Below are 57,671 nucleotides of genomic sequence, written 5' to 3' on the forward strand. Positions count from 1 at the left end.
GTATCTTCACCGCATAAAAAAGCGCGTCGAACACAACGCGCCACACAATGATAATACGGGGTGTTTACTAAACTGATTTGCTGCTTCCTTGGCGTAGCCATAACTCACCTGAGATAATGTTGTGGGGGTTTTCTTAGTTTAGTTCAGTGTTCTGTAATTTCAATTTAGGATGGGTGTCCTGTTAATTCGCTGTAATTTCAATTTAGGATGGGTGTCCTGTTAATTCGTTCTGTAATTTCAATTTAGGATGGGTGTCCTGTTAATTCGCTGTTAATTTTTGTTAATTATTAATTATTTAAATGTAGAGTTTAGGGGGTAAATTTAATGTGAGTGTCATGTTAATTACACCCACTCTAAATTAGATACGAAGGATTTTCAATTTAGGATGAGTGTCTCGTTAATTTTGCTCTAAATTAGATACGAAGGATTTTCAATTTAGGATGAGTGTCTCGTTAATTTTGTGTCTCGTTAATTTTCCCCTTAACAAAAGTAATAAAGATATAATAATTGTTTTCATTGTGACTCTAAAGGGCATACAAACTCCATGTGTACATAACGAGCCTGTAGAATTACTCGTTTTAATTTAACTTTTAATCAAAGTACTCTAACTGGATTATTTTCTCTTAACAATCAAAGTTTTGAATGACACTCAATTAAAATACTGTCTTTTAAATGGATAATAATACTCTTTCGTTGTAGGAAAACAAAGACGGCGTATGATGAATCAACGTAGTTAGCGGCCTTGAAAAGCAGAGGCTCGCCGCTATTAAAATATGCGGTGGAAAACAAACTTTAATGCTTGAGGTCCACCTCAGGGCGTGTTGTTAGTTGCCTAAGCACAACACCAGTGCTAACATTTGTGAGTACGCAATTTGATTAAGGTAGCTATTATGGATACTCGCATACAATTTAGAGTTGATGAAGAAACTAAACGCTTAGCGCAATTAATGGCTGAAAGCCAAGGACGCACATTAAGCGATGCATGCAGAGAGCTTACAGTAGCCTTAGCTGAAGAACAACGAAAAACAGTGACCCATGATTTATGGTTAACAGAACAAATAAATGCTGCATTTGACAAGATTGATAAGGGTAAAGCTAGTTTTATTGATCACAATGAAGCTAAAACTCAGATGGAGGCTAGAAAGAATAAAATCCGTAATAGAGATAAAATATGATTTTTTGGGAAGAAGAATCACTCAATGACCGAGAAAAGATATTTGAATTTTTATTTGATTTTAACCCTAACGCAGCAGAGAAAACGGACCAAATAATAGAAACTAAGGTTGAAAACTTACTTGAGCATCCATTAATGGGTGTTGAAAGAGATATTTTTCGTGGCCGTGTATTAATTATTCCAGAAGTATCTATGATTATCTCATATTGGGTAGATGGTGACATTATCCGAATAATGCGGGTGTTACACCACAAACAGAAGTTTCCACAAGGTTAAGAAAGGCAACTAACGCCCTTGTTATAAGCACACCGCTGTGCAATTACCATATATAAGTTTAACAATGACTCCGTCATCATCGAAAAACTCCGCAATGTTTAGACCGTTAAGTTCAGAAAACTTTGCATTTGATATATACACTGGATCGTTTACGAAATTGAAGTCTACGTTATCAAATTTAATGATCCAACTCACCCTTTGATAATCCTCAATTGTGAGAATAAAAATATCAGCTTCAAAATCAAATTCGTATTTCTTAACTTGGCTATCAGGCCAACATATTTTGGACAATTGACTATTCAAGGCATTCATAATCCTAAGTGCTTATAACAGCTTATTAGACGGAAATATTCCGCCTTTGCACAACCAAGACCACCCTGATTGTGAATATTTATTCAAATTAATATACATAATACCAAATGTAATAAGTTATTGACCAATTTTAAGCGAGGATAAATTGTTCAATAATACATATTTATTGTTCCAGACTAAACATAAGTACCATTATCCCTGCAGGCAAGGCGTTTGATTGATTCTTACATTATTGACGATTTAAACCGCCTTAAAATGATCGATTATTTATTTCAACCGGCATAGCTTATCCCTTATATTCAATTACTTATTATAAACCCTTGAATAAACCGATATATTATTCTTAAGTTAAAAATATAAATTTAGCAACAAATAAAGCCGTTAATGCCCATACACCGTTTGAGATTTCTTTATGTTTTCCGGCGCCTAACTTAAGTACGGTATAAGTTATAAAACCAAATGCAATGCCGTTGGCTATTGAGAAAGTAAATGCCATCATCACGGTTGTGGCAACTGCTGGGGCGTATTCGGTTAAGTCATCCCAATCTAAGCCTCTTAATGAGCTCATCATTAGCATGGCAACATAAATTAAGGCACCGTCAACCGCAAAGCCGGGTAGCATTTGTGCCAATGGTAAAAAGAACATCCCCAAAGCAAATAGTAAGCCTATAGTTATGGCTGTTAAGCCTGTTCTTCCGCCTACAGCAACGCCTGCAGCAGACTCAACATATGAAGTAACGGGCGGGCAACCAAAAGCGGTGCCAATAACGGAAGAAATAGAGTCTGCTTTTAGTGATTTATTTAAACCGATAATTTTGCCATTTTTATCTTGTAATTTAGCGCGTTCTGCAACGCCCATTAATGTACCTGCGGTATCAAAAATATTGACAAATAAGAAGGTAACAATAACCGGGATTAAAGCGACTTGAAACGCGCCTGCTATATCTGCTTTCCACAGAATAGGCTCCAGTGCTGAAAAGTTTGGTATAGCTAACATGCCGTTATAGCTAACAAAACCAGAGGCTGGAGCGAATGATTTAGCGGCTTCTGCTACAACAAAAAATTCTCTGGGTAGTACCCATGTCATAATAAAAGCGATTAGTGTTGTTATGGCTATACCAATGATTACTGCACCAAATACATTACGATAACTCAGTACGGTTATCAGTAAAAAGCTTAAAAAACCAAGTGCCGGTGCTTCTGGACCGAATTCGCCAAAGCCAAAGTGTGTTAGGTCGGCGAGTGCTACAATATTATCTGGGTTAGCAACCACAATGCCGGTAAAACGTAAGCCAATGAAGCCAAGAAATAATCCTACCCCGGCGGTCATCGCTAAGCGTAAACTTAGTGGAATACTATCGAGCATCCATTCTCGTAGCCGAGTAACGCTCATTAGCACGAAAATAACACCTGATAGAAAAACTGCGCCTAACGCTATTTCCCAACTATAGCCCATAGCGCCAACAACAGAAAAAGTAAAAAATGCGTTTAAGCCCATACCTGGCGCAAGCCCTACCGGCCAGTTTGAATATAGGCCCATCATAATGGTGGCTATTGCTGCACCTAAACACGTTGCTAAAAATAAGCCATCAAATGGCATGCCCGTTTTCGACATGATAATAGGATTTAAAAACATAATGTATGACATAGTTACAAAAGTTGTTAACCCTGCCATCAGTTCTGTTCTTACGTTGGTATTGTGCGAGCTTAGTTTAAAAAATCGCTCTAAAAAGTTTAGATCACGAGTTGCTGTACTGCTGGTAACGCCGACTTGATCATCCATAATATTTAATCTCTAGTTATTTAGAACTTGGTTTTTACTTTGTTATAAATAAAACCTATTTAAGGAAATTAATTAACCACTTTATGTTTAATTGTTTGCGATTAATTACTTTTTTGCTAACGATTAATTTAGCTGTTTTGTTTTAGTCGTCACTTCATCCTAAACTTAAAATAGAAAACCTGTCAATAGTGTCAAGAAGTAAGTTTTTTTTGACATATTTCTTGTATAATCTGCGCGAAGCTCTTCTAGAGCATACAATACTGGGTGATCTCTTTTCTATTTCAATACTAACATTATTAAAGTACCACTCAGCCTTCATCGAATTTTTAATTATTGAGTTGTTATGCTTCAACTAACACATTTTAATCGTCACACCATTAAAGGTGATATTTTTGGTGCACTTACCTCTACCATAGTTGCACTACCTTTTGCTTTAGCTTTCGGCGTAACGTCAGGCGCGGGTGCTAGCGCGGGGATATATTGTGCCATTATTACGGGTTTGTTTGCTTCTATATTTGGTGGTACAAACCAACAAATATCTGGGCCGAATACCGGGTTAACTATTGCAATGGTGGCCATTTTAACCAGCTTTATAGCAAAGTCGCCTGAACATGGCGTGGCGATGGCATTTACTGTGGTTAGCTTAGCGGGTGTTTTTCAAATGCTTTTTGGTTTTTTTAAACTGGGTAAGTATTTTACGCTGATATCTTATCCGGTTATTTCAGGCTTTACTTCAGGTATTGGTATTTTGATAATTTTATCGCAAATACCGGTTTTATTTGGCAAACCATTTGCTGAGTTGTCTTTATCGATATCAACGTTAACAAGTACAAACACCTTAGTTGGTTTGGTATGTTTAGCCGTACTTTTTGTTTGGCCTCAGAAGTTTAAACAAATAATACCAGCAAGTATTATTGCAGTATTAGGAGCGACAATATTTTATATATTTTCAGGTAGTGATATTCCTGTTGTTGGTGCAATTTCAAGTGAATTACCTACGTTTAACTTTCCTACTTGGCAACATGACTTAATCGGCGAGATGATAAAATCTGCTTTGCTTATTGCCACCTTGAGCACACTAGATTCTTTAATGACTTCGCTTACCGTTGATAGTATCAGTAAAGATTTACATAACTCTGATCAAGAATTAGTTGGCCAAGGCATAGGTAATGTTATTGCTGGCTTCTTTGGTGCACTTCCTGGTGGCGGTGCAACCATGCGCACGGTAACTAACCTAAGGGCTGGCGGCACCACACCTTTGTCGGGTATTTTACATGCGCTATTTATTCTGGCTATTGTATTATGGGCAGGAGAATACACTGCTTATATTCCTGTCGCTGTACTGGCGGCAATTCTAACGCATGTAGGCATTAGTATTATTGATTGGAACTTTCTTAAACGCGTGCATCAAATTCCGTTCTTTAGTGTTGCCTTAATGGTTGCAACTATGGTGATGGCGGTTATATTTGATTTAATTACTGCGGTGTTAATTTCAGCATTTATCGCCAATTTAGTTACTATTCGCCGATTATCAGAAATTCAATTGGATAACATTAAGCTTTTAACTGCAAAAGAAGCTGTGCACCTACCGGTTTATGAAAAAACCTTATTCTCTGAATTAGATAACCAAGTGCTTTTGTTGAATATTTCTGGCCCTATTGGTTTTGGCGTAGCCAGAGGCTTAAAACAAAGTGTTTCAAAATTAGATCAAGACAAAGCCTTATTAATAGACTTTACCGATGCGCGTTTTGTCGGTATTACGAGTACTATTGCCATTGAAGAAATTATTATGAGTTATCAAACCGAGGGGAAAAAAATATTGTTATCAAATATTTGCCAACGAGTTCGTGACGACTTTAATAAGTTACATTTATTTGAAAAAGTACCAAGCGAGCAAATATTTAAAAGTAGAATTGAAGCTTTGTACTATTTAAAAAACAATAGTACTTAGTTTTCGTTAAAGCACAGCGAGAACCATAATATAAACATAAGAGAGCTATGTGCCTGCAATGAGCGCTATATAAACGCTTTAAGTACTCGCTGGGCACTTGGGGTTTATCTCTTAAATGTGTGCGATTATGGCTCGCTATTGAATAATATTGAGCCTCTATGTTTGCACTGGCTTTTAAAACGTAACATTTTTGATGTTAACGAATACCACAGCCTTTAAGAATTATTTGGGTAAGTGAAGCGACTACAGCTTCGAAGTCGTCATCGTTCATTTCGTTTTTATCTAAGGCTGCCACAACTTGCACGTTAAAGTCGGCGTAGTGTTGGGTTGAGCTCCATATTAAAAACAACAAATGGTATGGGTTTATAGGGTCTATTAGGTCTTGCTCTACCCAAGTTTCAATCACCTTAATTTTAGTGTCTATCCAGACTTTAAAATCATTATTTAAGTAATCTTTAAGCACGGGTGCGCCGTGAATTAGCTCGCTTGCAAAAATTCTTGAGGCATCGGGGTCACTTTTGGCGTGCATAACTTTTGCTCTAATATAAGCACTGAGCACTTGCTTAGGTTCGTTATCCAACGTTAGGGTGTCGTAATCCGTATTCCATACCGCGATAATATTACTGAGTAACTGTTGGTATAAGTCGGTTTTGTCAGCAAAATAATAATGAATATTAGCGCGGGCAATATTGGCGCGTTCAGCTATACGTTTGATAGAAGCACCTTTGAAGCCATGTGTTACAAACTCTTTTTTAGCGGCCTCTAATATTATGGCTTTATTTTTTTGTCGAATAGTCCCTTCGTTTACTTTTTCTTTACTCACTTAAATTCCTATTAACCGTTAACACTAGCACTAAATTAACGTGTAAAAATGGCAGATAACACCACTAATTAATGTTTAGGGTACTGGCTGCCACTTGATAATAAACACCATACGTTGAATGTTATAAACGCTACCGTGCTGCTATTTCGAATTTGCTAACCAAATAGCTAATTGCGTACGCTCTTCATCTGTCATTTCAGTTTTATTCATAAACGGCATATCTTTAGCGTCAATAACACGGGCTTGAATGCGCGGCCCCCATTGCTTAATGGTGTCGATATTAGAAAACACAAGCCCTGCCGGTGCTATGGTAAAAATATCATCGGTAGGGTTTTCTGCATGACAAGTACCACAACGTTGTTCAATAATTTGCGTAACTTGGCTATCCGTTACTTCTTGCTTGAGTTGCTCGGCACTTATTTCAACTGAACGTGGAGCAATTGCCACAGCTAATACAATAGTAGCTACAACTGATGCCACTAAAATTAACGGTTTTTGCTTACCAAAATGGCGCAATACAAAATATTGACGAACAGCAGCTGTGATCAATACTATTGCCATTAACACTAACCAATTAGCACTATGGTTAAAGGTCATCGGGTAATGATTTGAAATCATGATAAAAATAATAGGTAACGTGGTGTAAGTGTTATGTGTAGAGCGCACTTTAGCATTTAATCCGTAAGCCGGATCTGGAGCTTTGCCCTCTTCTACTGCTTTAACAAGCGCCCGTTGCGATGGCATAATACCGAAAAATACATTACCGGCCATAATGGTGCCAATAATTGCGCCCATGTGCATATAAGCACCACGCGCACTAAATATTTGCGTTAAACCGTAAGATAATGCCGTTGCTACAACAAACAAAATCAAACCTAAAATAATGCCATGATTTCTGAGTTTTGTTCTTACCAGTAGCTCGTAAATACCTACACCAACCACAATAGAGCCAAGCCCTAATCCAATGGCTTGCCATTGCGTTAAATCAGCAACACGCTTATCAATTAAGTAAGATTCTGCGCCAACGTAAAACATTAACGACAATAACAAAAATCCGGTGATCCAAGTGGTGTAAGCTTCCCATTTAAACCAATGCAATGTGGCTGGCATTTTTGGTGGTGCAAGTTTATATTTCGCCACTTCATAAAAACCACCACCGTGTATGGCCCATAAATCGCCGCCTATACCTTTGTCAGCTTTTTCTTGAGGTGGCGTTTCTAAATGGTTGTCTAACCATACAAAATAGAAAGATGCACCAACCCAAGCAATACCGGTAATAAGGTGGGCAAATCTAATAACTAAATTCAGCCATTCATTAATATACGGATCCATAAAATTCCTTAGTGTTCAGATTTTGTTATTGAATTATTATTGTGTTTATTAAACCCGCTCACCCATAATATGGGTTGCTTTAACATGACGTTCGTCACCTAACATGCTTAATATAAATAGTTTTTCTGACAACGTTTTACAATGTTGCATGCGTCTGTCCATTAACGGTGTTGCATGATAATCCAAGACAATAAAGTCGGCTTCTGCGCCTTTAACGAAATTACCAATAGTCCCTTCAAGATCTAAGGCAATTGCGCCGCCTAAAGTGGCTAAAAACATCGATTTAAACGGGCTAAGTTTATCGCCACGTAGTTGCTGGGTTTTATAACCTTCGTTAATGGTACTTAACATAGAAAACGTTGTGCCCGCGCCAATGTCGCTGCCTAAACCTACGTTTACATCAAATTTTTCTACTTGTTGTAGGTTAAACAAACCACTGCCTAAAAACAGGTTAGAGCTTGGGCAAAACGCTACTGCTGAGTCTGTTTCACTTAAACGCTGACATTCACTATCGTGCAAATGCACGCCATGGGCAAAAACGCTTCTTCGGCTGAGTAAGTTACTTTTATCATAAACATCTAAATAACCATCGCTGTCTGGAAATAGTTCTTCTACCCAAGCAATTTCAGATTTATTTTCACTTAAATGGGTATGTAAATAAACACTTGGATTTTCTGCTAGTAACTGCCCTGCCTTGTTTAGTTGCTCGGTTGAACAAGTAGGGGCAAACCTTGGCGTTATTGCATATTGTAAACGGTCGGTGTTGTGCCATTTTTCAATTAATGCTTTGCTGTCATCATAACCACTTTGTGCGGTGTCAGATAAATAATCAGGGCAGTTTTGGTCCATTAACACTTTGCCGCATATCATGCGTAATTTTTTCTGCTGGGCAATAGTGAAAAATGCATCGACAGATTCTTTGTGCACAGTGCCAAACACTAAAGCCGTTGTTGTGCCCGCTTCAAGTAATTGCGTTAAGAAGAATTCGGCAACTCTTTTACCGTGTTCTAGATCAGAAAATTGGCGTTCAAATGGAAAAGTATAGTTTTCTAACCATTCAAGCAGTTGCTCGCCGTATGAGGCGATCATTTCTGTTTGTGGGTAATGTACATGCGTATCAATAAAGCCAGGCATGATTAAACCATTTTCGTAATGAATAACGTCAACATCGTTATCTAGGGTGTTAAGTAACGCTTTTGCTTCGCCTACTTGTTCAACTAGGCCATCTTTAATAATGAGTAACCCATCTTCAATATATTGATAACTGTCTTGCAAAGCTACTTTGGCTGGATCGGCCAAGAAATGCAGTAACTCTCCGCGATATACTTTCAACATTTTTTCTTACCTTATAATTTGGTTTTTAATTTATTAACTTATGCCGGTTATTCTGGCTTGTTCTAACTTTTTGCAATAACGATTGAACCATCGAGTTCTATCACATCACAGTTATCACCTTTACCGCCTCGATCGACTACTAAAAAGTCACTTTCTCCGCCCAATGCTAAACAGAAATGATGCCAAGTACCTTTATGATAATTTACACCTTGGTCAGCGTTGGCGATAAATACTTCTAACTTGTTTATGTCAAATTCGCCTGCGGGTGCAACTACCACTAAGTATGGGTTTTGGCCCATAGGAATAAACGCTTGGCTACCGTGGGGATGTCGTTCCATCATCTTAATAGCAATGGGTTGAGCTAATGGCGTTGAGCGAAATATGTTGATAATGGCGTGACCGGCATTATCACTAACATCAACTTTAGCCAGATCATGATAACGCTGAGTAAAGCCATTGTTTATTGCAAAAACATGCGCTTCAGCATTCGCTTCAATTACATCACCAAAAGCAGTAAAAGCGGCACGTGTTAATGGCTTTGGTGTAACGGTTTGAACATTTTTCGGCATAAAATTTCTCTGCTTATTCAGCTTAGCTACCACGATAAGTTGAATATCCAAAAGCGGTTAATAACAACGGAATGTGATAATGGCTGCCACTGCTGTCGAGTTCGAATACAATATCAACATATGGATAAAAGCCTTGTTCTTTATTGGCCACAAAATACGGTTTTGTTGAAAAATGCATACGATAAACACCTGCGGCCAGTACTACATCGTCAGCTAATAAACCGGCAATTCGCCCATCAGCATTGGTAACGCCATAAGCTAGTTCAGCCCAACCATCACTGGTTTGCGCAAATAGCGTAATAGGTAGGTTTTGTGCAGGTAAACCGCGAGTTGTGTCAAGTACATGGGTGGTTATTTGGCTCATAGTAATTTCTCTAAACGTAGATGGAATATTTTGCGCTGCTCTTCGGCGGCGTTCGCCAATTCAGTGCTTTTATTGTTAGGTAAACGCGCTTGTAATAACGCCAGCATTTGTGCCGCGCTTTTACCTGTTGCACACACAATAAAGATGAAACCAAACTTTGCTAAATAGTCAGCGTTACCTTTAGCAAGTGCTTCAAGTACTTCTTCTGTAGCTTCGCTAACTGAGCTTTGTTCTCCACTGGCTAGCGCTTTGGTGTTGGCATATTTAGCTCTTAAGGTAGCAACGTTTCCAATTTGTGGATGACCTTCGAATGCTTCTAAATAGTCAGCTTCTTCAAGCCCTTGCCACGCTTTATCTGCTTTACTCACCAAGTCTTGTTGATCCCTAAAAGGGCGTGCATTAACCATGCGCGCAACCCAAGTTGTAGCGGTACAACATTGCATAAAACTATGCGTGGCTTCTTCGACAGATAAGTTATTTAATTGTGCTAAATCCATTGTTTTTCCTGTTAAATTTTTGCTGTGCATTATCATCAACTTTACGTTAACGCAGGGCAAAATAGCTCTTTTACTATTCGTTACTCTGTTTCAAGCAGTTGCTTAAGCGCTTGCCAGTGAATACCTTGTTGCGTTTTAGGACGACTTTTATTTATGGCGTTAGCTGGAGTCTGCGGGTTTGACAGCTCAAGCTGTTGATTTAAGCGCTCGACTTTAGCTTGTTCAGCTTGATAGATATTAATAATTTCAGCCGACACAGATACCGCCACTTCCATCGGCAATTTACCACCTACTTGCGATAAACCTATTGGACAGTTCATTCTTGCTACTTGGTTTTCATCAATATCACGATGTTTATAACGCTGCTTAAATCTGCGCCATTTGGTATCAGAAGCGATTAAGCCTAAGTAATGAAAATCAGCACGCTTTAAAATAGCTTGTGATATTTCAAAATCCATTTGGTGGTTATGAGTCATCACTATAAAGTAGCTATTGGCTGGCATGCTTGCTACTTCTAGCTCGGGGGTATCACTCACCACTTTATGAACATTGTCGTATTGCTCAACATTGACAGGAAACTGCGCTTCACGGCTATCAACCCAAGTTACCTTGCAAGGTAGTTGCGCTAAAATTGGCACTAACGCTTTACCAACATGGCCAGCACCAAATAACATAATATTAACGCCGGTAGCAGCGAAACATTCAAACAATACGCTAGTATTACCGCCACAACATTGACCTAAATTACTGCCTAATTGAAAGTGCTCAATATGTTGGCAGCTTTTACCGTTAAGCAGCATTTTTTTTGCTTGTTTAATGGCTTTATGTTCGAGGTGCCCGCCACCAATAGTGTCAAAAATGTCATCATTACTGATCACCATTTTTGTACCACTATTTCTAGGGGTTGAGCCTGAAACGCCTACCAAGGTAACTAATACATAGGCTTGGCCTTGTTTGCTCAACTTATAGCTGGCACTGCTCCAGTTTGTTGTCATCAGTAGTTACCTAAACCTGCTCACTGTCTTTCATCGCTTCAACCGCCCAAAGTACTCGCTCGGGTGTTGCTGGTGTATCTAGCGCTGGGCTTAATTTGTAATCTGACACGCTCGAAATGGCATCTTTAAGCGCAGACCATACCGAAATACCGAGCATAAATGGCGGTTCGCCTACGGCTTTCGAGTTATAAATGGTTTGCTCACGATTAGGATCGTCTGGCACTAAGTCAACGCGAAAATCGCTTGGGGTATCACTTATTGCCGGTATTTTGTAAGTTGCAGGGTTATTAGATAACAGTCTACCTTGGTCATTCCAAACCAATTCTTCGGTCGTTAACCAACCCATACCTTGAATGAATGCACCTTCAATTTGTCCGATATCTATTGCAGGATTTAACGAGTGCCCTACGTCATGCAAAATATCGGCACGTAATAATTTATATTCACCCGTTAGGGTATCAATTAATACTTCAGATACCGCCGCGCCAGTTGAATAATAAAAGAAAGGTCGACCTTTACCTGTTGCGCGATCAAAATGTATTTTGGGTGTTTTATAATAACCTGTTGAAGATAACGATACTCGGCCCATATAAGCTTGCTGAACAAGCTCAGCAAATGAGAAGGTTTCTGCGCCCACCAACACTTGGCTGTTTTTAAAACTAACCTCTGCTTCGCCAACGTTATATTTTTCACAAGCAAAAGCAATTAAACGAGCTTTAAGGATTTTAGCTGCCGCTTGTGCCGCTTTACCGTTTAAGTCGGTGCCTGACGAAGCTGCTGTTGGAGAGGTATTAGGCACTTTATCGGTACGTGTTGCCGAGACACCAACGGTATCAACGTCGACTTGAAACTCTTCAGCAACAATTTGCGCTATTTTGGTAAATAAACCTTGGCCCATTTCGGTGCCGCCATGATTTAAATGAATAGTACCGTCGGTATAAATGTGAACTAAAGCCCCGGCTTGGTTTAAGTGTTGCACGGTAAATGAAATACCAAATTTAACCGGCGTTAACGCTATACCTTTCTTTAATATCGTATTTTCAATATTAAACTGGCTAATACTTTCTCTGCGGGCTTGATAATCTGAGCTTTGTTCTAATGAAGAAATTAATTCCGCCATTTTGTTATGCTCTACCGTTTGGTGATAGTGCGTAACGTTGCGATCGTCTTTGCCGTATAAATTAATTTTACGAATTTCTAACGGATCTTTTCTTAAATAACGGGCAATATCGTCCATGACCATTTCAATGGTCATCATGCCTTGTGGTCCACCAAAACCACGATAAGCGGTATGCGATACGGTATTTAATTTACAGCGATTTCCGGTAACTTTTGCTTGGTCTAAAAAGTAAGCGTTGTCAGAGTGGAACATGGCTCTGTCAACAATAGCATCGGACAAATCGGGTGAATAACCACAATTGCCGTTGACTTCGATATTAATGCCTTTAATTTGACCGTTACTGTCAAAACCCACGTGATAGTTATTTTCAAAAGGATGACGTTTACCTGTCATACACATATCGTCTGAGCGGCTTAACTTAAATTTAACCGGACGTTTAGTATGGTTTGATAACAAGGCCGCTAAACATGCCCATGGCGCAGCTTGGGTTTCTTTACCACCAAAACCTCCACCCATACGACGCGTGTCTACAATCACTTTATTCAGTGGAATATTGAGCACTTCAGCCACTAGCTTTTGTACTTCACTTGGATGTTGTGACGAAGAAAATACCGTCATGCCGCCATCTTCGGTGGGCTCGGCTGTTGATACTTGTCCTTCAAGATAAAAATGCTCTTGACCACCAACAGAAATTTCACCTCGTAATTGATGTTCAGCTTGTTCAATGGCGGTTTCTGAATCACCGCGCTGCATAGTAAAAGGCGGGCGTACAAAGTTTTGTTTGGCCAGCGCATCTTTTACCGTTAATACGGCTTCGAGTTCTTCGTATTCTATTTTTGCCAATTTAACAGCGCGTCTGGCTAAGTCGTGACTGGTCGCTGCAACGGCAAATATAGGTTGGCCAATATAGTCAACTTGACCCATCGCCAATACCGGGTCGCCAGGAAATACTGGGCCAATATCGGTATGTCCGGGTACATCTTCCACCGTGATCACGGCGACAACCCCTTCGGCAGCTTTTACCGCTGATAAATCGATACTTTTAATACGCCCGTGTGCAATAGTGCTTTGACCTGCAGCGGCATGTAATTGCCCTTGAAGGCTAGGCCTGTCATCAATATATAAAGCTTCGCCGCTAACGTGTTTATCAGCGCTTTCGTGCTTTTTAGAACGACCTACGCCACCTTGGCCGACAGCAGTAGATTCTTGGTTTATATTTTCGTTAGAGTGTTTGGTATTTATAAGACTACGCATAATTAACTACCCGAGTTTCAATCTGTTTACTTTGTAATTCTAAATAACACTTTTGAATTAAGTTTTGTGCGACTTTCAGGCGATATTTGTCAGAAGCTCGTACGTCTGACATTGGCGTAAAGTCGAGTGCTAATGCTGCTTGTGCGGCCGTAACACTTTCACCATCGAAGGTTTTATTTAATAAAGCGCCTTCACATTGTTTGGCACGCATAGGAATACCCGCCATACCACCAAAAGCGATACGAACACTGGTAATAATATTATCTTTAAGTTCGATGTTAAATGCCGCTAAAACCGCAGAAATGTCGTCGTCAATGCGTTTAGATATTTTATAAACTTTCAGTACTTTATTAGCCGAAGACTTAGGAATATAAACATTTTTAATAAACTCAGACGGCGCTAGTACTGTTTTTTTATAATCAACAAAGAAGTCTTCTAAAGCAATTTTCCGCTCTTGATCACCACGTTGTAAGGTAATTTCAGCACCTAAGGCGATTAAAGCTGGCGGCATATCACCAATTGGTGAGGCATTACCAATATTGCCACCTAAGGTGCCATTATTGCGAATTTGTCGTGAGCCTATTCGCTCGATCATCTCACCAAGGTCGTGATACTCCTGATGTAACATCGGGGTGAATTCACTATAAGGCACTGCAGAGCCAATAATAAATTCTTCAGCGTTATCTGAGATGGTTTTTAACTCTGCAACATCACCCAAATAAACTAGGTCATCAATGGTGGCTAAATTTTGTGTCACGGTTAAGGCTAAGTCAGTTGCGCCAGCTACCAAAGTTGCATCGGGGTTTTGCAGTAATTTATCGGCTAACTCTTTAGCGGTTTTTGGTGCAAAGTATTGATGACGACCATTTGATAACGCCGCTGACGGTAGTGTTTTAAATTCATTTAATTGCTGCACCGTTTGTTGATAGTGCTCGGCAAATGAGTCTGCTTCTGTATGTTCACTTGAGGCTATCGCCGCATCAATAATTGAACGATACCCCGTACAGCGGCATAAATTACCTGCTAATGCTTCAAGTACTTCTGCTCGATTAGGCTTGCTATTTTGTTTATGCAATGCAAATGAAGACATAACAAAACCTGGGGTACAAAAACCACATTGCGAGCCATGATTATCGACCATAGATTGTTGAACATGATGCAATTTAGCCCCTTGTTTTAGGTGTTCAACGGTAATTAATTGCTTGCCATGCAAACTGCCCACAAAACTAATGCAAGCATTGATTGATTTATAATCGAGTGTTTGGCTATCTTTCGCTAACTCAGCTACCACCACGGTACAAGCGCCACAGTCGCCAGAAGAACAGCCTTCTTTGGTACCACTTTTAAATTGCTCTTCACGTAAATACTGAAGAACCGTTAAATTCGGATCTATGTTTTCTACGGTCACAACATCGTTGTTTAATAAAAAACGCACTGTACTTGTGGTCATATTTGGTTCCGCTTCTTGTTTTATGATTTTTTATTGTGCTTGTTTAGCATCAAATATATCAGAATAAAAACCTGACACAAGTGACAAGTTATTATTTTATCTTTTAATGCTGAATATCGCCATAAGCATTTACGACTTATAAGCTTTAATTCAACCGCTTAATAAGCGAAAGGCGTTCTGAGCTTTTCAATATAATAATAGGTCAAAATATCAATAAACTCTCAGATACTGCTTTAAACCAAATAAGAAAGAAGAGATTAAACGTTGAGGCTAATACTATGGAACGAGTTTTGTCGTTAGATTTAACAGTAGAAGATTTTTGAATGCATAGGTTGTATGTATTAGCTTTATTATTCACAATGATTTGCTGATATAAAATGCGCACGTAATATCATGATAGCTGACGATTACATGCGCTTTTAATAACGCTTTTTAGCTAAGTAAAAAAGTAATAATTACCTTGCAGGACGTATAAAAGGCATATGTCTATTTACATCTTTATAAAGTAAATACCTAAAAGGTCCAGGGCCGCCGGCATAACAAGATTGTGGGCAAAATGCGCGTAGCCACATAAAATCACCCGCTTCTACTTCAACCCACTCACCATTAAGGTGATAAACAGCCTTACCTTCTAATACATAAAGGCCATGTTCCATTACATGCGTTTCATCAAATGGGATAACGCCACCGGGCTCAAATGTTACAATATTTACGTGCATGTCGTGACGCATGTCTGATTGCTCAGTAAAGCGAGTGGTTTTCCATACGCCGCCAGTGTCAGGCATTTCTATGCCTTCTACTTCGTTATCACTGGTAACAAATGGCTCGGGGGCATCAATACCTTCAACAAACTGATAGGCTTTGCGGATCCAATGAAACTTAACGTTAGCACTGCTGTTGTTTTTTAATGTCCATTTACAGCCAGGTGGTAAATACGCATAGCCACCAGTGTCTAAGTGATGATTGGTGCCTTCAATGTTTACATCCATTTCGCCTTCAACAACAAAAAGTACCCCTTCTGCTTTTTCGTCTAATTCTGGTTTTTCAGAGCCACCATTGGCGCCAACCTCAACTATATATTGAGAGAAAGTTTCTGAAAAACCACTTAATGGACGCGCGATAACCCACATACGCATGTTTTCCCAAAAAGGTAGGTAGCTAATAACAATATCTGTTAGTACGCGTTTTGGAATAATCGCATATGCTTCGGTAAAAATTGCTCGGTCTGAAATCAATTGTGTTTGTGGTGGTAATCCGCCTGTTGGCGCATAGTATGTGTGTTTAGCTGACATGGTCTTTATTTCCTTGATGTCTGAGCGGCAATGAATTTTTTTCTGTATTCATGCAACAATGGTTCGGTATAGCCATTAGGCTGAGTTTTACCTTTAAAAATTAAATCTAACGCGGCTTGAAAAGACAAACTATTGTCAAAATCGTCTGACATAGCTTGGTAAGTGCTATCGTGTGAGTTTTGTTGATCAACCACCCTTGCCATTTTTTCCAATGACGCCCTAACTTGCGTTGGTGTTAAAATATTGTGCTCTAACCAATTACAAATGTGTTGGCTGGAAATTCTTAAGGTGGCTCTGTCTTCCATTAAGCCAATATTGTTTATGTCTGGAACTTTTGACGCTCCCATGCCTAAATCAATCCATCGAACAACGTAACCAAGTAAACCTTGCGCATTGTTGTTTAATTCGTTTTCAATAGCTTGTGGAGTCAAGCTGCTTGTATCGCTTAGTAAGGGTACTGTTAATATATCATCAATGTTAGCACGTGCTCTTTTGACAATTTCTTTCTGTTGTTCAAAAACGTTAACTTGATGGTAATGCATGGCATGTAAGGTTGCACCTGTAGGAGAAGGCACCCATGCGGTATTTGCACCCGATAATGGGTGAGCAACTTTAGCTTTCATCATGGCGGCCATTTCATCCGGTATTGCCCACATACCTTTACCTATTTGCGCTTTACCGGCAAAACCACAAGCTAAGCCTATATCTACATTCCAATCTTCGTAGGCGTTAATCCAAGCTTGTGCTTTCATGTTACCTTTTGGCACCATAGGACCTAGTAACATACTGGTGTGTATTTCATCGCCTGTTCTATCTAAAAAGCCCGTGTTAATAAAAACTACACGGCTTTTAACCTCACGAATACATGCCTTTAAATTGACCGTAGTGCGGCGTTCTTCATCCATAACACCAATTTTGATGGTATCTCTATCTAAATGTAGTGCGTCTTCAACGGCATTAAACAGCTTATTGGCAAAGGCAACTTCTTCAGGACCATGCATTTTAGGTTTAACAATATAGACATTGCCATTTCTGGAGTTACGGTGCAGATTAGTTTTTTGTAAATCATGCAGCGCAATTAAGGTGCTGATCATGGCGTCCATGATGCCTTCTTGAATTTCCAAACCATCTTTGTCAATCACCGCAGGGTTTGTCATTAAATGACCAACGTTGCGACAAAATAACAAGCTACGTCCGTGAAGAGTCAAACTGCCATCAGCAAGATCGTTATAGACTTTATCTGCCTTTAAAATACGTTGTGATACCTTACCCGATTTTTCAATGGTTTCGCTTAAATCGCCTTTCATTAAGCCTAACCAGTTACGATAAACTTGAATTTTTTCTAACGCGTCTACCGCAACTACAGAATCTTCAAAATCTTGTATCGTGGTAAGTGCCGACTCTAAGGTAATATCTTTAATACCCGCATCATCTGTTTTGCCAATGGCAGAGTTAGGGTCTATCTCAATCGCTACGCGTAAATCATGATGGGTTAATAAAATAGAGCTAGGACTGTTTTTTGTTCCTTGATAGCCGATTAATTGTTCGCCATTTTTTAACTGGGTTGTGTTGCCGTTGCTTAATGTTACTTGTAGAGCTTTATTGTTAATCGAATAACCAATAGCTTGGCTATGAGAGCCAGAAAGTAGCGGGAAATTTTGGTCTAAAAACGCTTTGGCATAGGCAATAACTTTTTTTGCTCTGTTTGGGTTATGTGAATGCCCTTTTGTAGCGCCATCTTCCTCGCTGATAACATCGGTGCCATAAAGTGCGTCATACAAGCTTCCCCATCGTGCGTTAGCCGCATTTAATGCAAAACGAGCATTAGCGGTAGGCACAACAAGTTGAGGGCCTGCTTGCAGGCTAACTTCAGAGTCAGCATGTTGAGTCGTGATGGTAAAGTCTTCACCTTCTGGTACTAGGTAACCAATTTCTGTGAGAAATTTTTTATAGCTTGGCAGATCAAATTTGCCTTGATGCTTTATGTTCCACTGATCTATTTGTGCCTGCATAACATCGCGCTTTACTAATAATGCTCTATTTTCTGGCCCTAGTTCATGGGTAATATCTGATAAAGCCTGCCAAAAATCTGGCTCTGAGATATTCAAACCAGGTAATACGTCTTCTTTGATAAAGCTTGCTAGGTCATTGTTAACCTGTAACAACCCTTTTTGTAGATATTTTGTCATATGGTGAGATACTCGTTACGCTATATGTTTAAAGTTGTAGTGCCGATAATGTAAAACTAATAATGTAAAACTAATCCTGTAAAACCAATAAATACTCTGTGATATCTATCGGTACTGGCTTTGGCAGTTACTTTAATGCCATATTAATTTGACAGTAAGTTACTATTTATTGTGAAAGCATTATTATGAAAAAATTGAGTTAACAGAGCTTATGAAGCGCCGTGGTGTTTAATCCAATGCTCTGCTATATCTTGCCTTGTGCACAGCCATACATCGTTAAACTGTTCAATGTAATCTAGAAAACGTACTAAACTTGCAAACCTACCCGGGCGTCCGATAATGCGGCAATGTAATCCAATTGACATCATTTTCGGTGCGTCAGCACCTTCAGCATATAAGGTATCAAAAGTGTCTTTTAAATAATTAAAGAATTGGTCACCAGCATTAAAACCTTGTGGGCTTGCAAAGCGCATGTCATTTACATCAAGTGTGTAAGGTACAATTAAATGCGGCTTGTTTATGCCTTCAACAAAGTAAGGTAAGTCATCAGCGTAGCTGTCGGCGTCATATAAAAAAGAGCCTTCTTGCATCACCAGTTGTCGGGTGTTTTCGCTCATTCGACCTAAATACCAACCTTTAGGTTTTTCGCCGGTCATTGCTTGATGAATTTCAATGGCTTTTTTTAAGTGTTCACGCTCTGTTTCAATAGGCACTTTTTGATAATCAATCCAACGATAACCATGACTAGCAATTTCCCAATTAGCGTCTAGCATCGCTTGTATTGCTTCGGGGTTTCTTTGCATAGCCATGGCAACAGCGAACACAGTAACGGGCACCTTTCGCTGGGTAAATAAGCGGTGTAATCGCCAGAAACCTGCTCGGCTGCCAAATTCATAAAATGATTCCATATTCATATGGCGCTCATTTTCAAAAGGCAATGCACCAATTATTTCAGAGAGAAACGTTTCAGAAGCTTTATCCCCATGCAAGATGCAATTTTCTGCACCTTCTTCATAGTTAATAACAAATTGAACGGCTACTTTAGCTTTATTTGGCCAATTGGCCTGTGGCACTTTTTGACCGTAACCTTTCATATCTCGGGGATAGTTATTTATATTTTCTGCACTCATATATTTGTCTACTTAATCGTATTTTTTATCATGACTGTGGAGTTTAAACACCTTGCACTCTTTAATTTATAAAATAAAACCAATACCTTACAGGAATTCCTTAGGTTATAGCTTTCAAATTAAAAAATGTTAATGCTAAGCTTTTATATCTGCGCATCTACAGCTGATTTTAAAAGTTAATGGCAATATTCAATGTTTTCCCAATACCCTTGAAGGTATTTTATTGTTCGCTAGTGATAGAGCATTGCCGATAAGTAACAGGCAATGCTTAAATTATTTTGGTGAGGTGATATCACTTAGCATATTGAACAAAAATTCGAGTGTCAATAATATAGCCCATAAAAGTTGACACAATAGTCAGCATTATTCTAAGGACAAAATTTATTAAATAATAGCTTTTTATTATGATTTTTTTATGAACTGTTTAGTCTGCTAGGCAGACAAATTAGCCATTGCTGCTAAACTTTATTTAATCTAAAAACTAACAACCCACCAATGTGGAATAGGAAAATTTAACATGGCATATGTAGATGGTTTCGTTTTGGCCGTTCCCACCGCCAATAAAGCAAGTTATTTAGCCTTGGCAAAAACAATGGCTGTTATGTTTAAAGAGCATGGTGCGTTAACTGTAGTGGAAAATTGGGGAGATGATGTTCCAGACGGTGAGACAACCTCTTTCCCTATCGCCGTAAAATGCCAGCCTGATGAGACAGTGGTATTTTCTTGGATCACTTGGTTGTCAAAAGAAGCAAGAGATTCAGGGATGAAAAAAGTAATGGCGGATCCACGCATGAGCGAAGAAAACATGACAATGCCTTTTGATGGCAAACGGATGATTTTTGGCGGCTTTGAAACTATTTTAACGCAATAATAAGCATAAAATGCTCAAACGCCCGTTCAAGTGACTGGAGTTTGAGCATTTAATTGATTGAGTATTTATGTGTTTAAATGAGCGGCATGAAAACGCACATGCTCTTCAATAAACGATGCTATAAAATAATAACTGTGATCATAACCTTCATGAATTGCTAAGGTTAACGGGTAGTTGTTAATTTTAGCTGCAGCTTCAAGTGTCTCAGGCTTTAATTGCTGTTCAAGAAAATCATCAGCCCCACCTTGATCAACCTTAGCAGGAATAAAGTTACTGGCTATTCGCATCAACTCACTAGCATCGTGGTTTTGCCATGTTGCTTGGTCTTTACCCAAGTAGGCGGTAAATGCTTTTTTACCCCACGGCACATTAATTGGATTACAAATTGGGCTAAATGCCGACATCGAGCTGTAACGCTCTGGGTTTAATAAACCAATGGTTAAAGCACCGTGTCCGCCCATTGAATGACCACTGATCGCACGTTTATTAGAAACCGGAAAAGAAGCTTCAATAATCGCAGGCAATTCATTTACTACATAATCGTACATTTGGTAATGACGATTCCAAGGCGCTTGCGTAGCATTAACATAAAAACCTGCACCTTGACCTAAATCGTAACCTTCGTCATTGGCAACATCTTCACCGCGAGGGCTGGTATCTGGCGCAACAATAGCAATGCCAAGTTCGGCAGCAATACGCTGTACGCCGGCTTTATGCATAAAGTTTTCATCGGTACAGGTTAAGCCTGAAAGCCAGTAAAGCACGGGCACTTTTACGCCGCTTGATACTTGTGGAGGTAAATAAATAGCAAAACGCATAGCACAATTTAGTACGGTAGATTGATGACTATATTGTTTTTGCCAACCACCAAAACTTTTATTTACACTGACGTTTTCGATTAAATGATCAATTGTCATAAGACACCTCAAAACGTTACTCTTTTTAGCAATTTTACCTTAGGCAAATCTTATAAAATAAGTTATCCGCTAAAAGGAGCAATACAAACTGTTTGTACTAGTTTGTGATTATTTAGAAAAATATTACTTAACCTAAACTCTGGATAATGAGAGCTTGATACTCAAGTGAATCAAAAGTTTAGGTGGTAAAGTAAACGCTATAGCAAGTGAACATCACGAATAGACACCATCAATGTTTCATTTTATGCCATTTCCCAGGCAAAACGTTGATGAATAGCGAGCTATTTATCAACGTTTTAACGCAGACAATGAGTTAAAATATAGCATTGAGCAAGTGTTGCTTATCCGGAGTTCAGGTTACTTATCAAAGTGAATAACGGTGCGAATACTTTCGCCTTTATGCATTAGTTCAAACGACTCATTAATGTCTTCAAGCGCCATTGTATGGGTAATAAAGTCACTTAATTTAAATTCACCAGCTAAATAACGCTCTACGTAGTCAGGTAACTCTGTACGACCTTTAACACCACCAAATGCTGAACCGCGCCATACACGACCAGTAACCAGTTGGAACGGACGGGTTGAAATTTCTTGCCCTGCACCAGCAACACCTATGACTACTGACTCACCCCAACCTTTATGACAACATTCTAAAGCAGAGCGCATTAAATTCACGTTACCCACACATTCGAATGAATAGTCAACACCACCGTCTGTTAGCTCTACAATTACGTCTTGAATTGGCTTATCGTAATCTTTCGGGTTAATACAATCAGTAGCGCCTAACTTTCTGGCTAACTCAAATTTACTTTCGTTAATATCAATCGCGATAATACGGCCTGCTTTCGCCATAGTTGCACCAATCACCGCTGACAAACCAATACCGCCAAGACCAAAGATAGCAACGGTAGCGCCCTCTTCAACTTTTGCAGTATTCATTACAGCGCCCATGCCGGTAGTAACGCCACAACCTAATAAACACACTTCTTCTAACGGCGCATCTTTATTTACTTTCGCTAGTGAAATTTCTGGCAATACTGTGTATTCAGAAAATGTTGAACAGCCCATATAGTGAAATATTGGCTGACCGTCTTTATAAAAACGGGTTGTGCCATCTGGCATTAAACCTTTACCTTGAGTTTCACGAATTTGTTGACACAGATTGGTTTTACCCGATAAACAAAATTTACATTCACCACATTCTGGTGTGTATAAAGGAATAACATGGTCGCCTACTTTTACACTGGTAACGCCTTCGCCCACTTGCTCAACAATACCACCACCTTCGTGGCCTAAAATTACGGGAAAAATACCTTCTGGGTCTTCACCTGATAAAGTAAAAGCATCGGTATGACATACGCCTGAGGCAATAACTTTTACTAACACTTCACCTTTTCTTGGCAACATTACATCAACTTCTTCAATAGATAATGGTTGCTTAGGACCCCAAGCAATAGCGGCTTTAGATTTAATAAATTTATCTGACATATTCATTCTCACTTTTAAATTGAAATATTTTAATGTTAAAGCACAAACATAAGATGCTTGTTATGAAACAAGTTTACTACACTAATAAAATTATAATAATGTAGCTAAAATACAATTCACTTTTACTGACAAGTAACAATAACAGTAAAAGAATTGTTTTTATTGGGTTAATTATATTAATTTCTTAGCGAATGAGAATATGCTAATTTGTAATTCACTTGTACATATAGGTAATAATCATGCAATGGGAAGGTATTAGCGAATTTGTTTTTGTCGCTGAAAATGAAAGCTTTACGCTCGCTTCAAAAAAAATGGCTATATCAACGGCGCAAGTGAGTCGGCAAATTAGCGCATTAGAAAACCGACTCAACATTAAGTTATTTTATCGCACTACTCGCAAAGTATCTTTAACGGAAGAAGGTAAAGTTTTTTATCAACATTGTCGTAGTGTGCTTGATGGTTTAGATGCAGCTGAGCGTGCTGTTACCAATTTAAAATCTAAACCCCAAGGAAAAATAAAACTAACGGCACCGGTAACTTATGGTGAAAAGCAAATACTCCCATTAGTAAATAATTTTGTAAAACAATATATTGATGTTGAAGTGTCAGCGTATTTAAGCAATCGGCAAATCGATTTAGCTGAAGATGGTTACGACCTAGCCATTCGTGTTGGTAAACTCAGCGACTCGTCGATGATGGCGAAAAAACTCGGTAAGCGTGCCAATTATGTTTGTGCTGCGCCAAGCTACTTAGAAAATCATGGTATTCCACATTCTATTGCTGAACTCAGTCAGCATAGCTGCTTATTAGGCTCTTCAGATTATTGGCATTTTAGTGAGTTAGACAAAGAAAAAAGTATCCGTTTAAAAGCTCGTTTACGTTACAACAACGGTCATTGCTTAACCGATGCAGCATTAAAAGGCTTAGGTATAGTACAACTTCCTGATTATTATGTTGAACAACACCTCAATAGTGGTGAACTGATTTCTTTATTAGATAATTACCGGGCGCCCGATGAAAGTATTTGGGCGGTATACCCACAAAATAGACACCTTTCGCCAAGAATAAGACTACTTGTTGATTACTTGGCTGAACAATTAGTTTGATTATGTATACGTTATTTATCGATAATATGGCGTATTAAAAGCCGACCTAAGTACGATTGACTACAAACTAGATTAAAACGATATAATGTAAGTGCTTTTACGGTTTACATAGTTGAGCTTTAAAAAAAACTCAACTAATATTTTAGAGAAGAAACTCATCCAAATGATGAGTTTATATGTTTATTATCAATACGTTAAATAAAAATCACTTTTTTGGTTTATTGCAAGAACGTAAATTAGCATAAAAAATTTCGCTCTATTTCACCTACAAATAGCGTTACCCAACACTAGCACTTGTAGCCTTAAAATGACTCAAATAGAGGATGACTACTAACCTAACTCTGATGTTATAATAATCGAATTACTTAACCATTATTTGCAACGTTTACGCTAGTACTCTTTTAAAATCGTTTTTAAATATTACTTTTAGGACAATATTATGAGCATTACCACACCTACAATCGTCATAATTGGCGGAGGTGCAGGCGGTCTAGAATTAGCAACACAATTAGGTCATAAACTCGGTAAAAAAAATCAAGCTGATATTTTACTCATTGATAAAAATCGTACTCATATATGGAAGCCTTTGCTTCATGAAGTCGCCACTGGCTCTATTGACCCGGATTTAGATGGTGTTGTTTACTCAGCGCATGCCGCTAAACATTATTATCGTTTTCAACTTGGTACTTTCTGCAATATTAACCAAAGCGATAAAACAATTACGCTTGCAACACTTCATGACGAACTTGAGCATATTATTTTGCCAGAGCGCAAAGTGAAATATGACCATCTTGTTATTGCTATTGGCAGTGTCAGTAATGACTTTAATACGCCAGGTATTAAAGAGCATTGCTACTTTTTAGATTCAAACCAACAAGCTGAACGCTTTCAACATACTTTACTCGACAGTTTTACTCGCCTTCACCAAGATGATAATCAACAGCAATCGCTTAATATTGCTATTGTAGGAGGTGGCGCAACAGGTGTTGAACTTTCAGCTGAGCTGTATCATGTATCTGACTTACTTAAGTTATATGGTTTAACAAACATGACAGCTAAACGTCTTCATATTCATTTAATTGAAGCTGGGCCGCGAATTTTACCTGCCCTGCCTGAACGAATTGCTTCCAGCGCTAAGCGTGAGTTATTGAAGTTAGGTGTTAACGTGCGTGAAAATACGCAAGTAAAAGCAGCGACTGAAAATGGCTTTATAACTAAAGATGATGAACATATTGATGCCAATATAATGTTATGGGCAGCAGGTGTAAAAGCACCAGACTTTATTAAAGAAATAGGAATATTTGAATTAACTCGCAGTAATCAGATTCAAGTAAATCAGTTCTTACAAAGTAGTGTTGATGAGAATATTTATGTTTTAGGTGATTGCTGTGCCTTTACCCAAGCCGATGGTATGCAAGTTCCGCCGCGTGCCCAGTCTGCTCATCAAATGGCACAATGTGTAGAAAAAAACCTTATTGCAACGATAAAACAGCAAGCCCTTAGTAAGTTTGTTTATAGCGATCATGGTTCTTTAGTTAACCTTTCTCGTTATAGTACTGTTGGCAATTTAATGGGGAACCTAACAAGCAGCAGTTTTTTTGTTGAAGGAAAAATAGCGCGCTTTGTTTACCTTTCACTATATCGAATGCACCAACAAGCTATACACGGTAGCGCTAAAACAGTGGCTTTGTGGATAAGCGAAAAAATACTGCGCGTTGTACGCCCAAAAATGAAATTACATTAATATAAAACAAACTTTATCTTACTTAGATTTCGTTATTAAAAAAAAGGTGAGTAAAGGTAAATTTACTCACCTTATTTATATGATAAAACATAAGTAATTTATATATTATATTTATTATAACAACAGGTTAGCTTCACTTTTATTTACAATAAAGTCACTAAAATTAATTAGTAATATGCTTAAGTTAAGTGTTTAAGTTAAGTGCTTTAAAATCCAGCAGCAGCTAAGTAAACCCTGCAATTAGCTCCTATAGTTAAACCACTAAATGTGGAAATAAGCCAATAGCTTGTTTGATCACGTCTGTTTTGTGACTTTTTGCTAAATACACCGCAAATATTTCTCTTTGATAAATAGGTGCACTTTCCACAATAAATAATTTACCCGCCTCAACGTGTTCAAAAGTCATTTGCCTTGGTAGGTGTGCACTACCCCCTGCTTGTAAGATATAATTTAAGGCAATACGCGGTTGACTCATAAAGTGTTTAGCTGGTGCTGCATCTTGAGATTCTCGTAAGTGTAAGGAGTTTACCGATTCACCATAATCTACCATGATATAATCTTCAGCTTGTGAATCATCTAGGTAATCAGGATCGGTAGTGACTAAATGTAAAGGCACAGTTGATACTTTTTCTGTTACCAAATCTTCAATAAATGGCGGTTCGAATAAAAACGCAATATCTACAGTACGGTTAATCACACTCTTTCTTAATTCCATGGGGGAATAAGTACTGGTAAATAAACTCACCGTATCTAAATTACGATGAATTTTTTGTAACCAGCCCTGTAAAACAATATCCCATATAGAGTTCATTGAACCAATAGCAAGCTGCATGGCATCGTGTTCGACAACACCCACATCATGTTTAGTCTTTTGCCACATGAAAAGTAATTCATTGGCATGTTTAATTAATCGATGGCCTTCTCTGGTTAATTTTAAATGCTTATGAGTACGATCAAAAAGTAGTACCCCTAAGTCATCTTCGAGTAACTTAATTCTGGCACTTACCGCTGACTGAGTAATAAAAAGATTTTCAGAGGCAACCCTAAAGTGTAATGTTCGACTCACTTCTAAAAACGTTGTTAATAATTCAAATTTCATAAAAACCCTCTCTAATCATTTTTTTTGATTAAACCAGTCAAAATATTGCGTTTTATTATTTTAAAGTTTGACTATACACTTTACTTACACATTTACCTCACTTTATTTATAAAAGTGAAAATAATCGGACAAAAAATTATGAAAGTTGCAATTTTATCAAGAAACAAAAACCTTTACTCAACAAAACGCTTAAAAGAAGCTGGCGAAGCAATGGGCCATGAAGTTGATGTAATTGACACTTTACATTGTTATATGGATATCACTAGCAGTAACTCAAAAGTACGTTACCACGGTAAAGAGTTACCTGTGTATGATGCCATCATTCCGCGTATTGGTGCTTCAGTTACATTTTATGGTACAGCTGTTGCTCGTCAATTTGAAATGATGGGCACATTCAATATTAATGAATCAGTTGCGATAAGTCGTTCACGCGATAAATTACGTTCATTACAGTTATTGTCACGTAAAGGCATTGGCCTGCCACGTACAGGTTTTGCTAGCAAAGCAGATAACGTTAAAGATTTAATTAAAAACGTTGGTGGTGCACCCGTTGTAATTAAGCTTTTAGAGGGTACACAAGGTATAGGCGTAGTATTAGCTGATACAGCAAAAGCTGCTGAAGCCATTATTGAAGCATTCATGGGCTTAAAAGCTAACATTCTAGTACAAGAGTTTGTTAAAGAAGCTGGTGGTGCTGATATTCGTTGTTTAGTTATTGGCGGTAAAGTGGTTGCAGCAATGAAGCGCCAAGGTGCTGAAGGCGAATTCCGTTCTAACTTACATCGCGGCGGTAGTGCTGAAGTTGTTAAGTTATCAAAGGCTGAACGCGAAACAGCTATAAAAGCAGCTAAAGCAATGGGCTTAAATATGTGTGGTGTAGATTTATTACGCTCGCAAAATGGTCCAATGGTAATGGAAGTTAACTCTTCACCAGGCTTAGAAGGCATTGAAAAAGCAACAGGTAAAAATGTTGCCGGTATGGTTTTTGAGTTTTTAGAGAAGAATGCTAAACCACACAGCAACAAAACTCGTGGTAAAGGATAATAGGCATGAAAGATATTTTAAAAATAGGTGAGTTTGAAATATTACCCGGCGAACAGCGCAAAATTGACTTGCCTGTAGCCAAGTTATATACCGATGCTAATGTATCATTACCTGTTCATATTATTCGAGCAAAAAAGCCGGGGCCTACTATTTTTATTAGCGCCGCGGTTCATGGCGACGAATTAAACGGTATTGAAATTATTCGTCGATTAATCAGCGAGAAAAAGTTTAAGATCACTCGAGGAACAGTAATAGCGGTGCCTATGGTAAATGTTTACGGCGTTGTAAACCAAAGCCGCTACATGCCCGATCGTCGTGACTTAAACCGTTGCTTTCCTGGTTCTGCTAAAGGGTCTTTAGCAGGTCGTGTAGCACATATTTTTCTTAATGAAATAGTAAAGCATTGTGATTACGGTATTGATCTACACACAGGTGCAATTCATCGCTCAAATTTACCGCAAATTCGTGCTGACTTGTCTTGTGAAGAAACAAAAGAATTAGCGTTAGTTTTTGGTGTACCGGTAGTGTTGAATTCAAACATTATTGATGGCTCATTAAGAGAAGCAGCTGTAAAACACAAAACTAAAGTACTACTTTACGAAGCCGGCGAAGCTTTGCGTTTTGATGAGTTTTCAATTCGTGCAGGCATGAAAGGCATTACAAACGTTTTGAAGCACTTAGGCATGCGTAAATCTTCAACATCGCGTAAAAAGGTAGTAGAACCCTTTGTTGCTAACAGCAGTCAATGGCTCAGAGCTAATGCCAGTGGTATTGTAAATCATCGTGTTAAGTTAGGTGACCAAATTAAAAAAGGCGATGTTTTAGCTGAAATTGGTAGCCCGTATGGTGATATTTTAGACGTGGTTAAAGCGAGTAGATCAGGTATATTAATTGGTCAACAAAATATTCCTTTGGTACAAGAAGGCGAAGCGATGTTCCATGTTGCGTACTTTGAAGAAGATGATAAAGATATCTCTGCGCAAATAGAGAGTGTTCAAGACAATCTTCTTCCGCAAAGTAGTATGTAAAAAGGTAATCTAATATGACAATAAAACAGAAAGCCATCATTGGACGTTTAGAAACAATTTCGCTACCTGAGTTAGCAATAACAGACATACAGGTACGCGTCGACACTGGAGCGAAAACCTCTTCGCTCCACGTTGACAATATTGTTAAATTCAAAAAGAATGGCAAAATAATGGTCAAGTTTGACTTGCACCCAGATGTTTACAATGTAGACGAAATTGCCTCTTGTGAGGCACCAATACATGATATTAGAAGGGTAAAGTCTTCAAATGGCACCTCAGAACAACGTTATGTTATATTAACGCCAGTACAGTTGGGTGATAACAACTGGTCAATTGAAATAACCTTAACTGACCGTTCAGACATGAGCTATTTAATGTTATTTGGTAGAGAAGCTATCGGTAAAAAGTTTCTGGTTGATCCATCAAAAGTATTTGTAAGTTCTTAACTTATTACAATTTATTAAGGTGTAAATATGACATTTGAAGAAATATTAGAACACATAACAGCATTACTGACTTTTAATGTAATTAAAGTATCAGATCAACAAATTACGTTGGGTGACATACTTTTTATTCCTTTGTTAATCATTGCTGGTTTGTTATTAAGCAAGTGGCTAATTAAATTAATTAGTAAACGCTTAAGAAAGAAAAAAACCGACCCAAATGTCATTCATTTAGTTGAGCGAATTTTATTCGTTATAGCAATAGCGGTTATAATTATTAGCATACTCGATTTTATGAATGTGCCCATTGCCGCTTTTGCTTTTTTATCTGGTGCTATTGCGATTGGTTTTGGTTTTGGTGCCCAAAATATTATCAATAACTTTATCAGTGGCTGGATATTAATGTGGGAACGCCCTATTCGTATTGGTGACTTTTTAGAAGTAGAAGATACTAAAGGGCTAGTAGAAGAAATTAACACTCGCTCAACCCGTATTAAGCGTATTGATGGTGTGCACTTATTAATACCAAACAGTAAGTTACTTGAAAACACGGTAGTGAATTGGACCTTAGTCGACCAATTTGTTCGATGCTCAGTCAGCGTTGGTGTTGCTTATGGCTCGCCTGCGAAAAAAGTAGCCGATTTAATTATGCAAGCCACTACTGAACAAGAAGAAGCACTAACCGAACCTAAACCTTTAGTTACTTTTGACGATTTTGGCGACAATGCATTAATGTTTCAAGTAACCTTTTGGATAAGTTCACGTGCAGAAACAGGTTTAAGAGTTGCCAAAAGTAATGTCAGATTTCGACTAGAAGAGTTATTTGAACAAAACGATATTGTTGTGGCCTACCCTCAACGCGATATTCATATTGATGGTTCATTACAATTACTAAAAGCAGAACGAAAAACAGATTAATTTATTCATTCCACACAAAAATGCCCCTGTCACAAAAACTGTTACAGGGGCATTTTTTTATTGTGTTTGATTACAGATGTTAATTAGAACAGCCCTAATGCACTTGAACTTAGTAAAGGGAAATAAGTTTATTTAGCACTTAATTATACTTTTCACTTTAACTTTAATAAATCCAACTAATCAAACACTTTTATCACGTAATATCAATTAGTTAACATATATTTACCTAGCTATTGTAAAGTATTACTCGCCCGTTTTTTTATTGTCGAACCATAGCTTCATAAAATCAGCTGTTAGCTTTTGTTCTATACCTAAGGCTTTTTCCGTAGGGCAAAAAATAGAAAACGCGATTTGGGTGTCACCCAGATCAGACGTTGATATTTGAATATGAGGCTCTGGTCCTGCAATTTTAATATCTAACCTATTTTCTATCAATTGGTTATACCTAACCGCAACTTCCTTAAACTCAACACAATACATATTTGCTTTTTCATGCAAGGTATCAATAAACACAAATGGATTAACACTGTCATCGCGCACTATTGTAAAATGATGCATAGCATAACGCTTTAAAAAGTTTAAGTTCTTAATAACCGTAGTAATTAACTGGCTATTAGGTACATACAAAGTCTTACCTGTATATTGATAATCATGTTTGTTTACCTCTAGCAGGGTCAATTTTGCCCAGTCATTTGAATGAACTTCGCCATAATATTTACCAACCTGTACCCAATCGCCAATACGAAATGGTCGGCTTGTTAAAATATATATAAAGCCAATAAAGCACTGAATAAACTCTCTCGTAGCCAACACAATTGCCACTATAAAAGCGGCGATCGAAAAAGCGAATTTCTGTATTTCAACTGACCAAAGATTAAAAATAAAAATAATGACTAATAGAGTAAATATATTATTAGTCATGTTAATTTTTAATCTTTTACTTTTTTTAGATTTTCTTTTTATCACCTTGATTGTGAGCGCCTTAAAGCTATAAAAGGCGATAATAAACAATAGTGTAAGAATAAATTTATACTCAAGTAAAAATTTAACAACTGTATCAATGTAAAAAATAATAATAACCTTATGTTAGATTGGCCAATGTTAACTTTGGCACTGAAATAGCGTTTATTTCAGTTAAGTATGTTGGTTGAGTTAAAACAGTTGCTATTCTTCAAGCACTTTTTGATTAATTTTTTCTAAATGAGTTAAAGTGCCTTCCACGCCTAATTTACTAAAACTGGCATTTATTTCTGCCTGCTTTGTCTGCAACAAACTTATGCCTTCAACTTCAATATCAAAAAAGAACCAATTACTATTATTTGACAACATAAGTTTAACCACGGCTTTATTGGTTTTGCTTTTGCCAACAATAGTAAGATCTACCATGGCTATTTTACCGCTTTTAGACAGTGTGCTTTGGCCAATATGTATCACTTCATTATTATACGCAGTTAAAAGGTTACTATAGGTATTAATGAGTTGCAGAGTTAACCCTGAAACAAAAGCGTCTTTTAGCTCATCTGGCACTTTAACCATATTTTTATTTAGTACTTTGTATGCAAAATAACGTGTATCAACCTCAGGCAATAAGTATTCGCTTAAAACAGCTCTGATATTGCCCTTAGTTAACGTGCCAGTGGTTTTAAGTTTAATTAACGATGACTCAATAGCATTAAAAACACGCTTAACTTTAACTTTTGGTTCGCTTTGTGATGCAAAAACCGTTGCTGAAATCAATAACACCATAGTAATGATAACAACACCAACTAAGTTAGTATTGAACGCCTTTTTGGTTTTCATTTTTGTACTCAATAAATAATGTAAAGTAATAATACCAATTGACTTAATGAATCGATCAATTTTAAACGAGGATAAATTTTCAGTAGCAAGGCGCTTGATTGATTCTTACATGGATGTAAGTCATTAGAGCAATGCAGGAGCATATTGTCGAGCAATAGCTGGCTATTGGGATTGAAAGCAACGTAGATACTGGATATTTAAACCGCTTTAGAATGATCGATTGTTTATATCAATTGGTATTATATTGATTAGTTTCTAACTAGCAAACGCTTTAATTTATACAAGTTAATCAAATTAATTTATTAATAATGGTGAGTTAAATAATTTTACTGTTTAATTTATCCTGCAAGATACTCACAATAAACTATCGGGCATTCGCCAAATATTATTTAGCTTTTGTGATGACCATGCTCATGAGCAATTTTTAATTTATTTACCTGCGAGTTCATTAATTGCTTTATTTACGTATATTACTTTTAAGTAAATTGAAATATAACAAGCACTTCAGCTGTGCGTTTTTTAAACAAAAAACATAATTAGTTCTCTTAAACTACAATTAGAATCAAAACCTTAGCAAAATTCATATTTTTATATTATCTTAATGATATAGTTAGTTAAATTACCATAAAAAACCATCGCGGCCTGTTTCTGTTCTTCATCAGAAGTAGATTGATTTATTAAATAATGAACCAATACATTTAGAGATTTTTAATGAACGATGAAACAACTGAAGTCACACACGCCGACCTTGAGCGACAAAAGTTAATTAATTCTAGCCGTTTTCATGGTGTTCATTGGCTAATCTTAGCGCTTTCATCAATTTTAACTGTTGGTGCGTGGTATATTGCCTCAGAACAAGTCAATAAAAGAATATCTGAGCGTTTTGAACGCGAGTCTTTACAAGTTGTTGAGCTTGTTAAAGAAAGAATGCAATTATATGAACACGCATTGTGGGGCGCGGTTGCCTATATAGATGCTAGTGACGAAGAAATAAATAACCAACAATGGCAAAATTATGCCAATAGTTTACGTATTGATAAAACCTATCCGGGCATTAATGGCTTAGGTATAATTTATAATATAACCAAAGAACAAAGATTAAGTTTTATAGAAAAACATAAAATTGATCGCCCTGATTTTATCGTACACCCATCACATAATACCTCTGAACTTTGGCCTATCACCTTTATCGAGCCTCTGGTATCTAACAAGCAAGCTGTTGGCCTTGATGTGGCGTTTGAAGGTAACAGGTATCTTGGCGTTAAAAAAGCGAGAGACAGCGGCACTGCACAATTAACGGGCCCGATTACATTAGTACAAGATGCTAAAAAAACGCCTGGCTTTCTTTTTTACGCACCATTTTATAAAAAAGGCATGAGTCATAGTACGGTGAGTGAGCGCCAAGCAGCAATTGAAGGCGTAGCTTATGCCCCTTTTATTATGTCGAAACTTATTTCTGGCACACTTGCAGTAGAACGACGCCACGTCAGTTTAAAAATTACCGATGCAGGTCAATCTTTATATAATGATGCAGATAATATACAAGCCGACAGAATAGACCCTACCCCTTTGTTTACTAACGTACTTGATATTAATTTTTATGGCCGACAATGGCATATTACTGTTCATTCAAATTTGAATTTTCGAGCAGCATCAGGCTCTAACCAACCCTATTTTATATTAGCAGGTGGTATTGTTATTGACCTTCTCCTATTAGCTTTATTTATTGTATTGTCTAGATCTAACAAACAAGCGCTTGTTTATGCCGATGCAATTACACGAGAATTAAAAATTAAAACCACCCGCTTAGTTAAATCAAACCAAGATTTAGAGCAATTTGCATACGTTGCTTCTCATGATTTAAAATCACCACTCAATGCCATAAGAAAATTAGTCAGTTGGATTACCGAAGATTGCGAAAACATATTACCTGACAGTTCTAAAGAGCATTTAAGGCTGTTAAATAACCGTAGTAAAAGAATGAATAAATTGCTCGATGATCTGCTCGATTACGCGCGTATTGGTCGACATGAATTTAAAGCTAAACCTTTAGATTTAAAAACAATAGCAACAGATATTTTTAACTTATTAGATCACCCTGACACCTTTACAATATCAGTTGATAAACAAGTGTTATTGTTACCCAGAACACCGCTAGAAGTTGTAATGCGTAATCTGATTTCAAATGCGATAAAGCATCATGATAAACCCGAAGGTCATATTCAAATACATTATAAAACTCTAGATAATATGCACCAAATTAGTATTGAAGATGATGGCCCAGGTATTCCACAAGAGCTGTTTGATAAGGCGGTTGAAATGTTTCAAACACTGAGACCTCGTGACAAAGTAGAAGGTAGCGGCATGGGGCTTTCATTAGCTAAAAAGACGATAGAGCATTATCACGGTAGCTTAACTATTCAGTCCGATGGTATTCGTGGAACAACTATCGTACTGTTATGGCCGATTACCAGAGAAAAATAACACATTAATACAAAAAATAAGTAACAAGGTTCTTGAATAATAATGATTGATAATAAACAAGAAGTCACACTCCTTCTTATTGAAGATGATGATATTGATGCTATGTCAGTAACACGCGCCTTTAATAAAATGTCTATAAAAAACAAAGTTATCAGAGCACATGATGGTCTTGAAGGATTAGAGCTTTTACGCAGTAGTGCCATTCCATCTCCTTATATAGTTTTACTTGATATACAAATGCCTAGACTTAACGGTTTAGAATTTTTACATGAAATTAGACAAGATCAAAACCTTAACCAAAGCACGATTTTTGTGTTAACCACATCTAAATCTGATGAAGATATCATGGCAAGTTACAAGAAAAACATCGCAGGTTATTTCATTAAAGAGCAAGTAGGTGAAGAGTTTTTAGATATCGCGAAAATGCTCAAAGGTTATTGGAAAATTGTGCATCTCCCAGAAAATAAATAAACTCCATTTACAAGGTACTTAATACGTGAACATTTTAATTGTAGATGATGATGGTATTGATAGAGAAAATATCAAGCGCACATTGGGTCACTCTACTACCCCGTTTAATTTTACAGAAACCGAATCTGTTGATGAGGCTTTATCGGCTTTGTCGGTTAATAATTTCGATATTATATTGCTTGATTACCGTATGCCAAAACGAGATGGTATTGAACTATTATTAGAGTTACGCAATTCAGAGAATGACTTAAACGTTGCTGTAATCATGCTAAGTAACTCTGAAGAAACTGAACTAGCCTTAGAGTGTGTGCGCGCTGGTGCCCAAGATTTTTTATTAAAATCAGAAGTATCAACATCCAGATTACAACGCGCCATTGTACAAGCACAAACACGTTTTGAATTAGAAAAACAATTGCATATTAGCTATCAACAAGCAAAAAAACTAGCTGAACATGACACATTAACAGGCTTATATAATCGTTACTCGTTTGAAGAAGCATTACAATTAAATATTTTACAAAAAGCGCGTGATAACTCTAAATTAGCCTTAACATTATTTGACTTAGATAACTTTAAATTTATAAACGACAATTACGGTCACCATATCGGCGATCAAATTTTAATTCAGGTTTCTCAAAGGATCAGCGACTGCTTAAGAGGCAATGAGGTTTTTGCTCGCTTAGGTGGCGACGAATTTGCTATAATTTTAACCAATTTACATACTGTCGACAATGCAACCCGCGTTACAACTAGAATACTCAATAGTTTAGAAGCCCCCTTCAATATTTCTGGCGCTAAAATTCATATGACCGCCAGTATCGGTATTGCCGTTTACCCAGACAGTACACTTAATGCTAATGAGCTCCTTAAGCATGCTGACATTGCAATGTACCGTTCTAAAAAACTGGGAAGAAATCAAATTTGTTATTTTGAAAGTGAAATGCAAGAACAATTTCTCCAACGTTATCAAATTGAAACTAATTTAATTGGCGCGATTGCCAGAAATGAGTTTACATTACATTATCAACCCATTGTTAACACTTCAGGGTCAAATGTTGTTGGTTTTGAGGCACTAATAAGGTGGAACTTTCAAGACCAATTGCTCTACCCTGATAGCTTTATTTCTATAGCTGAAAATTCACGTGCAATTGTTGATATTGGCAGATGGGTTATTGAACAAGCTATTTATCAATTATCGGTTTGGAATTTACGCACCACTACAAAGTATACAATTGCGATTAATTTATCGAGTGTTCAATTAACAGATAAATGCTTAGTACAATGTATAGCTGACGCTTTAAGTAAGTATCATATCAACCCAGCACTAATAGAGTTTGAACTAACAGAAACAACGTTGCTTGAAAACAGCAAACAAACCATTAAAACTTTAGCGTCAATAAAAGATTTGGGCTGCCGTATTGCTTTAGATGATTTTGGCAGTGGATTCTCCTCGGTTTCACATTTACAAAACTTTCCAATCGATACCGTAAAAATTGATAAATCTTTAATTATGGCGTCTGATGAAGAAAAATCACGCTCATTAATCACCGGCCTTTCAGCCATGTTGCATTCTTTATCTCTTAATATTGTGGCAGAAGGTATCGAAAATGCAGAAGTTGTACAATTTTGCCAGCAACTAAATATTCAACGGGCGCAAGGATACTATTACGCTAAGCCTTTACCTGTTGATGATATTGAAAAAAATTATTTTTAGTGTGTACTAAGTACTTTTAGATAAACTAGATTCTTTCTCATGGTGTTTAGCTATTTTACATTTGCATTTGTCACACTAAAAGCATAGTTTTAAGTTAATAAGGATTATGTTTAAGCATTGCTAAACTATTGGTTTATCTTTAATAAGCACATAAAACATGACTTAAGCATACATAGATAGAGTTATTTATTGTTTAAAGGAAATTATGAAAAATCGCTTTTTAAACACGTCAACATTGCTAGTTTCTTTATTTGCACTTAGCGCTCAATCATCTGCCGATTCATTTTGGGTGCTTGATCAACAAGGCTTACCGGTTAAAAATGCTGTATTAGAGTTTATTAACCCGATCCCAACGCCAAAGCCAGCTCCCCAGCCTAATACGCTCATTATGGATCAGGTTGATAAGCTATTTAAGCCCGATATTTTAGTTGTTCAACAAGGTGATTTTGTTGATTTTCCGAATAGCGATAATATTAGACATCATGTTTATTCCTTTTCTTCAGTAAACCCTTTTGAGTTAAAACTATACTCTGGTCGACCTGAAGCGCCATTACAATTTAACAAAACGGGTGTAGCCGTTTTAGGCTGTAACATACATGACTCTATGGTTGGTTATATTTACATCGCGGGTTCAAAACACGTACTAATGACTGATGAGCAAGGTAAAGCGACTTTAGAAGATGATATTAAATACGAAAGTGTTAATGTTTGGCATTCTAGTTCAGTAACCAGTGTAAAAAATATTCCATACGATAACTTATCAACAAAACCAACAGACACTGACTCATTTGTAATTAACCTAGTGCTTGAGGTACCTGAGCCACGAAATACCTTCCAAACTATATTTAAGCCCAATGGCGAGTAAAGTTTCTCTACGCCAACAAATTACGCTATTAGGCGTGTCACTTGTTATCTTAACGGTAACAAGTTTACTCGCTGTTTTTATTTGGAAATCTATTTCCACTCATAGTGAACAAATAGATCAAAGAATAACCAGCGCTGAAAATGTACTTATTGAGTATTTAAAAGCGAAAGAAGAGTTACTTTTTACTGCATCTAAAGTATTAACAGCAGATTTTGGCTTTAAGCAAGCCGTAGCTACACGAGATAAAGCAACAATTTCTAGCGTACTAGAAAATCATAGCTCCCGTATAAATGCTAGCTTGATGATATTAAGTGATTTAAACGGCAGTATTATCTCATCCAGCAATCGTCAAATTAACTTTGACTCTACTGTGGTAGAAAATTTAACCACCAATCAACAAAACTTAAATAAAACGCAATTAATATTACTTGACGGTAAACTCTATCAACTGATAATTTTGCCAGTACAAGCGCCCAGAACCATAGCCTATGCCATTATTGGCTTTCAAATTGATCAAGCTTTTGTTAACGAATTAAAAAGGCTAATGGCCATTGAGGTAAGTTTTCTCTATCAAGAGCAACTTATTATTTCCACGTTAAAACATCCTGACTCAGCTCATAGTAAGCATTTTAAAGAAACCGATAAAAGCTGGTTACTTTTTGAAAGAAAAATTTACGAAAATAAAGCCATTGTATTTACGAATACTCAAGGCAGTGAATATATTGCCCAACTTTCTGTCGATTTAATGCCAAGCTATAATGAACTCGACAAATTAGTGCTTATTACATTATTAATTTCACTATTGATTATAACGATTACAGCGTTTGCATGTAGTGTTATTGCACGTAGCCTAACGAAGCCGCTATATCAGTTAACCCGCTTAACTCGTAAGTTTTCTGAAGGTAATTATGAACACAAAGAAATAGCCTCTCAGGGCAGTTTAGAAGTTACGCGTGTATATAATAGCTTTATTAAAATGGGGCAAAAAATAGAACAACGTGAAGGTGAAATTAATTACCAAGCTAAGCATGATGTTTTAACCGACGTTTATAATCGCTCAACCTTACTTGACTTACTTTCAAAACAAATTTCTAGTCATGATCACTCTACCTATTCATCCTTATTGGTTATGGTTATTAATGTTCGGCATTTTAAGCGCATTAACGACAGCTTAGGCTCTGGTACTGGCGATGGCGCACTTAAGGCTATTGCTCAGCGCACTTAAGGCTATTGCTCAGCGCACTAAAAGCATTTACCTCGATAAAACATTAATGGTGGGTCGATTTTCTGGTACTGAATTTTGCTTAGTTATTAAGCTAACACATGACGATAGCTATGAAGATTTAGTTGAGCAATTTCTAACTCAGTTACGCGCACCGTTACAAGTTAACAACTTATGGTTAAATTTAAATTATCGTATTGGTACCTGTTCTTTCCCAGAACAAAGCAGCAATGCGAAAGAAGTTGTTAGGAGAACAGCAATAGCCTTAGAAGCTGCAAGATCAGAAAACACTTCGATTAGGGCTTATAAAGAAGGTGAAGATGAGGCTTACCTAGAAAGGTTGAATTTACTTGAAGAACTTAGAGAGACAATGAAGCGTGATAGCGATGAGTTGTTTATGGTCTATCAACCTAAGTTAAATTTAGAAAACGGCAAAATAGAAAAAGTAGAGTCATTAATTCGTTGGATAAAGTCTGACGGCCAGTTTGTTTCGCCTGAACTGTTTATTCATTTAGCCGAGCAATCAGGGCTTATTATAAAGCTCACTCATTGGGTTATTGATACTGTGCTTAAGCAACAACAAGCCTGGCTTGCAAACAATATAAGGTTGAAAGTAGCGATTAATATATCAGCACAAGATATTTCTCATCCAGATTTTATTGATTATGTGTTCGAAAAAATTTCGCAATATAATATTGACCCCGACTTAATCACATTAGAAATAACCGAACGCGATATTATGACTAATGAAGATTTAGTGATTAGTAGACTTAAGCATTTGAAAAAAACCGGTATACAAATCTCTGTTGATGATTACGGTATAGGTCAATCTTCATTAGGTAAATTAAAACAATTACCTATTGATGAATTAAAAATTGATAAAGCATTTATACTTGAACTCGATACATCAGAAAAAGATCAATTTATTGTAAAGTCTACTATCGAGTTAAGTCATCAACTCGGCTTAAGTGTAGTAGCAGAAGGTGTTGAAAATAAAGCCTCTTTAGATATGCTTAAAACCATGAAATGTAATCACATTCAGGGTTACTTTCTTTCGCGGCCAGTTAAATCTGCAGACTTACTTCTATGGTTAAATGATTATGAATAAATTTACCTCAATATTTTACGCATGTTTTTTTACAGTTTTCTCGCTTAATTGTTTAGCAGAAGGAAAGATTCTTGCCACGCCGGGTGTGTCTCAAATTGAAGGCTCGGGCGGCGGCGGTATTGTACCTTGGGCACAATTAGCCGGCTATGCTACTGAAGAAAGTATCTCAGCGAGTGCTGCTTGTAGTCGGGTAACGGTTAAAGACTTCTCTTTAGATAGTTGTGGTGTTCAAGCAAATTTTTATGACAGAATTGAATTGTCTTATGCCAAGCAAACCTTTGAGGTGAATCCTCTTAAACTAGACTTAAAACAAACGATTATTGGTGCAAAAATTAATTTATTTGGTGATTTGGTTTATACCTCATTGCCTCAAATTAGCTTAGGTATTCAATCAAAAAGATTAAAAACAAGCGATGTTGCTTTTGCACTTGGCGCAGAAAAAGATTCTGGTACTGATGTATATATTGCCGCCAGCAAGTTGCATTTAGGTTTTATTAACGGCTATAACTGGTTGTGGAACATTACTGCAAGGCACACTAAAGCTAATCAAATAGGTTTGCTAGGCTTTGGCGGTGCTAATGAAAAAGCTAAGATTCAATTAGAAGCATCAACGGCAATTTTATTAGATAGACATTTAGCGATCGGGGTTGAATACAGGCAAAAGCCCGATAACTTAGGTTTAGGTGAAAACCATTGGAAAGATATTTTTGTTGCCTGGTTTCCAAATAAACATTTGAGCGTTACTTTAGCTTATGTTGACTTGGGTAGTATAGCCGCCATTGACAAACAAACTGGCTGGTATTTATCGACTATGTGGTATCTATAATGAAGCGTAAAATAAATAATAAAATCAAAGCTGATGTGGAAATGGGCATGCGAAAAGTAACTCAATATCTCATGTTAGTGATATTACTCGGCTGTGCCGCATGCGCCTCACCTGAAAGTAGTAAAAACAATAGTAGCAATGCCAGTCTCTATCAAAAAATAGGCCAAAAGCCTGCTATTGATAACATCATTGATAATTTAGTAAATCTCATTGGACAAGATAATGTTGTTTTTTCACACTTTGCTCAAAGTAATGTAACTCATTTTAAAGAAAAGTTGTCGATATATTTATGTAACATAACAGACGGGCCATGTAAGTATAATGGCGATACTATGCAAGATATACATAAAGGCATGCATATCGATACCAACCAATTTAATCACTTTGTAGAGTTGTTTATCGCTGCAATGGAAGCATCAAATATTAGTTACCCAATACAAAACCAATTATTAGCAAGGCTTGCCCCGCTCAGGGAAAGCATCATAAAAATGTAAAGTGAGTCATACCAATTGAAATAAATAATCGTTCATTCCTCGCTTAAAATTGGTCAATAACTTATTACATTGGGTATTAGGTATAGTGCTGTAGAATGTAATTTAATTTATCACTAGCTTGAGCTAGCTGGCCTAAAACCAAACACAAGCTAGCGATTCCCCTTTAATTCAACACCAATGCCTAGTCGCCCAGTACCTAATCAACGAATAATGCTATTATCCATCATTCACAGTATCTAGCTGACATTTTTAAATTTTTTGCTCATCATCATTCTTTTCAGCAGCATTGTTTTCAGCAACATGAGTATTTAAAGGCTTATTATCATCACTAACCATAGTCGATAATGGGAATGGTGATGTTGCAGATCCTGCATATAAGCTCACATGCGGAAATGGAATTTCAATGCCTTGTTGATCAAAGGCAATTTTAATCTCGGTATACATACTGTTTTTCAATGCTAAAAAGTTCTCTCGCCTCGACCATACTGAAAATTGAATATCAATTGACGAGCTACCAAAGCCGGTTAGTATAAAAACAGGCGCTGGCTCTTCAAGGCAGATTAAATTTTTTGACGCGAGATCAATTAATATTTTACGTACTTTTTCTATATCTTCTTTATAAGCAATACCAATTTTTAAATCAGCTCGACGTATTGGGTATTTGGTTAAAGTTGTTACCGCGCTTTTGATCATGCTTTCATTTGGAATACGAACAAACAAATTATCAAAGGTACGTAGCTTAACAGAAAGTAAATCTATCGAAATTACCTCTCCAGTAATGTCATTTACTTTAATAACATCAGTTATAGAAAATGGGCGCTCGATCATCAAAAACAAGCCACTAATAAGATTAGAAGCCGAGGTTTGAGAAGCAAAGCCAAGTGCCACAGTAAAAATACCTGCTGCGCCTAATAAAATGCTGAGATCAATACCAATATTATCTAATGCTGAAATAGTCACTAACACTAAAATACTATAAAAAATCGACCTTTTTAAAAATAATTGTCCATGTGCTGTCATTTTATGCTTTGCTATTCTAACCACCGCAGAACTGATTAATTTTGCAATTATAAAACCTATAATAAACAGCAAAAGCGCCTTACACAGGGCAAATAATGGTGAGGCTTTAAGAACTTCGATAAACGCTATAATATCATTCACAATATTTCTCTTTATTAAGCAAATAAACTACTAATACTTCGTATTAATATACTTTTGTCACTCGCTACTCGTGGACTACTAACCAAAACTGACGATACCGCCTCAATTGGCGCATGTTTATCTAGGTGTAACTCAACATTATCAACATGGCTACCACGGTGTACCGATATCCCTGTTGTCCAGAGCTGATTTTCTTCATCGGCATATAAATGTAATAAGGTAACGGGTACGTTAATACGTTCTATAGTTAACGATTCACTGTGATTGTTAATAACAGTAATAGGGGTAATCGCTCTATGCGCCCTTTTATCTATATTGGCGAGTTGAATACGCGCCGCGGTATATTTCGCGTAGCAAATTTGTCCTACTCGGGTTGACGGGCCAAACCATGAATCTGATGGTCGCCAAAAAGGTAAATCTAGCAGTTTTTCACCTTTAGGTAATAGCTTAGCTGAAAACCAAACAGGTGTACTTACATACAAGCGCGCTTTTTCGCCAGCAAGTAACGTTAACGGTGTATCGGGCCTAGCGACAACAGAGCGATCGGCAAGTAAAGGTAAAACTTGTACTTTTTCTGAAGTGTTCTGCTGTAAATAGCGACCAAATTTAGCTTGCTCAAAGCAACAGTTTTCTGCCAATTCACCAAAAAACATAGTTTCGTCATTTTCTATATCTGACTCTAAATTCCAACTATTCCACTCGTTTTCAAACCGTTGTAATACTATTGACCTTTCACCCAGTCGCCAACAACGTTGTTGTTTGAGGCTAAATGAAAATTCCCCCCACCAAGCATTATCTGCCATTTTACGCTTCTCTACTTTAAAGTTTTGTTAGTTTATTGGCACTTATGATGCCTAAAAACGAAGTTTAATAACGTGCCAGGTAAAAACACGACTTTCAATATCACAGACGTTAATAATTCTGGCAATAATTTAGCGCTGAGAATAAATTTAGCTGTTATAACAATCGCTTTCTATATTGATAGATTATGCTATCTTAAGTCACTTGTGTATATACCCTACACCGCTTATTCACTGGCCTTTATTGCTATTAATCTTTTATGTCTTCAAAGGAAAATTTCATGACAACTTTGCATATTGTTTTGTCAGACTTAGAAATTACTCACGCTACGCTTTCGAAAGTAACTGCGCTTCAGCATAAACTTTCAGCAAATGTTGTTTGGTATTTACATCACCATCAAAAGTTATTTGACCGACGTTATTTCACTGATGAGCTTGCTAATATCTCTAGCGGATTACAAGCAAGCCATGATGATAAAGTTAAACAAATAGAACTGAAAATCAGAAAGCACTTCCCCACCAGTAGTATTTATCACTGCAGAGAAAAATATTGGTCAAAAGAGGTTAAAAGTAACTCTCAAAAACTTGACCCAATCGTTATTATTCGCTCTAAATCTGGTCTTACGTCTGCTGATAACCAACATATCAGTAAAAATAAAAGTACCGTATTTATCATCAATCAAGAAAGATGGTATTCAGACGGAAAGGCCCTTGGTGCTATTGACCCTTTTCATGAAGATGATGAAGAAAACAAGTCTGATATTAAAGTGGTTGATTTTATGCGACGTTGGATTACGCCAGCGGAACAAGAATCTCCATTCCTGCTGCATGTTATTCATATACCGCCATTAGCGATTGAATACGAAAGACAAATAGAGGCATTGCATAAAGAGCAAATATATAGTTTTGCTAAAACCATAAAATGCCCAAAGCGTTCAATAACATTTGTTAGAGGTACTCCTGAAGATGCACTGTTAACTTATGCAGACGAAAATAAGGTCGATTTAATCGTATTGGGTTGTAGAGAGCATAGTTTGTTTGATAAATGGCTTAATGGTTCAACGATATCAGCTTTACTTAGCCACCAAACCTGCGATTTAGTGTTAATTAATACCCCGTAAAGACATTAATTTTGTGTCTAACGATTAATTTTAACATGCTCTGGATTGCGCAATTAACGTTAGACATTTTTACTTTATAAGGTGCTTGTTTGGCTTTTGGCTAAGTATTTAGTTAGATATTGAGTTTGGTATCTTCCCAGTTAATCATTATGTTACTTTTATGTACTAACAATAAAAAATAAATCACCAAAGCCCCATAACAAGGTGCCTGTTATAAGCAGCGAAACCTCAAGAATGCCAAGCTGTAATCTAACGGCTTGAAGTATTTTTTCTGTTTTTTCTTCAAAGTCATCTTCAATACTTTGTATTTCGCTTTCCATATTCTCACTTGATACTTTCAATCTACGTAGCTTTCTTTTAGCACGTGCAAGTGTAATTCGATGTTGAAAATTAAGTCGACCAATTAAAATTCTTTCTTGTATTATGCCACCTAACCCTGACCAAACGCCCAGAACAGCAATCAAACAACCACTGCGCGTAAGCCATTCTAGTCCGGCATATTCTATAATAGAAAGGTAAACGCCAAGCACGGCAAGTAAAATGGCTAATAACCAACTTATTAAAGGGTGGCGTTTGGAAATACTTACCGTTGCTGCTAAAGCTTCTGAAGTAGATTCATCTAATTTTGTTAAACCTTCGGACATAAATACCTTATTTTTTTGACTCGTTATTCTTGCTCTTTTGGATCACTATTATCTTTTTGAGCACTTTTATCTTTTGTTGAAGAAAATTGTTTTTTGTAGTTAATATTAGCACTTATTTCTTCCCCACTTATCGCTTCAAAAGAGATATTTGGCGAGAGCTTGTACTCTATACTCCAACCCGCTTGTACGCCATTGTCAGCGTCGATATTTGTACCATAGCCAACATTCAAACGATCATTGATTTTAGCTGCAATATCAACGCGTGTGCCATTGCCATTAGTGCCACTTTTACTGGTAAAGGCGATATCTTTCAGGCCGAGCTTATCACCTATTTTTTGTACTAATTTGTTTGCACTATCTACACCTAAACTGATGGCAGCACTTGTTAAGGCATTACCTTCTTGCTGTGATAAAGAATCTAAATTTCTGCCTGTGATCAATAACGATAAAACATTTTCTTCCGCCATTGTTGGCTCTGAAAACAACGTTAAACGCGGCTTTTGTATTGTACCGTCAGCAATTATACCCACTTTAATGTCGTCAACCATTCGAATAGCACGAAACTGAATGCTCGGATTTGCAGCGGTCCCTAAAAATAACAGCTGTCCTTGCTCTATGGTTAACGTTTGTTTGTAAGCTTCAAATTTACCATCTTTTAAATCTAAGCGTCCATTGAGTGTTAATGCTTGCCCGGTTTTTAACGTTGAAGACAATTTACCTTGTATTTCACTTGATAAGCCAAAACCGCTGACTTTAACATTATCGCCAGCAGATAAAGTCAGCGATATATCATAGTCGAACGGTGAATCTTTCGTTATTTGCTCTTTTTCATCAATAATAATTTGGTCTTCTGAAACACTGATGGCAGGTTTTGGTAAAGAAGCTACTTTGATATCTGCTTGATCAACCACCAAGTTACCGGTAACACTTAAGTGATTATTCAAATACTTGGCTGATAATTGCGGTGAGACAATTAATTTATTCTCATTATTATTAACTAGCGTAACTTGTTGTCCTTCAATGCTTAAATTAGCTTTCATCGGCGCAGATAATTTAGCATCACCTGCAATGGTAAGCGAACCCTGAGGGTTTTGTAACTCCCCTATCAATATAATACTGTCTTGTTGGCTCGTTATTTTAATGTTGCTGTTGCGAATGTCTAAGCCATACTCATCGATAATTAAATGCTTGATAGCAAGCGCCCCTGCGCCTTCAATTACGTGTGTTTGTAGAGTTCCTGCTACGGTAAAATTTTGCTCTAAACTAAGCTCAATTTTATCTAAACCTTTTTGCCATTGCTTGAGCCAGCCAAACTCTTTCATGCTGAGTGATAAATCACCATTTATCTTGGCAGAATCTATTAATGGCCAATCACTATTTAATTTAGCTTTAATTTCATCATCGCCAGGTAAACGAATATGTAATTGTGAATTAAGCTTATTTTGCTGCCACTGGCCTTGCAGTTTAAACTTAGACACCGTGACTAAGTGTTTGGAGAATTGGCTATCAGCTTTGATTTTGCTATCTGGAATGTTTAATGCAATATCCGTTTGTTCCAGATCGTAATCAACCTTAAAATCAGGTGATATTGTTAGCAAAACCTGCCCCTTGGGCATAACAACTTCCGTTTGTGATTGCGGCAAAATTATCTGTGTATTAATGCTGTTCCATTGAGTAACAAGTGCAATATCTTGCTTTTTCATTTTGGTATTAATGGTAAAGTTATCTGCTTGTACTTGTGTTTGTGCTGACTGCCACTTAACGTTAGGTATGGTTATATCTGCAGCAATATTTTTAAGGTTTTTTGCTTGTCCTGTGACTGATAAAGTACCATTAACCGTACCTTCAACGTTTTGTAATGTTTGATTAGCGCTGGTAAGCAATATTGATTGCCAAGCTTTAATTTGCTTAAAAACTGGCGACATTTTCCATTGCTCGAAGAATAAATTGGCCGACCATTGCTGGGCGCTATTTTCGGCATTAATACACATTTTACCGTCACCGCTGAGGCATAAATTTTTAATACGTTGTTTATCTTTGCTTAACTGTAATTGTTCGGTGGCGATTAAAAGTTTCTCTTGTTGATTTATAGCTTCAAATTCGAGCTGATTAATCTGCCAAATGGCGTTTGAAAAATCACTATCAAGCTTTAAGTTTTGGCTATTGTTTTGTAAAAGTTCACCGTTAAAATTTAAATTTACCGCGGTATTTTCTGCTAAGTTGGCACTTAGTCGCATCCGGTGTTTTTCTGGTAAGCCTGAGAAGTTTAATGAGGCAAGTTCAATATTATTGTCGTTAACCTTGAGGGAGTCTGCAGTGAATTTGGCTAGCCAATTTTTGCCAAAGTCTAAGGACCACTCAATATTTCTACCGTCAAAATTTTCGACAGCAAGTTGCTCAACTTTACCTTTACTGACAATAAGCCAGTTTGCGTTTTGTTTTTTTATTTGCCAATCGGCTTTGATGTTAGCCACTTGTAGTATGTTATTTAAATCTAATGATCGACCTTCAATATTGCCATTAAGCCATAAGTTATTAGCGGTCGGATTATCAACATTGAACTCGCCCTGCACTTTCGCGGTCAACTCAGCTAATTTAATGTTATTACTTTGAAAAGTTAACAAGCCTTGATTAACGTTCATTTCAAGATTGGCAGATACTGGCCATGATGGCTTTTCGCTTACTGCTTGGTTATTCATGGCATCAGGAAAAACTTGCTGTAGTGATGCCGCTATTTGCGCATCTTTAAGCTCACTTTTTATTGCCAGTTTAGCATTAGCGTTCGTGCTCCATTTAAGCACATCTTCAAGTTGCGTATTAACGGTAATGCTCATCGGCTCTAATGCTTGCCAAGTAGCTTTTGTTTGCACGTTAGCGTTAAATTTTGGCCAAGTTAGTGCGAAATCGCCCTTTATATAATCAATAGCAATACTTTCGTCAGATAATACAACTTGCTGTTTCTCTGCCGTTATATTGCCATTTTTTAAAAATAGTCCTTGATCGTAATACCACTCGGCAGAAACTAACAACTGATTAGGTGCTTTTAATTGTATGGCTAATGTTGACGAAGCCGTTAAGCGCCCTTTTGATTTTGCACTCGCTGAAAGTTTTGGTCCTTGTATATTGATAGCCAGTTGATGTTGCCATTTTTTTCGCATATCGATATTGCCCGCTACCGATACAAGGTGTTCGTCATAATTGAGAGCCAAGGCAGCAACACTTGCTTTGCTACCCGCTAAGGCTATTTTTTTAATATTAAGCTGATGAACAATATATTGCGGTTGCTCAGAAGGCGATTGATTGTTGCTTTGGCTTATTTCAGCTGAATTTGCGCTATAAACAATTTTTGCAATACTAACTTGCTTAATGTTTACATCAATGGGAAATTCTACCGCATTAAGTACCGGTAAATTTACATCAGACTTTGCTGTTTTGTCTTCAGTAGCGTTGATTACATCTAGGCGAGTAGTGCTGATGTTATCGCAAGTAAGGGCGCGATCAAGTAAATATAACCACTGACAATCTACAGTAATATCTTCAACTTGTATTTTTGTTTTTTCTGCTTGCCATTCGAGCTCAGTTAAATAAACTGTCGAGCTAAGTGTGCCACTAACCTTACCTATTTTCAGTGCTGGCGGATGAAATTGTGCTGTACGATTAACTAACCACTGTAAACCTGATTCTGTGGTATAGAACCAGGTTAGTGCCATTAACAATATACTAACGAGTAACGTTACTGCTAGGCTAAACCCTCTCAATATGGCTTTCTTGTTAAATTGCTTCATAGATCAGGGCCTATGGTGATATGAAAGCGCCATGCTTTATTACCGTCAAGTGCTTTGGCTATATCAAGTCGAATAGCGCCTATCGGCGTTACCCATCTTAAACCTGTACCTACTGACTTTTGTATCTCAAAATCTTTCCAATCATTGAAGGCATTACCTTGGTCGGTAAATATTGCCCAACGAAAACTTTCATAAAACAAATAATCAACCTCTAAGCCGGAGCTTAATATATGCTTACCCCCGATAGACACTTCATTATCTGTTGGTGATAGGCTTTGATGCTTATAACCTCTTACAGATACATCACCACCGGCAAAAAAACGATAAGTCGATGGCATTGAGCGATTAAAGTCTTCGGTATCCATTAATGTTGTGCCGACACGAGCGCGCAGTAATAATCGCCAGTCATCATTTAATGACCAGATACGTTTTACCTTTTGATCAGTTTGTAAAAAGCTGATATTGGGATCACTGAGTTGCTCGCTGCTAAAGCGCATAGTACTTTGCCAACGCCAACCTTCAACTGCCGTAAAGGGGTCGGTAACACTGTAATAGGTAAGCTGCCATGACGGTACGATATATTTTAAGCTTTGATTAACATCGGCCTCAGACTTTAATTGTTCTTGAGCCATGGCAATAGACCATTGGCTTGTCCAGTGCGGATTAAGTTTATTGATAACTACTGACTCTAAAGTAAAAATTTTACTGCGACCAATTTCCTCGTCTTTTTCCTGATAGCTTACTTGATTTATCCACTGGCTACTGGCTTTTTCTAAGGGTATTTGATACTGAAATGCGGCATTAACATCAGCATCGTCTAGTTTAATCCTATTAAAGTCGATAGAGGCAACATATTGATGCGCTTTACTATTTACTCTTCTATTACGCCAACTAACACCTAGTTTTCCTCCAGTATCAGTGCCATAACCTACTAACGTTTTGAGCTCATATTTTTCGGTGTCAAGTATTGAAAGATTTACATCAACAGTTTTGGTTACATGATCCACAGTTTGGTCTACAACCACAGATTTAAAAAATCCTGAGCGATTAAGTGCCTGCTGACTAGCGATAATATCTAATTGGCTATAGGCATCGCCTTGGTTAATGGTTGAATAACTATTAACCAAATCATGAGATAAAACGGTCCCTTCAATGGTAATATTTTTAATAGTGTAACGAGCACCGCAGTTAATCACCCAATCAACATTAGCTTGTTGGTTAGCTATATCAACATTTAGAGCACTTTTGGTGAAGGTAGCATCTAATAAACCTAACTCTTGTGCTTGACGTTGTACCTTTGATTTAAACTGGCTATAGTCACCATGATTAACAATTTTTCCCTTAATAAACGGGTGCTTGGTAATAAGCTGCGACATAACTTCATTTTCATTTTCATTTTCACACTTAAGCACAATACTACTGCTATGCCAAAGCACTGGTTGCTTAAGCTCAATGGTCAAGGTTTTGCCTTTTTGATCTTCCATTAGGGTTAAAACCGGTTGGTAATAGCCCAAAGCCTGCAATGCATTTCGTGCCTTATTTAAAATATAATTATCTGATTGAGGAAAACCAAGTAAAGATAAAGGGATAATGTTTTCGTTACTACTTAAACTACGAAATATATTGGTTTTATAAGCGGTTTCAACACCAATAATATTGAGCGGCGTGCCTAGCTTATCAGCAGAGTCTGCAGACCATGCTTTTGTGGGTAGCACCAGAAAAAGTAAGGCTAACAAAGAATAAATAAGTTGGTTTTTGTATGGATAGTTCAGATATTTCAATATTTTTCCATGCTTAATTAACTGCTGATAACGAAAAACGGAGATAATTATGACGACTTTATCTCATGAGATCATTAATTAATTAACATTTAGCCCGAATCCAATAAATTCACAATGTAATAAAATAAAGTAGTTTACACTAACGTTAAAACAACACTTTGACTATTTTGTTTTATCAATACTTTATAAATTTCAAGTAACAATATATTGTTTTCATTTTCACTTAGTTTTATGTCATATCTGTAAAAGGTTAACAACTATGCATATGGACCCATTTTTACCTCAAGCGGTGGGCGCTATTTTCTTTATATTATTGTTGGGTTTTATCCTAAAATTTTTTCGTCAACCTCATGTGGTAGCTTACTTAATCGCTGGTATTTTTATTGGCCCATGGGGCTTTGGTTTAGTAACCGACACGGAAAGTATTTCACGTTTAGGCACTGCAGGCGTAGTGCTGCTACTATTTTTCGTTGGTATGGAAACCGATATTCATAAACTGGTACAAAACTGGAAATTAATAATTTTCGGAACGTTAATGCAAATTTTATTAAGTGTGGGTTGCGTATGGCTGTTAGGCCACTGGTTTGACTGGAGCTTAGCTAGAATAGTTTTAATAGGTTTTGTTATTAGTCTTAGTAGCACCGCAATTGTTATCAAATTATTACAAGATAATGGCATGCTTTCATCTCGCTTAGGACAAAGTGCACTCGGAATATTACTAGCTCAAGATTTAGCTATTATTCCCATGTTAATTATTATTGGCTTGCTTGGTGCCGGTAACATCGACAATGTACAATTGGTAAAACAAGGCGTTGGTACCCTATTCGCAATCGCACTGTTCGCCTTTGTTATCACTCGCAAACAAGTGCATTTACCGTTGTCAAAGTGGTTAAAGGGAGATCATGAATTACAGTTATTCGCTGCTTTAGGTGTTTGTTTTGGCTTAGCAATGATCACCGCTTGGTTTGAACTTTCAACCGCTTTGGGAGCATTTATTGGTGGTATGCTTGTCGGTGCAGCGAAAGAAACACTATGGGTACATCGCACTTTAGATTCATTTAGAGTGCTATTTGTTGCGTTGTTTTTTGTTTCGGTTGGTATGTTGCTAGACGTTAGCTTTTTAATTAGCCATTGGCAACAAACCGCAATGTTAGTTATGGCAGCATTAATTACTAACATATTTATCAATGCCGTTATTTTAAAGCTGTCAAAATTTAGTTGGAAAGAAAGTCTTTATGCTGGCGTGTTGTTATCTCAAATTGGTGAGTTTAGTTTTGTGCTTGCGGCCGTTGGTCATCAAGCAAGTATTATCAATGAATATGGCTACCAATTAGCCTTATGTGTTATATCGCTGTCATTACTCACAAGTCCAATTTGGATAAGCATGAGTAATAAATGGTTGAAATTCGATGACAATTCGACAAAAACTTCAGTTTAAATTATCACTTTCTGCGCTAAGAACGTTAGGAAAACATACCAACTTGATTGATTAGTGTTCTACTTTTTCATTTGAACCCTTAAAAGTGAACAACCAATTAATCAAGTTGGTAATATACTCGGTTGCTTAGTACATCTCCTTTGCAACCTTCAATCTATTGTTTTGTATTACTACTTGCTATAACCAGCGTTTTTTCTTGAATACAATAAGTAATACCACCGAAACCACTGCCATTACACCCAATAAAATGAAGTAACCATTATCGGCTTTTAGCTCAGGAATATACTCAAAGTTCATTCCATAAATACCGGCAAGAAATGTTAAGGGTACAAATAATGCTGTGATAACCGTTAATACTCGCATAGTTGCATTCAGTTGATGTGATGTTACTGAAATATAACCATTAATTAAATCACCACAAATATCGTAATACATTTGTGACAAACTTTGCAGGCGGTCTAAACGTTCACGTAAATCGGTAACGGTATGGGTTTCTTTGTCGGTAATTAAGTCAGTGTCGTCGTCATCAACATAAGCCTTTAACGTTTCTCCCATGTTAACGTGATAATTGAACGTGCGCCTTATTTTAACCAGTTGTGATCTGTATGAAGTAATTTGCTTCATCATTTGGTCGTTACCACTTAATTGAAAATCATCTTCAATTTTCTCGAGTTCAGCTTCGAAACTAAACATCTCTTTAAGGTAGTAACCACAACTGCTATGGAAAAGCCTAAGTGCTAAATGAATAGGACTGCGCTTAAGATACTTTTCACCAGTTTCACTAAATAGCTCGTTAATCGCTAATGAGCTTTGAGGATGTCGGGTGATTAAAACTCGCTTCCCAATGAATAAACTAATTTGTAAGTGATTGAATTTCAGGCTGTCATCGTTTGCAACCATACCGCGATATAGCATAAAAATATAATCTTTAAATAATTCGATTTTAGGCGGATGGCGATCGCGAAGTGCATCACTGATGGCTAAAGGGTGGCAATTAAAGTCTGTTAATATTTTTTGTTCTTCTTTTGCATCAACGTTGTCAAGATCAATCCATAACGTTGTATCGTTATTCTCTTGCCATTGACTTATCAACTCACTACTACCGATAACAGTTTTTTGTGTCGGTGAAATCAACATACATTTTATCATTATATACTCTCAATATGCCCTGCAAATAACAGGATAATTTGTTAACTCTATTCTTTGATGCTAAAAATACCTAAGAACAAGCAACAAAAGACAAAAAAACAGTAAAATAAACTTAGCTAATTTGTTATTAAAGCTAACTTATTTACTTCTGATTGTAATACAATTAACTATAAATACGAATTAAATTAACACCCTATTAGTTAACTATGGGTGTTATACCTGAACTTACACAATAAAGATCATATTCCGTTATAAAAACGGCTTTAAGGATTCAACAATGTTAGAAAATACTATTGATAAATTATCCTTAGTTATCGACGACATTCTCATCGCAGAGCACGAACAAGACATAGCTCAAATTATGCTTGGCGCTAATGAAACGCTAGTGGCAGAGCAATTCGCGCTTTTAATCGAAGCTTTGCCACAAGACAAACGTTTAAGTGTATGGGCAACCTTTTCAGAAGATATTCAAAAAGATGCTTTTGTCGATATGGGACAAGGCACAAGAACAAGCTTAATTCAGGCATTAAGTGATGATGAATGCTTCGAATTACTCGCGCAACTAGATGTTGACGATGTTATTGAGATTGCTGAAGAAATACCTAGCAGGTTATTGAAGTACGCGATAAAAAACTTAGACGACTCGCAACGTAAACTCTATCAACAAGCACAACAATATACCGTTGACGAAGTTGGTCATTGGTTAGATTATAACTATGTTCGTATTTCTGAAAAACTTAAAATAACCAGTGCGCAGTTATTATTACAAAAAGGCTTGTCACCTTATACTGAAGACTTTTATGCGGTAAATAAAGAAGGCATTCTCACGGGTACTGTTGATATTAATAGCTTGATACAAAGTGATGGTGAAAATACCTTAAAAACCCTTTTTGCGCCTGAAACTATTCGCCTTAGTGCGAATGAGGAATTAACCTCGGCTGCAGAAGCAGTGATTTTATCCGGCAAAATGTCTCTACCAGTCGTTGATGAAAACGAACGTTTTCTTGGCCGCTTTACTGTAGAAACGGCTTACCAAGTAAAACAGGAAACGCAAACAGAGCAAATTAACAGTGCAGCGGGTTTAACAACCGATGAAGATTTATTTTCAAGTGTAAGAACGAGTGCGAAAAACCGTGGTATTTGGCTTGGTATTAATTTGCTGACCGCATTTTTAGCTTCATGGTTTATCGGCTTTTTTGAAGCTACACTGCAACAAGTTGTGGCTTTGGCGGTATTAATGCCAGTAGTTGCTTCAATGGGTGGCGTTTCTGGAAGCCAAACCTTAACTGTTATCGTGCGAGGTATGGCGTTAGGTCAAATAACAGAACAAAATAGAAAAGTGCTACTGCGCAAAGAATTAAAAGTGGGTGGGCTAAATGGCATAATTTGGTCTGTTGTTATTGGTACTATCACCTATTTTTGGTTTAACAACGCAGAATTAAGTTTAGTTATTGCTTTAGCAATTTTACTAAACTTATTAACAGCATCAGCATCAGGCGTTGTTATTCCTGCGATATTAGATAAGTTAAATATTGACCCTGCCCTTTCCGGCTCGGTTATTTTAACCACAGTAACCGACATTGTTGGCTTTGTGGTATTTTTAGGATTAGGTAGCTTACTGCTACTATAAGTAAAGTAAACAGAGGATTTAAGTAATGCCCGTAGAAACTATCACCTGGGTAGCGATTGTATTTTGTATTTCACAATCCGCTATTTTTTCAGGATTAAATTTAGCTTTTTTCTCGCTCAGTAGATTGCAACTAGAAGTAGAAGCTAACAAAGGTAATAAAGCTGCACAAGTTGTACTGAAATTAAGAAACGACTCTAATTTTTTGCTAGCCACAATTTTGTGGGGCAATGTTGGTATTAATGTTTTATTAACTATGTTGTCAGACTCAGTTTTAGCAGGCGTTGGTGCATTTTTATTTTCTACTATTGCCATTACTATTATTGGTGAGATAACACCTCAGGCCTATTTTTCTCGTAATGCATTAAAAATGGGCAGTATGCTAGCGCCCATTATTCGCTTCTACCAAATTATTCTTTACCCTGTAGCGCGCCCTAGTGCGTTAATTCTTGACGCTTGGTTAGGTAAAGAAGGCATTACCTACTTAGGAGAGAGTGAGTTAGGTAATATTATTAAAGAGCATATTCGTGCTGAAGAAGCTGATTTAAACCATGTAGAAGGTATTGGCGCATTAAACTTTTTTGCACTAGATGAAATTAAAGTTACTCAAGAAGGTGAAATAATAGACCCTAACTCTATTATTGCTTTGCCAACGAAACTTGATCTACCTATATTACCTGATACTTATTCTGGCGCTGATGATCCTTTCTTAACTATGCTGAACCAATCAGGCCATAGCTGGGTTGTTATCACAAACCTTGAAGGTACACCATTATTGGTTATTGATGCTGATGGTTTCTTACGAAGTGCTCTTTTTCAAGCAGAAAACTTTGACCCTTACAGCTTTTGCCACCGTCCCGTGGTTATTACCGATGAAACAACTTCATTAAATGAAGCAATATTACAAATGAAAGTGAACACCTCTATCGATAAGAACTTTGATGGTGTTATTGAACACGATGTGTTGTTGGTTTGGGGCGAAACTAAACGAATTATTACCGGTGCTGATATATTCGGCCGATTACTTAAAGGTATGTTGCCGTTAGTGCAGCAGAACGAAAAAGTAGCCGAATTAATTAACGCTGAAAAAGTTTAATTATTGATTAACGTGCATTTAACATAAAACGTCGGCTAAAAAGTTAGCCGACGTTTTGTTTGATACGATCCTGTAACGAATCTGTGTAAGTACCGTATTAAAAGATTGCAGATCTGAGTTAAGCTACTTATCTACTTATCTACTTATCTACTCAGGCTTTAATGCAAGTACATCTGACTTTAACAAGTTTAAAATTTTCTCTGCGGTATTACCAAGCACCTTAGCTTTGAGACCTTTACGTCCAACCGTGCCTATGACAACTAATCCAGCCTTTTGTTTCGCAGCAATACTTGGTATAACCTTTTCTGGCTCGCCCGCTTTAATAGTGAAATTTGCCAAGGGTATGTCGTATTCAGCCGCCAATTTTTCAATTTTAGGTTTTAAAGTTTTAGCTGCCCTACTTTCTAATTCGTCTTTAAAGTGAATACCTAAATCACGTAATACTTTAGAAAATGGTACGGTATAGCAAACGAATAACTCTGACTCATTGGTTTGAGAAAATGCTTTAGCTGCTTTCAATATTTGATGATTCAACGCTTGTTTACTTTTACTTTTAGTTTCTAAATCAATAGCTGCCAATACATTGGGTGATTTTCGCCATTTGTTATCGCTAACAATAAACACTGGCGCTGAACATTCTCTTAGTAACTGCCAATCAGTTGAGGTGTATAAAAACGTTTCACTTCTATGTGCAGTTTTAACTACCATGTTTGGGTTATGTTCTTTGGCGTATGTATTTATCCATTGGTAAATGTGTTTTTCCCAAACGACTTCAAAACTATAATTTACTTCCTCTGGGACCATTTTATCGAGTGAGGTTTCAGCTTCAAGGGTAATGGTATCTATTAATGTTTGTTTTATATTTTGTGAGTCATCTTGTATAAACCGTAAACTTTGATAACAAAAATAAACTACATGTAATTCATTGTTTGTTTTTTTGGCAAGTTCACAAGCGCGCGTTATTGCCACTTGTTTATTATCCGATAAATCGGCGACTACAAATATTTTGCTCATAGAACCCTCTAATTACTTGATGTATATAGAATGAATGTAACATGTGTAATAAAGCTGTTCTTTGATTTAGAACAAGGTTTAGTGATAAATAAAGTGAGACTAAATGAGGGTTAAAAACTGCAAGTGTGAAGATAAATGAGCGTTCAAATTAGCATTAAGGCAATTAATAAGCGCCTATCGACTAAGCTTTTCTTTATGTTTTTTATTCGCATAGAGATACAATAAACAGGCAATAACAATATTAACACTGCAACGCAAAATTTCAGCCCATTGAAAGTTCGAGGTAGATAAATCATAAATTAAATCTATCGCAGAGCCCACTCCCAAGATAATAGCCAAAATCATAAATATTTTTTCTAAAGCCATTGAATTCGACATAAAATCTCTTTTAATAAACTAAAATATGTAAAGTAAGTAAAATCAGCAATAGTAAAGCCTATTTTTCTTTAGGCATTATCAAGTATGTTGTTGATCAGTGGTGATAACTTTGTCATGTTAACATCCATATAAACAGGTATGTTAACATTTCCTTTAATTGAATTTTCAAGCACGCCTTGCCAAGTAGGT

The 57,671-nt window shown here is 37.1% G+C and carries 49 protein-coding genes and 1 pseudogene (1 of these 50 running past the window's edge); 22 read left to right on the forward strand and 28 right to left on the reverse strand.

Going from position 1 to position 57,671, the window contains the following annotated elements:
- Nucleotides 1–101 (reverse strand): annotated as a pseudogene (locus B6A32_RS19465) (Type I secretion system protein TolC); the annotation flags it as partial.
- 789 nt (nucleotides 102–890) lie between these two features.
- On the opposite strand from B6A32_RS19465, the gene B6A32_RS12845 reads away from it, so the two are divergent.
- Nucleotides 891–1,175, forward strand: a complete 285-nt coding sequence (locus B6A32_RS12845) for a damage-inducible protein J (protein WP_085304694.1) — start codon at nucleotides 891–893, stop codon at nucleotides 1,173–1,175.
- Nucleotides 1,172–1,450: a type II toxin-antitoxin system RelE/ParE family toxin gene (locus B6A32_RS12850; protein ID WP_085304696.1), complete on the forward strand. Its 279-nt coding sequence runs from the start codon at nucleotides 1,172–1,174 to the stop codon at nucleotides 1,448–1,450. Before B6A32_RS12845 ends, B6A32_RS12850 begins: the two co-directional genes overlap by 4 nt.
- A 655-nt stretch (nucleotides 1,451–2,105) precedes the next feature.
- On the opposite strand, the gene B6A32_RS12860 is transcribed toward B6A32_RS12850, so the two are convergent.
- Complete coding sequence (locus tag B6A32_RS12860) at nucleotides 2,106–3,545, reverse strand: NCS2 family permease (protein WP_085304701.1); 1,440 nt, start codon at nucleotides 3,543–3,545, stop codon at nucleotides 2,106–2,108.
- A gap of 343 nt (nucleotides 3,546–3,888) precedes the next feature.
- Between B6A32_RS12860 and B6A32_RS12865 the strand changes: the two genes are divergently transcribed.
- Nucleotides 3,889–5,496: a SulP family inorganic anion transporter gene (locus B6A32_RS12865; RefSeq protein ID WP_085304703.1), complete on the forward strand. Its 1,608-nt coding sequence runs from the start codon at nucleotides 3,889–3,891 to the stop codon at nucleotides 5,494–5,496.
- A 196-nt stretch (nucleotides 5,497–5,692) separates the two neighbouring features.
- Here B6A32_RS12865 and B6A32_RS12870 read toward each other — a convergent pair whose 3' ends face one another.
- The 12 genes from B6A32_RS12870 to puuE all read right to left on the reverse strand — a co-directional run bounded on the left by B6A32_RS12870 (nucleotide 5,693) and on the right by puuE (nucleotide 19,846).
- Nucleotides 5,693–6,319 carry a TetR/AcrR family transcriptional regulator gene (locus B6A32_RS12870; protein ID WP_085304705.1) on the reverse strand — a complete coding sequence of 209 codons (627 nt, stop codon included), beginning with the start codon at nucleotides 6,317–6,319 and terminating at the stop codon, nucleotides 5,693–5,695.
- A 141-nt stretch (nucleotides 6,320–6,460) separates the two neighbouring features.
- Nucleotides 6,461–7,651, reverse strand: a complete 1,191-nt coding sequence (locus B6A32_RS12875; RefSeq protein WP_085304707.1) for a urate hydroxylase PuuD — start codon at nucleotides 7,649–7,651, stop codon at nucleotides 6,461–6,463.
- A gap of 48 nt (nucleotides 7,652–7,699) precedes the next feature.
- Nucleotides 7,700–8,986, reverse strand: a complete 1,287-nt coding sequence (gene guaD, locus B6A32_RS12880; RefSeq protein ID WP_085304709.1) for a guanine deaminase — start codon at nucleotides 8,984–8,986, stop codon at nucleotides 7,700–7,702.
- A gap of 62 nt (nucleotides 8,987–9,048) precedes the next feature.
- Nucleotides 9,049–9,555 (reverse strand): ureidoglycolate lyase, encoded by a 507-nt coding sequence (locus tag B6A32_RS12885; protein WP_085304712.1) that lies wholly within the window; start codon nucleotides 9,553–9,555, stop codon nucleotides 9,049–9,051.
- Nucleotides 9,556–9,577: 22 nt separating this feature from the next.
- Nucleotides 9,578–9,919, reverse strand: a complete 342-nt coding sequence (uraH, locus tag B6A32_RS12890; protein WP_085304714.1) for a hydroxyisourate hydrolase — start codon at nucleotides 9,917–9,919, stop codon at nucleotides 9,578–9,580.
- Nucleotides 9,916–10,416 (reverse strand): 2-oxo-4-hydroxy-4-carboxy-5-ureidoimidazoline decarboxylase, encoded by a 501-nt coding sequence (uraD, locus tag B6A32_RS12895; protein ID WP_085304716.1) that lies wholly within the window; start codon nucleotides 10,414–10,416, stop codon nucleotides 9,916–9,918. Before uraD ends, uraH begins: the two co-directional genes overlap by 4 nt.
- Nucleotides 10,417–10,496: 80 nt before the next feature.
- On the reverse strand, nucleotides 10,497–11,411 hold the full coding sequence (gene xdhC / locus B6A32_RS12900) for a xanthine dehydrogenase accessory protein XdhC (protein WP_085304718.1): 915 nt from the start codon (nucleotides 11,409–11,411) through the stop codon (nucleotides 10,497–10,499).
- A 10-nt stretch (nucleotides 11,412–11,421) separates the two neighbouring features.
- On the reverse strand, nucleotides 11,422–13,785 hold the full coding sequence (gene xdhB, locus B6A32_RS12905) for a xanthine dehydrogenase molybdopterin binding subunit (protein ID WP_085304720.1): 2,364 nt from the start codon (nucleotides 13,783–13,785) through the stop codon (nucleotides 11,422–11,424).
- Complete coding sequence (xdhA, locus tag B6A32_RS12910; protein ID WP_085304722.1) at nucleotides 13,778–15,235, reverse strand: xanthine dehydrogenase small subunit; 1,458 nt, start codon at nucleotides 15,233–15,235, stop codon at nucleotides 13,778–13,780. The genes xdhB and xdhA overlap by 8 nt, the downstream gene beginning before the upstream one ends.
- 455 nt (nucleotides 15,236–15,690) lie before the next feature.
- Nucleotides 15,691–16,527: a bifunctional allantoicase/(S)-ureidoglycine aminohydrolase gene (locus B6A32_RS12915; RefSeq protein ID WP_085304724.1), complete on the reverse strand. Its 837-nt coding sequence runs from the start codon at nucleotides 16,525–16,527 to the stop codon at nucleotides 15,691–15,693.
- A gap of 5 nt (nucleotides 16,528–16,532) precedes the next feature.
- Entirely contained in the window at nucleotides 16,533–18,716 is a 2,184-nt protein-coding gene (locus tag B6A32_RS12920) for a malate synthase G (protein ID WP_085304726.1), read from the reverse strand.
- Between the two features lie 209 nt (nucleotides 18,717–18,925).
- Nucleotides 18,926–19,846, reverse strand: a complete 921-nt coding sequence (puuE, locus tag B6A32_RS12925; RefSeq protein ID WP_085304728.1) for an allantoinase PuuE — start codon at nucleotides 19,844–19,846, stop codon at nucleotides 18,926–18,928.
- Nucleotides 19,847–20,363: 517 nt separating this feature from the next.
- Between puuE and B6A32_RS12930 the strand changes: the two genes are divergently transcribed.
- Nucleotides 20,364–20,717 carry a DUF1428 domain-containing protein gene (locus B6A32_RS12930; RefSeq protein ID WP_085304730.1) on the forward strand — a complete coding sequence of 118 codons (354 nt, stop codon included), beginning with the start codon at nucleotides 20,364–20,366 and terminating at the stop codon, nucleotides 20,715–20,717.
- A gap of 65 nt (nucleotides 20,718–20,782) precedes the next feature.
- On the opposite strand, the gene fghA is transcribed toward B6A32_RS12930, so the two are convergent.
- Together fghA and B6A32_RS12940 are read right to left on the reverse strand one after the other, a co-directional pair.
- A complete protein-coding gene (fghA, locus tag B6A32_RS12935; protein ID WP_085304732.1) occupies nucleotides 20,783–21,634 on the reverse strand; it encodes an S-formylglutathione hydrolase in 852 nt (283 codons plus the stop codon).
- A gap of 357 nt (nucleotides 21,635–21,991) precedes the next feature.
- Nucleotides 21,992–23,122, reverse strand: a complete 1,131-nt coding sequence (locus tag B6A32_RS12940; protein ID WP_085304734.1) for an S-(hydroxymethyl)glutathione dehydrogenase/class III alcohol dehydrogenase — start codon at nucleotides 23,120–23,122, stop codon at nucleotides 21,992–21,994.
- Between the two features lie 239 nt (nucleotides 23,123–23,361).
- Between B6A32_RS12940 and B6A32_RS12945 the strand changes: the two genes are divergently transcribed.
- Both B6A32_RS12945 and B6A32_RS12950 read left to right on the forward strand, forming a co-directional pair.
- A complete protein-coding gene (locus tag B6A32_RS12945) occupies nucleotides 23,362–24,228 on the forward strand; it encodes a LysR substrate-binding domain-containing protein (RefSeq protein ID WP_085304736.1) in 867 nt (288 codons plus the stop codon).
- A gap of 439 nt (nucleotides 24,229–24,667) precedes the next feature.
- Nucleotides 24,668–25,972 carry an NAD(P)/FAD-dependent oxidoreductase gene (locus B6A32_RS12950; protein ID WP_085304738.1) on the forward strand — a complete coding sequence of 435 codons (1,305 nt, stop codon included), beginning with the start codon at nucleotides 24,668–24,670 and terminating at the stop codon, nucleotides 25,970–25,972.
- Nucleotides 25,973–26,225: 253 nt separating this feature from the next.
- Here B6A32_RS12950 and B6A32_RS12955 read toward each other — a convergent pair whose 3' ends face one another.
- Nucleotides 26,226–27,071 carry a LysR family transcriptional regulator gene (locus B6A32_RS12955; RefSeq protein WP_085304740.1) on the reverse strand — a complete coding sequence of 282 codons (846 nt, stop codon included), beginning with the start codon at nucleotides 27,069–27,071 and terminating at the stop codon, nucleotides 26,226–26,228.
- 138 nt (nucleotides 27,072–27,209) lie between these two features.
- Here B6A32_RS12955 and rimK point away from each other — a divergent pair, with 138 nt between their 5' ends.
- The 4 genes from rimK to B6A32_RS12975 are packed head-to-tail and all read left to right on the forward strand — an operon-like array spanning nucleotide 27,210 to nucleotide 30,504.
- Nucleotides 27,210–28,115, forward strand: coding sequence for a 30S ribosomal protein S6--L-glutamate ligase (rimK, locus tag B6A32_RS12960; protein WP_085304742.1), 906 nt, complete (start codon nucleotides 27,210–27,212; stop codon nucleotides 28,113–28,115).
- A gap of 5 nt (nucleotides 28,116–28,120) precedes the next feature.
- Nucleotides 28,121–29,143 (forward strand): succinylglutamate desuccinylase/aspartoacylase family protein, encoded by a 1,023-nt coding sequence (locus B6A32_RS12965; protein WP_085304744.1) that lies wholly within the window; start codon nucleotides 28,121–28,123, stop codon nucleotides 29,141–29,143.
- Nucleotides 29,144–29,157: 14 nt separating this feature from the next.
- Nucleotides 29,158–29,589, forward strand: coding sequence for an ATP-dependent zinc protease family protein (locus B6A32_RS12970; protein WP_085304746.1), 432 nt, complete (start codon nucleotides 29,158–29,160; stop codon nucleotides 29,587–29,589).
- Nucleotides 29,590–29,616: 27 nt separating this feature from the next.
- Nucleotides 29,617–30,504: a mechanosensitive ion channel family protein gene (locus B6A32_RS12975; protein ID WP_101685961.1), complete on the forward strand. Its 888-nt coding sequence runs from the start codon at nucleotides 29,617–29,619 to the stop codon at nucleotides 30,502–30,504.
- A 243-nt stretch (nucleotides 30,505–30,747) separates the two neighbouring features.
- On the opposite strand, the gene B6A32_RS12980 is transcribed toward B6A32_RS12975, so the two are convergent.
- Together B6A32_RS12980 and B6A32_RS12985 are read right to left on the reverse strand one after the other, a co-directional pair.
- The gene (locus B6A32_RS12980) at nucleotides 30,748–31,425 is read right to left on the reverse strand and encodes a mechanosensitive ion channel family protein (protein ID WP_085304749.1); all 678 of its coding nucleotides are present in this window, start codon (nucleotides 31,423–31,425) and stop codon (nucleotides 30,748–30,750) included.
- 243 nt (nucleotides 31,426–31,668) lie between these two features.
- The gene (locus B6A32_RS12985) at nucleotides 31,669–32,304 is read right to left on the reverse strand and encodes an MlaC/ttg2D family ABC transporter substrate-binding protein (protein WP_085304751.1); all 636 of its coding nucleotides are present in this window, start codon (nucleotides 32,302–32,304) and stop codon (nucleotides 31,669–31,671) included.
- A 711-nt stretch (nucleotides 32,305–33,015) separates the two neighbouring features.
- Here B6A32_RS12985 and B6A32_RS12990 point away from each other — a divergent pair.
- From B6A32_RS12990 to B6A32_RS13025, 8 genes are all read left to right on the forward strand, one after another.
- The gene (locus B6A32_RS12990; RefSeq protein ID WP_085304753.1) at nucleotides 33,016–34,788 is read left to right on the forward strand and encodes a CHASE domain-containing protein; all 1,773 of its coding nucleotides are present in this window, start codon (nucleotides 33,016–33,018) and stop codon (nucleotides 34,786–34,788) included.
- Between the two features lie 42 nt (nucleotides 34,789–34,830).
- The gene (locus B6A32_RS12995) at nucleotides 34,831–35,259 is read left to right on the forward strand and encodes a response regulator (RefSeq protein WP_085304754.1); all 429 of its coding nucleotides are present in this window, start codon (nucleotides 34,831–34,833) and stop codon (nucleotides 35,257–35,259) included.
- A 25-nt stretch (nucleotides 35,260–35,284) separates the two neighbouring features.
- Nucleotides 35,285–36,973 (forward strand): EAL domain-containing response regulator, encoded by a 1,689-nt coding sequence (locus B6A32_RS13000; protein WP_085304756.1) that lies wholly within the window; start codon nucleotides 35,285–35,287, stop codon nucleotides 36,971–36,973.
- A 205-nt stretch (nucleotides 36,974–37,178) separates the two neighbouring features.
- On the forward strand, nucleotides 37,179–37,838 hold the full coding sequence (locus tag B6A32_RS13005; RefSeq protein WP_085304759.1) for a methylamine utilization protein: 660 nt from the start codon (nucleotides 37,179–37,181) through the stop codon (nucleotides 37,836–37,838).
- A complete protein-coding gene (locus tag B6A32_RS13010; RefSeq protein WP_085304761.1) occupies nucleotides 37,828–39,063 on the forward strand; it encodes a sensor domain-containing diguanylate cyclase in 1,236 nt (411 codons plus the stop codon). Before B6A32_RS13005 ends, B6A32_RS13010 begins: the two co-directional genes overlap by 11 nt.
- A complete protein-coding gene (locus B6A32_RS13015; protein WP_085304763.1) occupies nucleotides 39,029–40,168 on the forward strand; it encodes a putative bifunctional diguanylate cyclase/phosphodiesterase in 1,140 nt (379 codons plus the stop codon). Before B6A32_RS13010 ends, B6A32_RS13015 begins: the two co-directional genes overlap by 35 nt.
- Nucleotides 40,161–40,994 carry a DUF3034 family protein gene (locus tag B6A32_RS13020; RefSeq protein WP_085304765.1) on the forward strand — a complete coding sequence of 278 codons (834 nt, stop codon included), beginning with the start codon at nucleotides 40,161–40,163 and terminating at the stop codon, nucleotides 40,992–40,994. Before B6A32_RS13015 ends, B6A32_RS13020 begins: the two co-directional genes overlap by 8 nt.
- Nucleotides 40,994–41,488, forward strand: coding sequence for a group I truncated hemoglobin (locus B6A32_RS13025; protein ID WP_198946916.1), 495 nt, complete (start codon nucleotides 40,994–40,996; stop codon nucleotides 41,486–41,488). The genes B6A32_RS13020 and B6A32_RS13025 overlap by 1 nt, the downstream gene beginning before the upstream one ends.
- Before the next feature lie 249 nt (nucleotides 41,489–41,737).
- On the opposite strand, the gene B6A32_RS13030 is transcribed toward B6A32_RS13025, so the two are convergent.
- Together B6A32_RS13030 and B6A32_RS13035 are read right to left on the reverse strand one after the other, a co-directional pair.
- Entirely contained in the window at nucleotides 41,738–42,649 is a 912-nt protein-coding gene (locus B6A32_RS13030; RefSeq protein WP_085304766.1) for a mechanosensitive ion channel family protein, read from the reverse strand.
- 14 nt (nucleotides 42,650–42,663) lie between these two features.
- The gene (locus B6A32_RS13035; RefSeq protein WP_085304769.1) at nucleotides 42,664–43,452 is read right to left on the reverse strand and encodes a hypothetical protein; all 789 of its coding nucleotides are present in this window, start codon (nucleotides 43,450–43,452) and stop codon (nucleotides 42,664–42,666) included.
- Nucleotides 43,453–43,730: 278 nt separating this feature from the next.
- Between B6A32_RS13035 and B6A32_RS13040 the strand changes: the two genes are divergently transcribed.
- Entirely contained in the window at nucleotides 43,731–44,570 is an 840-nt protein-coding gene (locus B6A32_RS13040; RefSeq protein ID WP_158088488.1) for a universal stress protein, read from the forward strand.
- 158 nt (nucleotides 44,571–44,728) lie between these two features.
- Here the strand turns inward: B6A32_RS13040 and B6A32_RS13045 are convergent, their stop codons facing one another.
- The 3 genes from B6A32_RS13045 to B6A32_RS13055 are packed head-to-tail and all read right to left on the reverse strand — an operon-like array spanning nucleotide 44,729 to nucleotide 50,780.
- The gene (locus B6A32_RS13045) at nucleotides 44,729–45,214 is read right to left on the reverse strand and encodes a hypothetical protein (protein WP_085304773.1); all 486 of its coding nucleotides are present in this window, start codon (nucleotides 45,212–45,214) and stop codon (nucleotides 44,729–44,731) included.
- Between the two features lie 23 nt (nucleotides 45,215–45,237).
- Complete coding sequence (locus B6A32_RS13050; protein WP_085304775.1) at nucleotides 45,238–48,999, reverse strand: translocation/assembly module TamB domain-containing protein; 3,762 nt, start codon at nucleotides 48,997–48,999, stop codon at nucleotides 45,238–45,240.
- The gene (locus B6A32_RS13055; protein WP_085304777.1) at nucleotides 48,996–50,780 is read right to left on the reverse strand and encodes an autotransporter assembly complex protein TamA; all 1,785 of its coding nucleotides are present in this window, start codon (nucleotides 50,778–50,780) and stop codon (nucleotides 48,996–48,998) included. Before B6A32_RS13055 ends, B6A32_RS13050 begins: the two co-directional genes overlap by 4 nt.
- A gap of 259 nt (nucleotides 50,781–51,039) precedes the next feature.
- Here B6A32_RS13055 and B6A32_RS13060 point away from each other — a divergent pair, with 259 nt between their 5' ends.
- Nucleotides 51,040–52,218: a cation:proton antiporter gene (locus B6A32_RS13060; RefSeq protein ID WP_085304779.1), complete on the forward strand. Its 1,179-nt coding sequence runs from the start codon at nucleotides 51,040–51,042 to the stop codon at nucleotides 52,216–52,218.
- A gap of 177 nt (nucleotides 52,219–52,395) precedes the next feature.
- On the opposite strand, the gene B6A32_RS13065 is transcribed toward B6A32_RS13060, so the two are convergent.
- Nucleotides 52,396–53,367 carry a magnesium transporter CorA family protein gene (locus tag B6A32_RS13065; RefSeq protein WP_085304781.1) on the reverse strand — a complete coding sequence of 324 codons (972 nt, stop codon included), beginning with the start codon at nucleotides 53,365–53,367 and terminating at the stop codon, nucleotides 52,396–52,398.
- A gap of 277 nt (nucleotides 53,368–53,644) precedes the next feature.
- Here B6A32_RS13065 and B6A32_RS13070 point away from each other — a divergent pair, with 277 nt between their 5' ends.
- Both B6A32_RS13070 and B6A32_RS13075 read left to right on the forward strand, forming a co-directional pair.
- On the forward strand, nucleotides 53,645–54,997 hold the full coding sequence (locus B6A32_RS13070) for a magnesium transporter (RefSeq protein ID WP_085304783.1): 1,353 nt from the start codon (nucleotides 53,645–53,647) through the stop codon (nucleotides 54,995–54,997).
- Between the two features lie 25 nt (nucleotides 54,998–55,022).
- Nucleotides 55,023–56,090, forward strand: coding sequence for a DUF21 domain-containing protein (locus tag B6A32_RS13075; RefSeq protein WP_085304785.1), 1,068 nt, complete (start codon nucleotides 55,023–55,025; stop codon nucleotides 56,088–56,090).
- 147 nt (nucleotides 56,091–56,237) lie between these two features.
- Here the strand turns inward: B6A32_RS13075 and B6A32_RS13080 are convergent, their stop codons facing one another.
- The 3 genes from B6A32_RS13080 to B6A32_RS13090 form a co-directional block, all read right to left on the reverse strand.
- Nucleotides 56,238–57,104, reverse strand: a complete 867-nt coding sequence (locus B6A32_RS13080) for a universal stress protein (protein WP_085304787.1) — start codon at nucleotides 57,102–57,104, stop codon at nucleotides 56,238–56,240.
- Nucleotides 57,105–57,278: 174 nt separating this feature from the next.
- Entirely contained in the window at nucleotides 57,279–57,482 is a 204-nt protein-coding gene (locus B6A32_RS13085; RefSeq protein ID WP_085304789.1) for a hypothetical protein, read from the reverse strand.
- A 68-nt stretch (nucleotides 57,483–57,550) separates the two neighbouring features.
- Nucleotides 57,551–57,671, reverse strand: the 3' portion of a protein-coding gene (locus tag B6A32_RS13090; RefSeq protein ID WP_085304791.1) for a hypothetical protein. It continues 257 nt past the right edge of the window; the window shows 121 of its 378 coding nt (coding positions 258–378); its start codon lies off the right edge, out of view; it ends in the stop codon at nucleotides 57,551–57,553.

This window comes from Colwellia polaris (assembly GCF_002104515.1).
Taxonomy (GTDB): Bacteria; Pseudomonadota; Gammaproteobacteria; order Enterobacterales; family Alteromonadaceae; genus Cognaticolwellia; species Cognaticolwellia polaris.

Coding starts and splice junctions, on each gene's coding strand:
- B6A32_RS12915 (WP_085304724.1), bottom strand. CDS start 16,527: ATGTCAGCTAAACACACATACTATGCGCCAACAGGCGGATTACCACCA.
- B6A32_RS12920 (WP_085304726.1), bottom strand. CDS start 18,716: ATGACAAAATATCTACAAAAAGGGTTGTTACAGGTTAACAATGACCTA.
- B6A32_RS12940 (WP_085304734.1), bottom strand. CDS start 23,122: ATGTCAGATAAATTTATTAAATCTAAAGCCGCTATTGCTTGGGGTCCT.
- B6A32_RS13040 (WP_158088488.1), top strand. CDS start 43,731: ATGACAACTTTGCATATTGTTTTGTCAGACTTAGAAATTACTCACGCT.
- puuE (WP_085304728.1), bottom strand. CDS start 19,846: ATGAGTGCAGAAAATATAAATAACTATCCCCGAGATATGAAAGGTTAC.
- B6A32_RS13080 (WP_085304787.1), bottom strand. CDS start 57,104: ATGAGCAAAATATTTGTAGTCGCCGATTTATCGGATAATAAACAAGTG.
- B6A32_RS13005 (WP_085304759.1), top strand. CDS start 37,179: ATGAAAAATCGCTTTTTAAACACGTCAACATTGCTAGTTTCTTTATTT.
- B6A32_RS13015 (WP_085304763.1), top strand. CDS start 39,029: ATGGCGCACTTAAGGCTATTGCTCAGCGCACTTAAGGCTATTGCTCAG.
- xdhB (WP_085304720.1), bottom strand. CDS start 13,785: ATGCGTAGTCTTATAAATACCAAACACTCTAACGAAAATATAAACCAA.
- xdhA (WP_085304722.1), bottom strand. CDS start 15,235: ATGACCACAAGTACAGTGCGTTTTTTATTAAACAACGATGTTGTGACC.
- B6A32_RS12850 (WP_085304696.1), top strand. CDS start 1,172: ATGATTTTTTGGGAAGAAGAATCACTCAATGACCGAGAAAAGATATTT.
- B6A32_RS12990 (WP_085304753.1), top strand. CDS start 33,016: ATGAACGATGAAACAACTGAAGTCACACACGCCGACCTTGAGCGACAA.
- B6A32_RS13075 (WP_085304785.1), top strand. CDS start 55,023: ATGCCCGTAGAAACTATCACCTGGGTAGCGATTGTATTTTGTATTTCA.
- B6A32_RS12970 (WP_085304746.1), top strand. CDS start 29,158: ATGACAATAAAACAGAAAGCCATCATTGGACGTTTAGAAACAATTTCG.
- B6A32_RS12945 (WP_085304736.1), top strand. CDS start 23,362: ATGCAATGGGAAGGTATTAGCGAATTTGTTTTTGTCGCTGAAAATGAA.
- B6A32_RS12865 (WP_085304703.1), top strand. CDS start 3,889: ATGCTTCAACTAACACATTTTAATCGTCACACCATTAAAGGTGATATT.
- B6A32_RS13045 (WP_085304773.1), bottom strand. CDS start 45,214: ATGTCCGAAGGTTTAACAAAATTAGATGAATCTACTTCAGAAGCTTTA.
- B6A32_RS12975 (WP_101685961.1), top strand. CDS start 29,617: ATGACATTTGAAGAAATATTAGAACACATAACAGCATTACTGACTTTT.
- B6A32_RS13085 (WP_085304789.1), bottom strand. CDS start 57,482: ATGTCGAATTCAATGGCTTTAGAAAAAATATTTATGATTTTGGCTATT.
- B6A32_RS12980 (WP_085304749.1), bottom strand. CDS start 31,425: ATGACTAATAATATATTTACTCTATTAGTCATTATTTTTATTTTTAAT.
- B6A32_RS12860 (WP_085304701.1), bottom strand. CDS start 3,545: ATGGATGATCAAGTCGGCGTTACCAGCAGTACAGCAACTCGTGATCTA.
- B6A32_RS12950 (WP_085304738.1), top strand. CDS start 24,668: ATGAGCATTACCACACCTACAATCGTCATAATTGGCGGAGGTGCAGGC.
- B6A32_RS13025 (WP_198946916.1), top strand. CDS start 40,994: ATGAAGCGTAAAATAAATAATAAAATCAAAGCTGATGTGGAAATGGGC.
- xdhC (WP_085304718.1), bottom strand. CDS start 11,411: ATGACAACAAACTGGAGCAGTGCCAGCTATAAGTTGAGCAAACAAGGC.
- B6A32_RS12955 (WP_085304740.1), bottom strand. CDS start 27,071: ATGAAATTTGAATTATTAACAACGTTTTTAGAAGTGAGTCGAACATTA.
- B6A32_RS13050 (WP_085304775.1), bottom strand. CDS start 48,999: ATGAAGCAATTTAACAAGAAAGCCATATTGAGAGGGTTTAGCCTAGCA.
- B6A32_RS12995 (WP_085304754.1), top strand. CDS start 34,831: ATGATTGATAATAAACAAGAAGTCACACTCCTTCTTATTGAAGATGAT.
- B6A32_RS12875 (WP_085304707.1), bottom strand. CDS start 7,651: ATGGATCCGTATATTAATGAATGGCTGAATTTAGTTATTAGATTTGCC.
- B6A32_RS12965 (WP_085304744.1), top strand. CDS start 28,121: ATGAAAGATATTTTAAAAATAGGTGAGTTTGAAATATTACCCGGCGAA.
- B6A32_RS13060 (WP_085304779.1), top strand. CDS start 51,040: ATGCATATGGACCCATTTTTACCTCAAGCGGTGGGCGCTATTTTCTTT.
- uraD (WP_085304716.1), bottom strand. CDS start 10,416: ATGGATTTAGCACAATTAAATAACTTATCTGTCGAAGAAGCCACGCAT.
- B6A32_RS12885 (WP_085304712.1), bottom strand. CDS start 9,555: ATGCCGAAAAATGTTCAAACCGTTACACCAAAGCCATTAACACGTGCC.
- fghA (WP_085304732.1), bottom strand. CDS start 21,634: ATGACAATTGATCATTTAATCGAAAACGTCAGTGTAAATAAAAGTTTT.
- B6A32_RS12930 (WP_085304730.1), top strand. CDS start 20,364: ATGGCATATGTAGATGGTTTCGTTTTGGCCGTTCCCACCGCCAATAAA.
- B6A32_RS13070 (WP_085304783.1), top strand. CDS start 53,645: ATGTTAGAAAATACTATTGATAAATTATCCTTAGTTATCGACGACATT.
- rimK (WP_085304742.1), top strand. CDS start 27,210: ATGAAAGTTGCAATTTTATCAAGAAACAAAAACCTTTACTCAACAAAA.
- B6A32_RS13010 (WP_085304761.1), top strand. CDS start 37,828: ATGGCGAGTAAAGTTTCTCTACGCCAACAAATTACGCTATTAGGCGTG.
- guaD (WP_085304709.1), bottom strand. CDS start 8,986: ATGTTGAAAGTATATCGCGGAGAGTTACTGCATTTCTTGGCCGATCCA.
- B6A32_RS13035 (WP_085304769.1), bottom strand. CDS start 43,452: ATGGCAGATAATGCTTGGTGGGGGGAATTTTCATTTAGCCTCAAACAA.
- B6A32_RS13020 (WP_085304765.1), top strand. CDS start 40,161: ATGAATAAATTTACCTCAATATTTTACGCATGTTTTTTTACAGTTTTC.
- B6A32_RS12985 (WP_085304751.1), bottom strand. CDS start 32,304: ATGAAAACCAAAAAGGCGTTCAATACTAACTTAGTTGGTGTTGTTATC.
- uraH (WP_085304714.1), bottom strand. CDS start 9,919: ATGAGCCAAATAACCACCCATGTACTTGACACAACTCGCGGTTTACCT.
- B6A32_RS13065 (WP_085304781.1), bottom strand. CDS start 53,367: ATGATAAAATGTATGTTGATTTCACCGACACAAAAAACTGTTATCGGT.
- B6A32_RS12845 (WP_085304694.1), top strand. CDS start 891: ATGGATACTCGCATACAATTTAGAGTTGATGAAGAAACTAAACGCTTA.